At 49.1% G+C, this 49,658-nt stretch carries 43 protein-coding genes (1 of these 43 cut by a window edge); 24 read left to right on the forward strand and 19 right to left on the reverse strand.

Going from position 1 to position 49,658, the window contains the following annotated elements:
- Both LQ777_RS00430 and LQ777_RS00435 read left to right on the forward strand, forming a co-directional pair.
- Positions 1-1,378, forward strand: partial view of a DUF1501 domain-containing protein gene (locus tag LQ777_RS00430; protein WP_232560553.1) — the 3' portion only. The gene continues 125 nt to the left of window position 1, outside the view; only the last 1,378 of its 1,503 coding nucleotides appear in the window; its start codon lies beyond the left edge, outside the window; the stop codon is at positions 1,376-1,378.
- Between the two features lie 48 nt (positions 1,379-1,426).
- Positions 1,427-2,104, forward strand: coding sequence for an alpha/beta hydrolase (locus tag LQ777_RS00435; RefSeq protein ID WP_232560554.1), 678 nt, complete (start codon positions 1,427-1,429; stop codon positions 2,102-2,104).
- 45 nt (positions 2,105-2,149) lie between these two features.
- Here the strand turns inward: LQ777_RS00435 and gatC are convergent, their stop codons facing one another.
- The 3 genes from gatC to purH form a co-directional block, all read right to left on the reverse strand.
- On the reverse strand, positions 2,150-2,437 hold the full coding sequence (gatC, locus tag LQ777_RS00440; protein WP_232560555.1) for an Asp-tRNA(Asn)/Glu-tRNA(Gln) amidotransferase subunit GatC: 288 nt from the start codon (positions 2,435-2,437) through the stop codon (positions 2,150-2,152).
- A gap of 43 nt (positions 2,438-2,480) precedes the next feature.
- Positions 2,481-3,248, reverse strand: a complete 768-nt coding sequence (locus tag LQ777_RS00445; RefSeq protein WP_232560556.1) for a lysophospholipid acyltransferase family protein — start codon at positions 3,246-3,248, stop codon at positions 2,481-2,483.
- Between the two features lie 111 nt (positions 3,249-3,359).
- A complete protein-coding gene (gene purH, locus LQ777_RS00450; RefSeq protein WP_232560557.1) occupies positions 3,360-4,916 on the reverse strand; it encodes a bifunctional phosphoribosylaminoimidazolecarboxamide formyltransferase/IMP cyclohydrolase in 1,557 nt (518 codons plus the stop codon).
- A 190-nt stretch (positions 4,917-5,106) separates the two neighbouring features.
- Here purH and LQ777_RS00455 point away from each other — a divergent pair, with 190 nt between their 5' ends.
- On the forward strand, positions 5,107-6,696 hold the full coding sequence (locus tag LQ777_RS00455; RefSeq protein ID WP_232560558.1) for an oligosaccharide flippase family protein: 1,590 nt from the start codon (positions 5,107-5,109) through the stop codon (positions 6,694-6,696).
- A gap of 79 nt (positions 6,697-6,775) precedes the next feature.
- Here the strand turns inward: LQ777_RS00455 and LQ777_RS00460 are convergent, their stop codons facing one another.
- Together LQ777_RS00460 and LQ777_RS00465 are read right to left on the reverse strand one after the other, a co-directional pair.
- On the reverse strand, positions 6,776-7,690 hold the full coding sequence (locus tag LQ777_RS00460; protein ID WP_232560559.1) for a DUF4249 domain-containing protein: 915 nt from the start codon (positions 7,688-7,690) through the stop codon (positions 6,776-6,778).
- Between the two features lie 63 nt (positions 7,691-7,753).
- The gene (locus tag LQ777_RS00465) at positions 7,754-10,081 is read right to left on the reverse strand and encodes a TonB-dependent receptor (protein WP_425276937.1); all 2,328 of its coding nucleotides are present in this window, start codon (positions 10,079-10,081) and stop codon (positions 7,754-7,756) included.
- Positions 10,082-10,383: 302 nt separating this feature from the next.
- Here LQ777_RS00465 and LQ777_RS00470 point away from each other — a divergent pair, with 302 nt between their 5' ends.
- A complete protein-coding gene (locus tag LQ777_RS00470; protein ID WP_232560561.1) occupies positions 10,384-11,247 on the forward strand; it encodes a TraB/GumN family protein in 864 nt (287 codons plus the stop codon).
- A gap of 191 nt (positions 11,248-11,438) precedes the next feature.
- On the opposite strand, the gene uvrA is transcribed toward LQ777_RS00470, so the two are convergent.
- Positions 11,439-14,366, reverse strand: a complete 2,928-nt coding sequence (gene uvrA / locus LQ777_RS00475) for an excinuclease ABC subunit UvrA (RefSeq protein WP_232560562.1) — start codon at positions 14,364-14,366, stop codon at positions 11,439-11,441.
- Positions 14,367-14,526: 160 nt separating this feature from the next.
- On the opposite strand from uvrA, the gene LQ777_RS00480 reads away from it, so the two are divergent.
- The 3 genes from LQ777_RS00480 (at position 14,527) to LQ777_RS00490 (ending at position 17,128) form a co-directional block, all read left to right on the forward strand.
- Positions 14,527-15,159, forward strand: coding sequence for an MgtC/SapB family protein (locus LQ777_RS00480; RefSeq protein ID WP_232560563.1), 633 nt, complete (start codon positions 14,527-14,529; stop codon positions 15,157-15,159).
- 97 nt (positions 15,160-15,256) lie between these two features.
- Positions 15,257-15,892, forward strand: coding sequence for a hypothetical protein (locus LQ777_RS00485; protein ID WP_232560564.1), 636 nt, complete (start codon positions 15,257-15,259; stop codon positions 15,890-15,892).
- A 429-nt stretch (positions 15,893-16,321) separates the two neighbouring features.
- Complete coding sequence (locus tag LQ777_RS00490) at positions 16,322-17,128, forward strand: SMP-30/gluconolactonase/LRE family protein (protein WP_232560565.1); 807 nt, start codon at positions 16,322-16,324, stop codon at positions 17,126-17,128.
- Positions 17,129-17,196: 68 nt separating this feature from the next.
- Here LQ777_RS00490 and LQ777_RS00495 read toward each other — a convergent pair whose 3' ends face one another.
- Both LQ777_RS00495 and LQ777_RS00500 read right to left on the reverse strand, forming a co-directional pair.
- Entirely contained in the window at positions 17,197-17,859 is a 663-nt protein-coding gene (locus tag LQ777_RS00495; RefSeq protein WP_232560566.1) for a phosphatidylserine decarboxylase family protein, read from the reverse strand.
- A 98-nt stretch (positions 17,860-17,957) separates the two neighbouring features.
- A complete protein-coding gene (locus LQ777_RS00500) occupies positions 17,958-19,232 on the reverse strand; it encodes a Glu/Leu/Phe/Val family dehydrogenase (RefSeq protein WP_232560567.1) in 1,275 nt (424 codons plus the stop codon).
- A 323-nt stretch (positions 19,233-19,555) separates the two neighbouring features.
- Here LQ777_RS00500 and LQ777_RS00505 point away from each other — a divergent pair, with 323 nt between their 5' ends.
- From LQ777_RS00505 to LQ777_RS00525, 5 genes are all read left to right on the forward strand, one after another.
- Positions 19,556-19,942: a TraR/DksA family transcriptional regulator gene (locus LQ777_RS00505; protein WP_167204884.1), complete on the forward strand. Its 387-nt coding sequence runs from the start codon at positions 19,556-19,558 to the stop codon at positions 19,940-19,942.
- 360 nt (positions 19,943-20,302) lie between these two features.
- Positions 20,303-20,728: a phage holin family protein gene (locus LQ777_RS00510; RefSeq protein WP_232560568.1), complete on the forward strand. Its 426-nt coding sequence runs from the start codon at positions 20,303-20,305 to the stop codon at positions 20,726-20,728.
- Between the two features lie 59 nt (positions 20,729-20,787).
- Entirely contained in the window at positions 20,788-21,324 is a 537-nt protein-coding gene (locus tag LQ777_RS00515) for a hypothetical protein (RefSeq protein ID WP_232560569.1), read from the forward strand.
- The gene (locus LQ777_RS00520) at positions 21,233-22,051 is read left to right on the forward strand and encodes a phosphoglycerol geranylgeranyltransferase (RefSeq protein ID WP_425276917.1); all 819 of its coding nucleotides are present in this window, start codon (positions 21,233-21,235) and stop codon (positions 22,049-22,051) included. The genes LQ777_RS00515 and LQ777_RS00520 overlap by 92 nt, the downstream gene beginning before the upstream one ends.
- Before the next feature lie 4 nt (positions 22,052-22,055).
- Positions 22,056-22,487, forward strand: a complete 432-nt coding sequence (locus tag LQ777_RS00525) for an energy transducer TonB (RefSeq protein WP_232560570.1) — start codon at positions 22,056-22,058, stop codon at positions 22,485-22,487.
- A 39-nt stretch (positions 22,488-22,526) separates the two neighbouring features.
- Here LQ777_RS00525 and LQ777_RS00530 read toward each other — a convergent pair whose 3' ends face one another.
- From LQ777_RS00530 to LQ777_RS00540, 3 genes are all read right to left on the reverse strand, one after another.
- Entirely contained in the window at positions 22,527-23,453 is a 927-nt protein-coding gene (locus LQ777_RS00530; protein WP_232560571.1) for an AraC family transcriptional regulator, read from the reverse strand.
- Between the two features lie 172 nt (positions 23,454-23,625).
- On the reverse strand, positions 23,626-24,795 hold the full coding sequence (locus LQ777_RS00535; protein ID WP_232560572.1) for an acyl-CoA dehydrogenase: 1,170 nt from the start codon (positions 24,793-24,795) through the stop codon (positions 23,626-23,628).
- Positions 24,796-24,887: 92 nt separating this feature from the next.
- Entirely contained in the window at positions 24,888-25,358 is a 471-nt protein-coding gene (locus LQ777_RS00540) for a MaoC family dehydratase (RefSeq protein WP_232560573.1), read from the reverse strand.
- A gap of 35 nt (positions 25,359-25,393) precedes the next feature.
- Between LQ777_RS00540 and LQ777_RS00545 the strand changes: the two genes are divergently transcribed.
- Positions 25,394-26,206, forward strand: a complete 813-nt coding sequence (locus LQ777_RS00545; protein WP_232560574.1) for an alpha/beta hydrolase — start codon at positions 25,394-25,396, stop codon at positions 26,204-26,206.
- A gap of 8 nt (positions 26,207-26,214) precedes the next feature.
- Here LQ777_RS00545 and LQ777_RS00550 read toward each other — a convergent pair whose 3' ends face one another.
- Positions 26,215-26,886 (reverse strand): TVP38/TMEM64 family protein, encoded by a 672-nt coding sequence (locus LQ777_RS00550; protein ID WP_232560575.1) that lies wholly within the window; start codon positions 26,884-26,886, stop codon positions 26,215-26,217.
- An 86-nt stretch (positions 26,887-26,972) separates the two neighbouring features.
- On the opposite strand from LQ777_RS00550, the gene LQ777_RS00555 reads away from it, so the two are divergent.
- Positions 26,973-28,112: a cystathionine gamma-synthase gene (locus tag LQ777_RS00555; RefSeq protein ID WP_232560576.1), complete on the forward strand. Its 1,140-nt coding sequence runs from the start codon at positions 26,973-26,975 to the stop codon at positions 28,110-28,112.
- A gap of 123 nt (positions 28,113-28,235) precedes the next feature.
- Here LQ777_RS00555 and LQ777_RS00560 read toward each other — a convergent pair whose 3' ends face one another.
- The gene (locus LQ777_RS00560; protein WP_232560577.1) at positions 28,236-30,647 is read right to left on the reverse strand and encodes a TonB-dependent receptor; all 2,412 of its coding nucleotides are present in this window, start codon (positions 30,645-30,647) and stop codon (positions 28,236-28,238) included.
- 251 nt (positions 30,648-30,898) lie between these two features.
- Here LQ777_RS00560 and LQ777_RS00565 point away from each other — a divergent pair, with 251 nt between their 5' ends.
- The 5 genes from LQ777_RS00565 to serS all read left to right on the forward strand — a co-directional run bounded on the left by LQ777_RS00565 (position 30,899) and on the right by serS (position 35,286).
- Positions 30,899-31,123 (forward strand): DUF4926 domain-containing protein, encoded by a 225-nt coding sequence (locus LQ777_RS00565; protein ID WP_232560578.1) that lies wholly within the window; start codon positions 30,899-30,901, stop codon positions 31,121-31,123.
- 85 nt (positions 31,124-31,208) lie between these two features.
- Positions 31,209-31,904, forward strand: a complete 696-nt coding sequence (locus LQ777_RS00570; RefSeq protein WP_232560579.1) for a tetratricopeptide repeat protein — start codon at positions 31,209-31,211, stop codon at positions 31,902-31,904.
- Positions 31,905-32,050: 146 nt separating this feature from the next.
- A complete protein-coding gene (ribH, locus tag LQ777_RS00575; protein ID WP_232560580.1) occupies positions 32,051-32,554 on the forward strand; it encodes a 6,7-dimethyl-8-ribityllumazine synthase in 504 nt (167 codons plus the stop codon).
- An 80-nt stretch (positions 32,555-32,634) separates the two neighbouring features.
- Positions 32,635-33,960, forward strand: coding sequence for an aspartate kinase (locus LQ777_RS00580; protein WP_232560581.1), 1,326 nt, complete (start codon positions 32,635-32,637; stop codon positions 33,958-33,960).
- A 54-nt stretch (positions 33,961-34,014) separates the two neighbouring features.
- Complete coding sequence (gene serS, locus LQ777_RS00585; RefSeq protein WP_232560582.1) at positions 34,015-35,286, forward strand: serine--tRNA ligase; 1,272 nt, start codon at positions 34,015-34,017, stop codon at positions 35,284-35,286.
- On the opposite strand, the gene LQ777_RS00590 is transcribed toward serS, so the two are convergent.
- A complete protein-coding gene (locus LQ777_RS00590; RefSeq protein ID WP_232560583.1) occupies positions 35,283-35,558 on the reverse strand; it encodes a hypothetical protein in 276 nt (91 codons plus the stop codon). The two genes, serS and LQ777_RS00590, sit on opposite strands and share 4 nt — an antisense overlap.
- Positions 35,559-35,635: 77 nt before the next feature.
- Positions 35,636-36,913: a DUF349 domain-containing protein gene (locus LQ777_RS00595; RefSeq protein WP_232560584.1), complete on the reverse strand. Its 1,278-nt coding sequence runs from the start codon at positions 36,911-36,913 to the stop codon at positions 35,636-35,638.
- Positions 36,914-36,987: 74 nt separating this feature from the next.
- On the opposite strand from LQ777_RS00595, the gene ettA reads away from it, so the two are divergent.
- Positions 36,988-38,655 (forward strand): energy-dependent translational throttle protein EttA, encoded by a 1,668-nt coding sequence (ettA, locus tag LQ777_RS00600; protein WP_232560585.1) that lies wholly within the window; start codon positions 36,988-36,990, stop codon positions 38,653-38,655.
- Between the two features lie 58 nt (positions 38,656-38,713).
- Positions 38,714-39,547: an aminotransferase class IV gene (locus LQ777_RS00605; protein WP_232560586.1), complete on the forward strand. Its 834-nt coding sequence runs from the start codon at positions 38,714-38,716 to the stop codon at positions 39,545-39,547.
- A 70-nt stretch (positions 39,548-39,617) separates the two neighbouring features.
- Here LQ777_RS00605 and LQ777_RS00610 read toward each other — a convergent pair whose 3' ends face one another.
- Positions 39,618-40,124: a KdsC family phosphatase gene (locus LQ777_RS00610; protein ID WP_232560587.1), complete on the reverse strand. Its 507-nt coding sequence runs from the start codon at positions 40,122-40,124 to the stop codon at positions 39,618-39,620.
- Between the two features lie 47 nt (positions 40,125-40,171).
- On the opposite strand from LQ777_RS00610, the gene LQ777_RS00615 reads away from it, so the two are divergent.
- From LQ777_RS00615 to LQ777_RS00625, 3 genes are all read left to right on the forward strand, one after another.
- Complete coding sequence (locus LQ777_RS00615; protein WP_232560588.1) at positions 40,172-41,578, forward strand: RsmB/NOP family class I SAM-dependent RNA methyltransferase; 1,407 nt, start codon at positions 40,172-40,174, stop codon at positions 41,576-41,578.
- A complete protein-coding gene (locus LQ777_RS00620) occupies positions 41,575-42,627 on the forward strand; it encodes an alpha/beta hydrolase (RefSeq protein WP_232560589.1) in 1,053 nt (350 codons plus the stop codon). Before LQ777_RS00615 ends, LQ777_RS00620 begins: the two co-directional genes overlap by 4 nt.
- A 133-nt stretch (positions 42,628-42,760) precedes the next feature.
- Positions 42,761-43,576: an enoyl-ACP reductase FabI gene (locus tag LQ777_RS00625; protein ID WP_232560590.1), complete on the forward strand. Its 816-nt coding sequence runs from the start codon at positions 42,761-42,763 to the stop codon at positions 43,574-43,576.
- A 71-nt stretch (positions 43,577-43,647) separates the two neighbouring features.
- On the opposite strand, the gene LQ777_RS00630 is transcribed toward LQ777_RS00625, so the two are convergent.
- The 3 genes from LQ777_RS00630 to LQ777_RS00640 form a co-directional block, all read right to left on the reverse strand.
- The gene (locus tag LQ777_RS00630; protein WP_232560591.1) at positions 43,648-44,670 is read right to left on the reverse strand and encodes an alkaline phosphatase D family protein; all 1,023 of its coding nucleotides are present in this window, start codon (positions 44,668-44,670) and stop codon (positions 43,648-43,650) included.
- An 88-nt stretch (positions 44,671-44,758) separates the two neighbouring features.
- On the reverse strand, positions 44,759-47,848 hold the full coding sequence (locus tag LQ777_RS00635; protein ID WP_232560592.1) for an AAA family ATPase: 3,090 nt from the start codon (positions 47,846-47,848) through the stop codon (positions 44,759-44,761).
- Positions 47,845-49,071, reverse strand: a complete 1,227-nt coding sequence (locus LQ777_RS00640) for a metallophosphoesterase family protein (RefSeq protein WP_232560593.1) — start codon at positions 49,069-49,071, stop codon at positions 47,845-47,847. The genes LQ777_RS00635 and LQ777_RS00640 overlap by 4 nt, the downstream gene beginning before the upstream one ends.
- Positions 49,072-49,658 lie beyond the last annotated feature (587 nt).

A 49,658-nucleotide genomic window follows, 5' to 3' on the forward strand; every position in this document is an offset into this window, starting at 1 on the left:
TTTTTTTCGTACCGATAACCCGACAAAACATACGACCGGAACGGCTTTGTTAGCGGATGAACCTACTGCCCCGCATCCGTCCCACCGTCTGCCGAGTGCCAAACGGGTAATTTATATTCACATGGCTGGTTCGCCAAGCCAGCTGGAACTGTTCGATTACAAACCAGAATTGGTCAAATACAACGGTAAAGATTGTCCGCAGGAGTTGCTGGAAGGTAAGAAGTTTGCCTTTATCCGGGGTGTTCCCAAAATGCTGGGCCCACAGGGAAAGTTTGCCCAATACGGTCAGTCGGGCGCGTGGGTGTCTGATTACCTGCCCCACTTTCAAAAGGTTGTTGACGATGTTGCCTTCCTGAAGGCTATGCATACCGATCAGTTCAACCACGCGCCCGCTCAGTTGCTTATGCACACCGGTAGCGCGCGCCTGGGCCGACCCAGCATCGGCTCCTGGGTAACGTATGGATTAGGTACGGAAAACGACAATCTGCCTGGTTATATCGTCTTAGCGTCGGGGGGCAAGCAACCGGATGCGGGGAAGTCGATTTGGGGAAGCGGTTTTCTCCCGACCGTTTATCAGGGTGTTCAATGCCGTACCGACGGTGATCCGGTGCTGTACGCGTCTAATCCGGCGGGCATGGATCGAAACATCCGGAAGCAAACGATTGACGCGATCAGCCAGATCAATCAGCAGCAGTACGACGACGTTAAAGATCCAGAAATACTAACCCGCATTTCTCAGTACGAACTGGCATTTCGAATGCAGATGTCTGTTCCCGACGCGATGAACATCAAAAGCGAGCCGCAGTATATTCTCGACAGCTACGGTGTTGATCCGGATAAAGGGTCTTTTGCCCGAAATTGTTTGCTGGCCCGGCGGCTGGCTGAGCGGGGCGTTCGATTTATTCAGCTGTTTGACTGGGGCTGGGATACCCACGGAACGAGTGCCGACGGTGCGATTGAAATTGGATTACGAGATAAATGCAAAGAGTCAGATCAGGCCGTTGCTGCACTGTTGAACGACTTGAAACAACGGGGTTTGCTGGATGATACGCTTGTGGTTTGGGGTGGCGAATTTGGTCGGACGCCTATGCAGGAAAACCGTGACGGACAGGTTTTACCTTTCATGGGCCGTGATCATCACCTGGATGCATTCACCGTCTGGATGGCGGGCGGTGGAATAAAACGTGGTTTTTCGTACGGCGAAACCGACGATATCGGCTACTACGGCGTGAAAGATAAAGTTCACATTCACGATCTTCAGGCGACCATTCTACACGCGCTTGGCTTTGACCACACCAAGCTGACGTATCAGTTTCAGGGACGGCCATTTCGGTTGACCGATGTGGCGGGTAAAGTGGTTACGCCCGTGCTTGCGTGAACCAATTAACTAGTATCTGGACTTTACTGGTCGAGAATTACTTGAATTATGGTGCGTATCTTTCTTATTCATGGGTATGTCGAAGACCCCACTATTTTCGACAAACTCATTCCGTTATTACCTACTGCTAATTTTGTCCGGATTAATCTGGCCGATGAATTCGAGCGTTGGGCACCTCGCGGGCCTGTCAATGTCCGGCTGCTCGCCCAATACCTGACGGATTACTACCAGATTACGGCGGATGATGTAGTTATTGGCCACTCGATGGGAGGCTGGGTAGCGATCCACATCAAACAGCTAGCGAAGGCGAAAGCAATACAAATAGGCTCGTTTACCGACCAACGAAGAATACGGCTGCCGCTGCACAACTTGCTTTTGCTAAAGGGATTACTTTATTCAGGGATTACGCAAAGCCGCTTGCTCCTGAATTATTTTCGCAAACAGTACCCGTTTCCTGAATCCTACGACTTGTACTGCACCCTTACGGACGGCATGAAAACCATGAGCCGACGGTATCTTTACCAGCAGCTTCAAACGCTATTTGCGCAGGTGCCTTCCTTAACGGTTTCGCCGGATTTGCGCATTCACGCCCGCCGGGACAGTATCGTAGCGCGCCCCAGCGAACCGTTCGTCGAAGTACCCGGTGATCATTTCAGCCTCGTTTTCCACGCCGAAAAAGTAGCCGAACCCATTCGGGAGTTGCTGGCTACGTCAGGATCGCGCTAAAAAGACGACCGCGCCGATTCGCATACAAGCGTAAAATTGACGCCGTTATTCCAGTACTTTAGGAACCTCGAAGAATTGCTCGTCGTGTTGCGGAGCGTTGGCGAGTGCTTTCTCACGGGGAAGGTGCTGGCCAACAACGTCGTCGCGCAGTACGTTGACTTCGGGCGAAATATGCGTCAGTGGTTCGACGCCCGTGGTGTCTACTGCGTTGAGCTGCTCCATCCAGGTCAGTACGCCGTTGAGGCTGTTCAACAACTCAGCTTCTTCTTCGGGCCGAACGTCCAGCCGGGCCAGGTGCGCAATTTTGTGTAAGGTTTCCTGATCTACTTTCATGGTTTCTGTTGCTGGAAATCCCGTCTGGATTTCAGTTTATCTCTTAACGATCTGATAATTGGGTCGATGATTGACCGGCCGCACTGGTGCCTGCTGACTGACTAAGTTCCGCATCAATAATCCGATACGTCTCTTCGCGCAGCCAGGCCACATTTTCCTGGGTCAAACCTGTCGTCGAGATAGGTGGATGAATGACGGCCCGAAGCGGAAACCGGTGCATTCTGACTTTTTCGGTGTCAGGCAGGATTTTGTAATTCGTCAGCAAGGTGATGGGTACTACCGGAACCTGCTGCTGAATCGCCATAATAAATGCGCCATCTTTAAACGGGTGGTGCATTTTAGGCGGCTCTTTTGCCCGGATGCCTCCCTCGGGAAAAATCATGATGCTTCGGCCCGAAGCCAGCGTTCGAATCGATTTCGCTAGTGAATAAGCCCGGCTTTTGGCCTGTTCGCGATCCACCTGAACGTGCAGTTTAGCGAACATGTATCCTAACAACGGAACATGTTTGACTTCGCTTTTTCCAATGAAGGCGTAATAGTTTTTGACAATCACACCCATTGCGGCTATGTCGAGGTACGAGAAGTGGTTAGCGCAAAACACGTACACTTGCTTCGGGTCCGGTTTAAACCGCCGTTCGACGTGAATCGAGATGCCGATGCCAGCAAAAAACAGAATACCCCAGATGTAATTAATCGTATGCGCCAGGGGTTTCCATTGATCGCGCTGTAAAAACACAAACTGGATCGGAAACAAGATCAGATACAACGCTACGAAATAAACAGCGCACCAAATCGTATACAGAAGCCGCATAGGTGGTTGAACCGCACTGGCGAACAGATTCGTATGACTTGCGTGCGCAACGCTGATTTATACCATTTCCGTCAGCCAGGCACGCAAGTCATACGGATTCCTACTTTAAAATTAGTGTTTGAAGTGTCTGACGCCGGTTGTAACCATCGCCAGACCGTGCGCGTTGCAGTAATCAATCGAGTCCTGGTCGCGAACCGAACCACCCGGCTGAACCACCGCCGTGATCCCCGCCTGACCGGCAATTTCAACGCAGTCGGGGAAGGGGAAGAACGCATCGGAAGCCATCACCGCGCCGTGCAGATCGAACCCAAACGAACCCGCCTTTTCAATAGCCTGCCGCAGCGCGTCTACGCGCGAGGTTTGACCGACGCCACTAGCCAGCAACTGGTTTTTATTCGACAGTACAATTGTGTTCGACTTCGTATGCTTGCACACTTTCAGGGCAAACTCAAGCGCTTGCAGTTCGTCCGCCGTTGGTGCTTTTTGGCTAACTACCTTAAAGTCGTCTGCCGTTTCGGTCTGATTGTCTTTGTCCTGTTCCAGAACACCATTCAGGATCGTTTTGAACATGACTGTTGGTAGGGCAACCGACTTGCGTTTCAGGAGAATCCGGTTCTTTTTCGATTTCAGCAGCTCTAACGCTTCGGGCGCGAAGTCGGGCGCGATCAGAATTTCCATGAACAGTTTGTTCAGCTCTTCCGCCGTTGCCCGGTCGACCGTCGTGTTGGTGATGATTACACCGCCAAACGCCGATACCGGATCGCAGGAGAGCGCTCTGAGGTAAGCGTCCTGAGCCGTTTCCGCAGTAGCAATACCACAGGCGTTGGTGTGTTTGATAATCGCGAACGTACTACCTTCCGATGCTGCAAACTCGTCAATCAGTCCGACGCAGGCATCTACGTCCACGAGGTTGTTGTACGAAAGCTCTTTGCCGTGCAGCTTGTCGAACATCGCGTCCAGATCACCGTAGAACGTCGCTTGCTGGTGCGGGTTCTCGCCGTAACGCAGGTGGTTGGCCGGTAGGTTTTTGAAGTCGTTGATGTCGGCGGCTGACGAAGCTTTTTGCGTTGATTCCTGATCGTCTTTGGCGAAGTAAGCCTGAATAGCAGTGTCGTAGTGCGACGTTACGGCAAACGCTTCTTTGGCGTAGAAACGACGGTCGCTCAGGTCGGTTGCTCCGTTTTTCTCCGTCAGCAGTTGAACCACGTTGGCGTACTGATTCCGCGACGAGACGATCAGCACATCGTTATGATTTTTAGCAGCCGCCCGGATCAGCGAAATACCACCAATGTCTATTTTTTCAATAATGTCCTCATCCGACGCGCCCGACGCTACCGTTTCTTCGAACGGATACAGGTCTACAACGGCCAGGTCGATGGGCGGAATCCGGTGCCGCTCCGCCTGGGCAAGATCTTCGGGCAATTCCCGACGGTAAAGAATCCCCCCCATAACGGCTGGGTGAAGCGTTTTAACGCGACCGCCGAAAATAGACGGGTATCCGGTTAGATCTTCAACGGCGGTAACAGGAATACCGAGTTGTTCGATGAATGCCTGAGTGCCTCCGGTTGAGTACAGCCGCACGTTGTGTTCGTGCAGAAGCCGTACGAGTGGTTCGAGACCATCTTTGTAATAAACGGAGATCAGTGCAGAGGAGATTTTAAGAGACATGCTGTCGGGTGAAACAGCGCTAGTGCTGCTTCTGAAATTTAGTGATCAACACAGGCCAATCAACAACGAAGCCAACCCCGGACGTTTGTGGCCCGGTATTCGTGGTGCGGCCTGAAGCACAAAGATAACCAAACGTCTTAACTTTGTCTGCCCAAGCACGAAAGCCTGAACTTGCCGCTGGGCACTATCAATGAGTACATTCAAAAAATTAGCCAGCGATACGGCGCTGTACGGGGTTAGTACCATCCTGGGACGGATGCTCAATTTTGCGCTGGTGCCGTTACAAACCTATGTTTTTACGCAGCCTGGTGAGATGGCCTCCAATGTGGAGCTGTACAGCTGGGTTGGTATTTTGCTGGTTGTCTACACGTTCGGTCTGGAGACCGCCTTTTTTCGATTTGCCGCCCGCTCCAACAAGTCGGGTAATCCTGACGACCGGATGAAAGTTTTCAACGAGACACTTAGTATCGTGCTGGTCATTAGTGCACTATTCACCACACTAATTATTCTGCTGACTCCGCAGATTGTGGTTTGGCTGGATTATCCGGGTCAGCAGCTGTCTGTGATCTGGGTCGCGTTTATCGTCGCTATCGATGCCATCATGGCGATTCCGTTTGCGCGGCTGCGGGTCGAGAATCGGGCGCGTCGGTTCGTTCAGGCCAAGATCATCAACATCTTCATCGTCGTTGCACTGAACGTCTTCTTCTTGGTTATTTGCCGAGATATTTATAACGAAAAGTACCTGACATTCCTCAAACCCGCTATTGACCTAATCTATTACCCGAGCATTGGACCTGGTTATATTCTGCTTGCCAACCTGCTGGGAAACGCCACGTATTTCGTGCTATTGCGTGATGCTTTTGCGGGGTTCCACTTCCGACTGAAAAAAGAAGAGGTTGCCGTTATGCTGGCGTACGCTGCTCCGCTGATGTTGACCAGTCTGGCTGGGCTAGTAAATTCCATGACCGACCGGCTGTTTTTGCAACATCTGCTTCCCGAAGGCTTTTATCCGGGCAAGACGAGCAAGGACGCGCTGGGTATCTATGGAAACTGCCTGAAACTGTCGGTATTTATGGCGCTGGTTATTCAGTCGTTTAAGTTTGCCGCCGATCCGTTCTTTTTCTCGCGAGCCGAAGATAAAAACTCGCCGAAGCTGTTGGCCGACGTTACCAAGTGGTTCGTGATTGTCTGCGTGCTGATCTGGGTGGGGGTGAGTCTGAACCTGGACATTGTGGGCTTTATGGTTTCGGAAAAATACCGCTCCGGTCTGTCGATTGTGCCATTCCTGCTGCTGGCTAACCTTTTTCTGGGTGTGTACTACAACATATCCTTCTGGTTCAAGCTTAGCGATAAAACCAAGTTCGGAACATTGATTACTGTTATTGGGGCTGGGATCACCATCGCTGGCAACATCATTTTGATACCTATAATGGGCTACATGGGTTGCGCCTTGGCCTTTCTTATTTCCAGCTTTGCGATGATGGTGATTTGCTACGTGCTGGGCGAAAAGTATTATCCCGTACCTTATCATGTGCAGTCGGCGGTGGGTTACGTGCTGGCAGGAGGGCTGCTGATTTACGCGTCCCAGTACGTTAAGATTTCGGACTTATGGCTTTCTGTGCCCTACCACCTGGCGCTGTTTGGCTTGTTTTTCGCAGCTATTCTGGTCGTTGAGCGGGAAACGTTTACACCCGTTCTAGCCCGACTCCGCCGGAAGAAGAGCAAAAATATATCCGTTCCTGAAGACCCGTCAGACGAACCGCTGATTCAAAAAGAATAATTACCTGTATATGATGAACCCCTGTGGTGTTAGGTATTCGTACCTGACACCACAGGGGTTCATCATATACAGAGCCTCTTTAACGATTATCGTCTGGTCGTATATTCTCGTTGACGATACGAGCCGTCCGGCTGCGAACGGCTGACGCAATAAAGAAACCGACCGGTTTCCGTCCACTCGGATTGGTATTGGTAATGTTCGTTGGAACGTTAGCGGGTGGTGTTGCAAACAGTCCTCCGTTTGTAATTTGCGTTCGAAGCGCATCCCAGAAATTATAGGCTTCCAGTGATAACGACTGTACTTCTACCTTGACTTCCTCGTTGAGCGCATACAGGCTATCAGGATTGACCGACCGGCGAATGGGCTGGATAAATAATAAACCGTCGGTGTCGGCGCTTCCTCGAAAAGCCGCGTCCTGAACAATAATAATATCACGGGCTCTGGCCTGCAATGTACCATTCCGGTAATAGCGAATCCGGTAGTAGTCAACGGCGCCGGGAAGGTCGCGGGTGTAAAATTCGGCCCGGTAGCCTTCTACCTTGGAAAGCGGATTGATTTTGGTTTTTGCAAATACCAGCGAGTCAACGATGGGAACCCGATTGATAGCAGAACTCGCCCGGTAGGTTTCTCCACCCAGATTAATTGTAAGCTGATAAGTGCGGCCAACGTGTCCGAGGGTATCCGTCGTAGAAGCGGGTTGCCAGACGTAATAACCATCGTTGTTTTCGTCCGTAAAAGCATAGGACTTACCGACATTATCCGTTACGGTTACGGTTGCGCTTAGCGCGGCTGAGGGTGTACCGCTGTTAAAATAAGGTGCTGTTTGGGTCAGATGGATCGTTTGCGGACCCGGCTGGTCAGTAAGAATAGCATCGACCGACAGTTGCGTTGGACCAGTATCTAACTTGGCATCAATGACAGTCTCGCATCCTGACAAGCTACCCAGAACCAGCAGGCAAAGGACCAATGGATATAAAAACGAAAGTCGTTTCATGGACTAAAATGGCTAGTGAGGTGTGTTCAAACGGGCGCGATGTACAACAGCCTCGTGAATTCGTTAGAATTTGAAGTTGTAGGTCACCGACGGAATAAGCGTTGCGAAAACTGAATACTTGATCGCTTCCGTTACGCGGGGATTGTCTTCGTTTGGCTGGAAAAAGACCGAGAACGGATTCTTACGGGCGTAGACGTTATAGACGGAGAAAACCCAGTTGTCTTCTTTCCGCTTACCGGGACGTTTCCGGCCTTGTAACGTGGCCGCCAGGTCGAGCCGGTGGTACGCCGGAATCCGGTAGTTGTTGCGTCCGTTTATGACTTGCCCTACGTAGCCCTGAAATTCAAATCGGTTGGTTGGGAATGTGGCGGGGGTACCGCTGGCTAAGGTAAACGTCGCCGAAAAATTCCAGCGTTTTGCTCGTGGCGGATCGAAGAGCAGCACCGATGTCAGGGTATGCCGTTTGTCGAAGCGCGTCGCGTACCAGTCACCGTTGTTGATACCGGCGACCTGACGTTCCGTTTTAGCCAGGGTGTAGCTAATCCAGCCGTTTACTACGCCCGTGTTGCGCTTCACGTAAAATTCTGCTCCATAAGCCCGACCCCGACCACTTAACAGTTCGCCTTCCAGGTACTTGTTTAAGATCAGGTTAGCGCCGTCGATGTAATCGATTTGATTTTGCAGCCATTTGTAGTACACTTCAACGGAGGCTTCAAACTCCTGACCCGATCGGCCAAAGTTTTTAAAGTAACCACCCGCTATCTGGTCGGCAATCTGCGGACGGATATTATTTGTGGAGGGCGTCCAGATGTCCAGCGGTGTTGACGCTGTGGTGTTTGAAATCAGGTGAATATACTGCGCCAGCCGGTTGTAACTCAGCTTGACCGAGCTATTGTCTCCCAGTTCGTACTTAGCTGCAAAACGCGGTTCCCAGTTGCCGTAGGTCTGAATCGTTTTGCCGCCCCGGTAGTCAAGCGTCGTCAGCACGTTCCGTCGTTGGCCGACGGGCACATCCGTCTGAAAAATGTACGCCTGACCTGGTCCGATGTAGTTGAACAACGAGTAACGAAGTCCGTACTGAAGCTGTAATTTGCCCGTAAGCTGCTGCTCGTTGCCAATGTATAGCGCGTTTTCTAAGCCGTATTTGCTTTCCAGCCCAAACGTGCGAATGGAGCCAGAACTGGCGGCTGTAGCCGTTCCAGGTTGAAAGTCGTGCAAAATAGACTGGCCACCGAACGTGATGGTGCTTTTACCGAGAAACAATGAGAAATCGGGTTTGATACTATAATCGACGATACGCGAGCCAGTGCGGAAAAAGTCGTTTTGCCGCTTACGCTTCAGGTCGGAGTCGAGCGAATAATCATAGTTGCTGTAATAGGCCGTGGTATTCAAAAACAAGCGGTCGCTGAACACGTGGTTCCAACGGGCTGAAAGGGTAGTACTGCCCCAGTTAAAGCCGAAATCGGAGCCGAACACATCACGACCCAAGTAACCCGACAAATACACAATGTTCTTGTCGTTGATGCGGTAGTTGCCTTTGGCCGTCAGGTCGTAGAAGTAAAATTTAGCACCACGGAGATCACTGTTGAGGAATGGCTGCGCCAGAATATCCGCGTAGGAGCGTCGACCCGCTATAATAAACGAACCTTTGCCTTTGAAAAGCGGTCGTTCGTATGACAACCGGCTAAAAATAAGGCCGATACCGCCGTTTAGTTCTGGCTTTTTGGCGTTGCCTTCTTTCAGTCGTACGTCGAGAATTGACGCGATCCGACCGCCGTAGTTGGCCGGAATTCCGCCCTTAATCAGCTTCACATCTTTAACGGCGTCGGGATTGAAAACGGAAAAGAAACCAAATAAGTGAGACGAGTTGTAGACGGGCGCTTCGTCTAGGAGTACCAGGTTCTGATCGATACTACCCCCGCGTACATTGAAACCTGTAGCGCCTTCGCCCACCGTTGAAACACCTGGTAAAAGCTGAATGCTGCGCACAACGTCAACTTCGCCGAGCAGCGCCGGAATACGCTTCAGTGTTTTGACCTCAATCTGATTAACGCTCATGGCGATACTCTTTACGTTATCGTCTTCACGTTTGGTCGAAACAACAACTTCCTGTAGTTGTTTGCCTTCTTCGCTTAGTTCAAGATCAAGCCGAAGGTTGCGGTCGGTTAGTGTTACCGATTTATTTTGTTTCTCGTAGCCTACGTAAGAGATAATCAGGTTGTAGTTGCCGGGAGGGACGGTTACGGCGTAGAACCCATAGTTGTTGGTTACAGCTCCGGTACCCGTTTCTTTCACGTAAACGGACACGCCAATCAAGCCTTCACCGTTCGACGCGTCTTTAATATAGCCGCTTACTGTCAATTGGGCAGGTGCGGCTTTCCCAACACCCATTGTGTTCTGATCGGTCTGTGCCCGTACCGTACTGATCGGTATAAGAAACAGGCATAAGAGCCGGATAAGTACCTTGTTTTTCATTCGGTTGTTTGTAAATTACAAGCTAGAGGTTTTGTTCAAACTGCTTTTGCCTATAGAGTCGTAAAAGTAGACAAGTGATTGGCTGTCTTTACGAAAAATTAGATGAAACAGCGAATTTCGATTGTGAATGGCGTGGTTTATTGTACTTAAACAGTAAAACTGCCTGGGTGTGGGCTAAATTGTGTGTTATTGGTATCCGCTTTTTTGTACATATAGTGATGACTTCGTTACGCATTCTCTTTTTTATTCTACTGGCGCTTCCCCAAACGGGCCTAGCTCAATCCTTGCTATGGGAAGTCTCCGGCAACGGGCTCAAGCAGCCTTCCTACCTGTTCGGAACCTACCACATTCTTAAAGACAGTTATCTCGACAAAGCCCCTACGGTCCGAACAGCTTTCGATGCGGCCCAGGGAGTCGTCGTTGAAACAACGGTCGATTCATCGGCCATGCTCAACATGGCGATGCGCGCCCTGATGCCAGGCAATAGCTTGAAGAAACTACTGTCTGAACCGGATTACCAGTTAGTTGCTACGGAGTTCAAGCAGGTGACAGGCTATGACCTGGCTATGTTCAACATGATGAAGCCGATTATGACGGCAACGACATTAAGCCTTGGCTATGCCGAAAAAGAGGTTGATACGCTCCGTAAGTTTACCGGACAGCCGCTTGATTTATACTTTGCGGTCGAAGCGAAAAAGAAAGGAAAAGCCGTTACTCCGCTCGAAACGATGGAGCAGCAAATGGCTTTTTTGTTCGACCACGATCCGGTGGAAAAGCAAGCTGCGGATCTGGTTAAACTGGTGAAGGAGAAAAAAGACACAAAAGGTCAGAGCCAGCACCTCACCGACCTCTACTTAGCGGGTGACCTGGAAGGAATGTGGAAACTGGGGCAGCAACACGAAGAAAAATACGGTGATCTGTCGTATCTCGTCAAAGAGCGAAACCAAACCTGGATGGGAAAATTACCGACGATCATGGCTGTTCGACCCACGTTTGTAGCGGTTGGTGCGCTTCATTTGCCCGGTCCGGAAGGCTTGATTGCCTTGTTGCGCAAAGCGGGCTATGAGGTGAAGGCCAAGTGAAACTTTGACATAAAGCTGGGTAAGCGGGGCCGCCCGTGCGGTTCTCAAACGAGTATTGTCCGGAACATTGGCTTTGCTCTAATTCGATATGCTTCTATGGTGGTGTCGGCGGGGCCGCCCGTGCGGTACTCAAAACCGACACCACGTAAAACAAAGAGGGGTCAGGTTTGAGAACCTGACCCCTCTTTGTTTTACAGCTTTTCCCGCAGGTAGTCGGCGGTGTAATTTCCTTCCGTCAGCTTCACCATTTCTTCGGGTGTACCCGTAAATGTGATGTAGCCACCCGTTTCACCGCCTTCGGGACCGATATCGATGATATGGTCGGCGCTCTTGATCACCTCCATGTTATGCTCGATAATAATCACTGAGTCACCCTGATCAACGAGGGCGTTGATAGCCGACAGTAGTTTTCGAATATCGTGGAAATGCAATCCGGTCGTTGGTTCATCGAAGATGAACAGCGTGCCCCCTTTGTTTGGATTGCCTTTGCCGAGGAACGATGCCAGCTTGACGCGCTGTGCTTCGCCACCCGAAAGCGTATTCGCCGATTGTCCAAGTCCGATATACCCTAAGCCAACCTCTTGCAAAGGCCGCAGTTTGTCCGCCATTTTGGTATCAACTTTCTTGAAAAAGTCGATGGCTTCATCAACGGTCATATCCAAAATGTCCGAGATGTTTTTGTCGTGCAACGTCACTTCCAGCACTTCCTGCTTGAACCGCTTGCCATCACAGCCTTCACATTTGAGATAAATGTCGGCCATGAACTGCATCTCAATCTTCACTTCGCCTTCGCCCTGGCACACTTCGCAGCGTCCACCGTCAACGTTGAAAGAAAATTGACTTGGCTTATAGCCGCGTGATTTGGACACCGGCTGATCGGCCATGACCTGACGCAGATAGTCGTAGGCTTTGATGTACGTAACCGGATTCGACCGGCTTGATTTACCGATTGGATTCTGATCGATCATTTCAATCGCCGAAACCCGGTCCAGTGAGCCGCCAAGGCTGTCGTATTTGCCCGCTTCTTCGGCAGTTTCACCTTTCTCCCGCATCAAAGCAGGATAGAGCACCTTGCGAATCAGTGTACTCTTGCCAGAACCCGACACACCCGTTACGACTGTCAAGGTATTGAGCGGAAAACGCACGTCTACATCTTTGAGGTTGTTTTCGCGAGCCCCTTTCAACTCGATAAAATTTGTCGATTTGCGTCGGAAGGCAGGCACTTCAACCGTTTCGCGGCCCGTCAGGAAGTCGAGCGTGTGCGATTGCATTGCACCTTCCTCGGCTTCTTGACGTTGCTCTGTTCCCTGGGTCATGCTTTGCTCAATCTCCTCCCATGTACCCTGGAAGACCAGATGACCGCCAAGCGAACCCGCATCAGGGCCAATATCGACTAACTGATCAGCGGCCCGCATTACTTCTTCCTCGTGTTCAACGACAATAACCGTATTACCCATGTCGCGTAACGATTCGAGCACACTAACCAGGCGTTTTGTATCACGTGGGTGCAGGCCGATGCTGGGTTCGTCCAAGATATACATCGAGCCAACCAGTGCTGAACCGAGTGAAGTTGCCAGCTTAATGCGCTGGTATTCACCGCCAGACAACGTATTCGTCAATCGGTTAAGAGTCAAATACCCCAGGCCGACCCGCTCCATGTAATCCAGGCGATTACGAATTTCGGTCAGGATACGGCTAGCAACCTGCTGCTGGTGCGAAGGTAAATCAATCGTACGGAAGAACGTGGTTGCTTCGGTAAGGGGCATCAGGACCAGGTCCGTAATTGACTTACCGGCAATCTTTACGTAACCCGCGTCTTTGCGTAAGCGCGAACCCCGGCATTCTGGACAGGTCGTTTTACCCCGGTAACGCGACAGCATGACCCGGTATTGCACCTTGAACGTCTGGCTTTCCACGTAGCTGAAAAAAGCGTTCAACCCATCGAAGTACTTGTTGCCCGTCCAGAGAAGTTCCTGTTCAGCGGGGGAGAGGTCTTTATAAGGTCGGTGGATGGGAAAATCGAAGCGGATGCCGTTTTTAAGCAAAGGCTTCAAAAACTCCGCATTCATTTTCTCGCTACGCCAGGGTGCAATCGCCCCCTCAAAAACCGAAAGATTCTTATCAGGAATAACCAGATCCGGGTCGATACCCAGTACCTTACCGAAGCCATCGCACCGGCGGCAGGCACCGTACGGATTATTAAACGTGAACAGGTTGACGCTCGGCTCTTCAAAGACAATCCCGTCCAGTTCGAACTTATCGGAGAAAACCCGCGATTCTTCGGTTGCCCCAGATCTTCCTACGACCGCTACCCGGCAGGTGCCTTCGCCTTCGTTAAAGGCTGTCTGAACCGAATCCGAAAAACGGTATTGATTGTCTTCGTCCGGGTTCCCGTTGTCGTCGAAGATAACAGTACCACGGTCGATAAGTATTTCGAGTGATGAGTAGGCGAGGTCAATCGTGTCTTCTTTGCCTTCGCCCAAAACGTCCTCAATCTGAAGAACCTGCTGACCAGCGGGGCCACCATCAGCCACAATCCGGGTGTAGCCTTTCTGAAGCAGAATAGGCAGCTCGTTGGCTAACGTTCTGTCGTCGCGGATGCGGAGCGGGGCCAGAATCATAACCCGTTGCCCAGCCGCAAAACTGTGAATAAAATTAACAACGTCCGTAACCGTGTCTTTGCGCACCTCATGGCCCGAAACCGGCGAGTACGTCACGCCCGCCCGCGCAAAGAGCAGCTTGAGATAATCATAAATTTCGGTAGACGTTCCAACGGTTGAGCGGGGGTTGCGGGTCGATACTTTCTGTTCGATGGCAATCGCCGGTGAAACACCCTTGATGTATTCAACTTCGGGCTTTTCCATCCGGCCCAGAAACTGCCGGGCGTAGCTGCTCAGGCTTTCGACGTACATGCGTTGCCCTTCGGCAAACAGTGTATCAAATGCCAACGATGATTTTCCTGAGCCCGACAGCCCAGTCAAAACAACTAATTTATTGCGGGGAATAGCAACGTCAATTCCTTTCAGATTATGTACTTTCGCCCCTTTAATGATAATAAACTGTTTGGGGTCGAGGTAGTCAACCGACTGTGCTGATTCGGTTTTCGTGCTTTGAGTCATTCTAAGTCTGTAGGGTAAACTCTATCTAAATTTTAACGGTTTATTCGTCGATATGGTTTCTCTTGGCGAATATTCTTAGCGGCTTGAGACGGTGAAGAATAGACATTTAGGCGTAACTGCAACAGCACGTCCATTCGTGTCGTAATGGGTATCGAGAACAATGGATTTTGCCAGTGAAGATATTATCCGATTGGTCGTTCCGCTGCTTATGGGCGGTGCGATTGGTGCGGAGCGCGAGTATCACGGCAAATCAGCTGGTTTTCGAACCATGATTATGATCTGTGTGGGTTCGGCCTTGTTTACCCTCGTGTCAGGGCGTCTTGGCAATGGCTCCAATGATCGGGTTGCCGCTAACATTGTTAACGGAATAGGCTTCCTCGGAGCGGGTATTATTTTTCGGGAAGATAATCGGGTAAAGGGGCTAACCACAGCCGCGACGGTATGGTCGGTAGCGGGTTTGGGAATGAGTGTCGGCAGCGGGAATTATGATATCGCCCTCATTGGCTTTGTGCTTGTGCTAAGTTCCTTACTTTTTCTGGGCAATCTGACAGACCAAATTCAGAAAATAAATCAAACGCGTGAGTACCGCCTTGTGGCGGAGTTTCCAAACCGGACGCTGGAAGATTACGAGGCTTTTTTTAAGCAATACAATCTGGTACCAACACGAGGACAACGGCAACGCATCGGGACTAAGATTACAGGCCGCTGGCGAGTGCGAGGCCGGGCTACTAACCACGAAAAATGCATTAAACATTTGTTAAACGACCCTGACATAAAAGAATTTACGTTCTGATTTCGTTACATTCGGGAAGCTGGGTGACAAGACGCTGATAAATAAAATAAGCATGTTTAAGCGTTTACCAGCCAGCTTTCTTTTACCACAATCCATCATGAATCATATTCAAAGAGTACTGTTTGTTATAGCTTTATTGAGCAGCAGCGTTGCATTTGCACAACTCACCGAAGATCCGGAAGATCGTCGGGATCAAGGTAAAGACCCACTAAAAACACAGACGGTGGACGGTCAGCCTCTTCCTTTTGCGCAGCGGTTGCGCTTTGGGGGTGGCATCAACGGTTTCCGCTTTGGTAATCCGTTCAGCATTGGTGTTTCGCCCGTTATTGCTTATCAGGCCACCGAACATCTGATCGTCGGAATCGGGGGAACTTACAATTACACGCGCTATAAGCCTTATTTTAACGGATTCAATAACGTTGGTGGACAGACTTACAACCAATACGGAGGAAGAGGTTTCCTGATGTATGAATTCATTCCGTCTATTTTGCCTAACCTTTATTTACACGGTGAAATAGAAAATAGTACCGTTCAGCAAAAGGTTGACGGAGTCGCTGGGAGTTATAGCGGGCAAGTAACGGCACCTTTGATTGGCCTTACGTATTCGCAGCCGATCTCTCGTCGATTCGGTGTTAACCTAACCGCGCTTTACAATCTGAACTATGACGCTAACACAGGGTTGTCGCAGTACATTTATGGTAGCCCTTTAGTCATTCGGTTATCTTTCTTCTAAGCGCCTAACATAAACATAGAACAGAAAAGGCATCGCTGTAGAGCGATGCCTTTTCTGTTCTATGAGTTTTAAGTAATCTGCTGCCAGATTGGTAATGCATTGTCGAGGAACCAGTCCATTCAGTCAACCAAGGCTTACTCTTTTTCGACCGTAATTTTTTGGGTGGTAGCATCAATCTATGGTGTTAGGAGCTTGTTCTAAATGGTGAATCAGGTGTTATATAACTTAAGTATTTTTAAATTATCTAAATCCATTATAAGCTAAAAAAGATCGTAGATACATTACGGAATAGGTCTAAGTCGCATCTGATTTCTTAAACAAAGGCAGGAGATTCTTACTTCTTATCTAAACGGCTTGGTGTCTATAGCAAATAATCGATTTGTTAACTACCAGGTCTAATTACCTTAATTACATAATGATAGGAAGCGTATGAATACGATACGTGTACTGGCATCAGGATTACGATTTCCCGAAGGCCCGGTGTTTGACCATACCGGACACCTTTGGTGTACAGAGCAAGAGGGCGAAGGTTTACTTTGCTGGAGTTCAGATGGGGCAACGAGACGAATCAAAACGGGAGGGAAGCCAAGTGGAGCAGTCGCACGTGGCAACTACATCTGGTTTTGCGACTCGGGACAGCAGGCCATCCGACGCATGGCGATTGAGACAAAAGCAGTAGAGACTGTAATCGACCGAATTGGCGCTGATCCATTGCATTGGCCAAATGATTTGCATTTCGATCAGCAGGGGAATCTACTATTTAGCTGCCCCGGTGATCCCGAAGCCGATGAACCTGGCTACGTTGCGGTTTATACACCCAAAGGAGCCGTTGAAATCATCGCCGAGGGGCTGGACTATCCCAATGGGTTGGCCTTATTGCCTGACAATCAGACGTTACTTATTGGCGAAACCCATCAGCAGCGTATCTGGCAGGGTTACTGGGATGCCGATAGCTTGAGTTGGGAAAATATAAGCGTTCTGACCAATGTCATTGAAGCGCCGATGGGACATGACATACCCGGACCAGACGGAATAAAAGTAGGGCCGGACGGAGACATCTATGTAGCCATTTATGGGAGTGGCATTATTAGGGTGTTCTCGCCCAACGGTGTTTTTCAGAAAGACATTAAACTGCCAGGGCAGAACCCGTCAAACTGCGCTTTCGATCCCTCGGGCGAATTAGGGCTGGTCGTTACTGAAACCGAACGGGGTGAACTGCTGAGTATTAGCTTATAAGACTGAAAAAGCGGGGGCCTAAATCGTGCAACACGATTTAGGCCCCCGCTTTTTGGAAACGTAATGATTTATTTCAGTTCGGCTATTACCGTTACTCCGCCTTTGGTTCTATCGCCGATCTTCACGTTGACTTCTGCATCGAGCGGTAGGAACACATCAATCCGGGAGCCGAATTTAATAAAGCCCATTTCCTGACCCTGTTCTACTGGCTGCCCTTCTTTTACATACCAGATAATGCGTCGGGCAACCGCACCGGCGATCTGCCGGAAAAGTACTTCAACACCGTTTTTCGCCTGGATTACTACCGTTGTTCGCTCATTCTCGGTACTGGACTTAGGATGCCACGCTACCAAGTATTTGCCAGGATAATACTTGAAATAACGAACAATACCCGTAACCGGATTTCGGTTGACATGCACGTTGAGCGGTGACATGAAAATCGAAATTTGCCGCCGGCGGCCTTTGAAGTATTCGTCTTCGTCGGTTTCTTCGATGACGACAACCGTACCGTCTGCCGGAGCAATTACCTGCGCTTCGTGAATGGTCAGTGGCCGGTTTGGCACGCGGAAAAACTGAACAATCAGCCCGAACAAGATTAGACTGGCTATTGCTAGTAGTATGATAGCCGTCGAATTGTCGGAAAACAGGTAGTAATAAGCCAGTAGGTTCAGGGCTAGTAAAACTAACCCTGTTGTAATCATGATGGTGAAACCTTCGCGGTGTAAGCGCATAAAAAGAATAGGATGTATACGATATGATGTATTGCTGATGCGTCAGATATGAGCAAAATTATGCATCATACCGTACACATCATACCTTTTTACGAAAATCAATAGCCTCCGCGGAATTTGTAGGTACTTGATACTTTGTCAATAGCGACAATATAAGCGGCCAAACGAAGCGGAACCTGATACCGTTGTGACGTCTCGAATACCCGGTCGAAGGCATCTTTCATAACCCGGTCGGCCCGGCGGTTGACCCGGTCGAGCGTCCATTTATAACCGATCCGGTTCTGAACCCATTCAAAATAAGAAACCGTAACGCCACCGGCATTAGCCAGAATATCAGGCACAACCAGAATACCTTTGCTGTTTATAATCTCATCAGCGGAGGCAGAAGTTGGGCCGTTCGCTCCCTCAACGATCATACGGGCTTGTATGGATGCTGCGTTGTCGTCCGTAATCACATCTTCTTTGGCCGCAGGGACAAGCACGTCAACCGCTAACGAGAGTAGCTCTTCGTTCGATATCTTCTCGGCACCTGTAAAGCCTTCTAATGTACCTTTATTGGCATTCCGGTAAGTGACGGCTGCGGTAATGTCGATGCCGGACGCGTTGTAGTAGCCACCCGATATATCACTGACAGCGACAACCGTAACACCCCGCTCATGGAGTAGTTCGGCAGCAAAGGACCCGACATTACCAAATCCTTGTACAGCGGCTGTAGAACGGTATGGGTTGATCCGTAATTTGTCCATTGCCGCCAACGCTGCTACCGTAACCCCACGTCCAGTCGCTTCAGTGCGGCCAAGGGAGCCACCCAGTACCAAAGGCTTACCCGTCACCACATTGTTGACCGTCATACCTTTAGCCTTCGAGTATTCATCGACGATCCAAGCCATTTCGCGCGGGCCTGTTCCCATATCAGGAGCCGGGATATCGCGGTCTGGACCAATAACGTCGAGCATAGCAACGGTGTACTGACGAATCAATCGCTCAATTTCACCCGCCGACATCTCACGAGGGTTGCAGGCGATTCCACCTTTTGCTCCCCCATAAGGGATATCCACTACGGCGCATTTCCAGGTCATCCAGGCAGCCAGCGCCCGAACTTCATCCAGATTGACCGCTGGATCAAGGCGAATACCGCCTTTGGCAGGTCCCAGAATGTTTGAGTGAATAACGCGGTAACCTTCAAAAACTTTAATAGCCCCGTTGTCCATTGTAACGGGGAGTCCCACGATAACCTGTCTGGCCGGTACTTTCAAGATATCGTACATTTCGTCCGAAATGCCCAGTAAACGAGCAGCCGCGTCGAATCGCGACATCATGGACTCAAGGGGATTTTCCTTATCTTTTATTGGGGCTGGTTCAATGTATGCCATAGCCATAATGTTACTTCACTTTTTAAAACTATTTTATCGATGAAGTGTGTCACAAAACTAATTAAAAGCAATGTATTGTTATGAAAAGTATATTTTTTCTACGATTAGTATAAAATAAAATTCCTAAGAATCGTCTATATACGACCGTTAGACCGAAATTGTAATAAACTGATACCGACGGTTTCAAAAGAAAAATCGGTTATAGCGGCAAATTGCAATTCAATAAAATTCTATAGGACCACTATTCTTATTGATAGATTCGTTGAAAATCAGGGTAAAAAGCGTTAATTTTGGGGAAAGATACATCCATACAGCTAGTAACTATGGTTCAGGAGGAAAAGAAGCGCTACTCGGAAGAAGACCTGAAAGAGTTCGAAGAACTGATCGGTCAGAAACTTGAAGCGACCCGTAGTGAGTTGAATTATATCAAGGAAACGCTAAGCAAGCGCAACGATAGTGGTACCGATAATACATCAGGCAATTCTAAATTGCTCGAAGATGGCGCTGATACCAGTGAACGTGAGAATCTTAGCCAATTGGCCGCTCGGTTGCAAAAGTTCACGCAGCAGTTAGATGCAGCAATGGTACGGATCAAGAACGGAACCTATGGGATTTGTAAGGACACCGGAAAGCTGATCCCTAAAGAGCGTCTGCGGGCGGTTCCTCATACGCAACAAACGATCGAAGCTAAATTGCGGCAATCAAATTAGTACGCGCTGCTGTCGCGGCTAAACATAACTGTCATCAGGAACGGTGCACAGCCTAACTCGCTGACGCCTGTATATAAACTTTAAGAAGGTCTGGTAGCTAGTCTATCAGACCTTTTTTTGTGGTTAACATTCGTTAAGTGAATCGCGTCGAGCGCTAAATCAGCGTTCACTCGGCTCATAAAAATCGGTCTCTCTGAACCTATGGCCAGCTGTAATGAACGCCCGGCGACTAAGCCAGAAAGGTTCAGAACAGGGTATACACGAAAGGATATACCATTAAAGCGCTGAAAATGGATAAATTCTAAACAAAATGAGCCGTTTTTGGTAAATAACGCAGAGCAAAGTTAAACACATACAATCATGCTGGAACGCTTGGAAGAAGTTCGAGAAAATATCTTCCGCTATCTGGAGGCTCGTATCGAGTTATTCACACTCGAAACAAGAGGCAAAGTGGAGGAAGGAGTTGTCGTCGGTATTCACGGTATTGGCTTGGCGCTTCTTGGCACCATGACAGTTATATTCTTATTCAGTCTGCTGGCCGCGTATTTAAACGAAGTAACGGACAGCCGGTATCTCGGTTTTTTGATCGTAGCCGGATTTTTTCTGCTTTTGACGATAATTTGGGGTGCAGCAAGTGGTTTTGTAAAATCAAAAATCAGGGTGGCTGCCTACAGTGCTATTAAGAAAAGCCAGGAGAAAAAGGCCGAAGAAAAAACGGAAGCTGTCAGCGAACTGATGGAAAAAACACGCGCTAGTTTAGATCAAACCAACCGTTATGCCCAGTAGGGGCTTTTCAATAGGCGATTAATTGTAAACTACACATACCAAGTCGAGGAAAGAAAATTATGGAAGACCCAAAAGTACCTTTTGCCGATACTACGGCTCGTCGGGCTCAATTGATGGCTGCTACTGAGCGGTTTAAATCGTCCATTACAGATAGCGTAGATTCGATTAAAGACGACGCTTCTGAAATCGGGAAAACAGCCGCGTTTGTAGCAGGTGTTGGTTTAGCCGTATATTTGGTCGTAAATGCTATTCTGCCAAAGTCTGATGAGTACCGATACGCTGAAAAGTATGGTGAACCAGAAGATCGTGATTTTTCGTACGAAGAGTATGACGAAGATGAACCATCGAATGCGCATCCTACTCAAAGAGCAATAAAGCAGCAAGCAAAAAAGACACAAAAATCAGCTGCCGCAAGTGGTTTGATCGGGGGTTTAATTACCACTGTTCTGACAAATATTGCTCGCGAGCAGCTAACCGGCTTTTTAGCTCGTATCCGTCAGAATAATGCGATCAATCCAACCGCAGACCCCAGGACCGGAGGACAATACCACGCCAAGGCAACTACTGAGCCTGCGCAATACACTACGCAACTATAAATCAGCTGGTCGAAAATCACTGGCCGTCTTGCTTGATCCCGACAAGATCAAGCAAGATGAGCTTTCAGCACTAGTAACTCGCGCCGACCAATTCGCTGTTGACTTCTTTCTCGTCGGTGGTAGTTTAGTTACGGAATACATCCACAAGGAAGTTATTGCTACCATTCGCCAGCACACCGACATACCCGTGATTTTGTTTCCGGGTAATCCGTTACACATCGAACCGTCGGCCGATGCTATTCTTCTGCTTTCACTTATTTCCGGTCGGAACCCCGAGTTTTTAATAGGACAGCATGTTATTGCTGCACCCCTTCTCAAACGAAGTGGTTTAGAGATACTGTCGACTGGTTACATGCTGGTTGATAGTGGAACTCAGACTACCGTTTCGTATATTAGTGGCACCACTCCCTTGCCGCACGACAAGCCCGATGTAGCGGCCTGCACGGCCCTGGCGGGCGAAATGCTTGGTCTACAGATCATGTATTTAGACGCGGGAAGTGGAGCACGCTGGCCAGTACCGCCTGCGATGATTGCTGCTGTTCAAGCCGTAGTCGATTGCCCCGTTTTAGTTGGGGGAGGAATCAACTCGGGCGAAAAAGCATACAACGCGTTGAAAGCAGGAGCCGATGTTATTGTTGTAGGCAACGGTATTGAGCAGAATCCAGAGCTGCTCCCTGAATTAGCAGCCGTTGTGCGGGAGTTCAATCAATCAGTAGTGCAAGCGTAAACGTATGAAAAACATTGCTTTAATCATTTTGTGCATCTTTGGCACAATTGGTTTATTTACACCAGGTTCTGCCGTTGCACAAGGACGCAATGAACCTGTTTTTACGGTAGCTGAGCAGCAACCGGAGTTTCCGGGAGGAAATACGGCACTAAGTCGCTACCTGGCCGAAAATATTAAGTTTCCTAACTCCTTGTCGCGTAGAAATTACAATACCGGACCGGTTTCAGCCAAGTTTATTATTGGTAAGGACGGAGTCGTGCGTGACGTACGCGTTACATCGAAACCACTCGATAAAAAGACCCAGAAAGGAATGCAGGACTTCATGACAACCATTATCTCGGCCATCGAAAAAATGCCGCGCTGGCAGCCCGGCGAGGTTAATGGGAAGCCAGTCGCCGTTTTTTATACACTGCCGATAGAAGTAAGTATGCAATAAACGAAAAGAGCCAGTCACTACTAACTGGCTCTTTTCGTTTTAGACGTTCATCAGTGATTCCCGGCGACGCATCTTGCCCGCAGGAATACCAAACATCATCTTAAAACGACGGCAGAAGTAAGCGGTATCCTTATACCCAACTTCCGCTCCAATAGCTCGGATGCTCTTTTTGCTCGTACGTAGAAGACCGACGGCTGCTTCCATCCGCTGGTATTCGATATAATCCTGTGGATTAATACCCGTCAGCATTTTGAAGTACTGTCCAACGTAATCTTCCGAAACGTTAGCAACGTTGGCCAACACCTTGTTTGACAGATCGCCACCTAGGTTTTCCTTGATGTAAGCGAAAATATCGATTAAGCGCGGATCTTTAAAATAAGTACTGTTGGTTACCAGCTGTTCGACGAACAGACGGTTCTTAAGGATGTACCGAACAACTTCAATAACGATTTCTTCGGTCTTGATCTTAACGATACGACCCTTACCCGCAAGATCCGTCATGTCCTCGGCCAGAATCTGGTCGATTGTATTCGCCAGGTGATCTTCCCGTTTGATGATGAAAGGCGGTACATCGAGTGAGTTGAAGAAGTTCACCGAGTCGAAAACCTTAGCCTCGAAGGACACATACCCAAACGAATTAGGCAAATGCCCGATCAGTTTTGGATCGTGGTTTCCTTCCCAGTACGATTCCCGGTGCGTCATAAACTCCTCGTTGGAAACCGTTTTAGAACTGGTAGGGTCTCCATAGGTAACCGTCACGTGCTTTCCACCCGGAATAAACAGCATATCGCCTACGTTAACTTTAACGCGTTCTTCGCCGATGGATACCTCGCCATTATATAAGATCAGCAACGTGTTTTCAACATCATAGAAGTTTCTGATGGTGATAGGTTGCAAAATCCGAATGTTACGGGCCTTAATAAACTTCACGCCCAGTGATTCAATTATTTTATTGTAGTCTTCCATAGCTGAAAGGAAAGTGCGCGTGAATGCTACATGCTTTCAAAGTTGCACAAAACTAATAATTTGTACAAAACTAATACAAGTATAAAAGTTTCCAAAAAATAAAAAAATAGTGCGTATTCTTATTGAACACGCACTAGCCCTTTGAAAAAATTCTATTTTATTAGGAATAGAGTTAGCGAATGAGTTCACGCGCTATAACTAGTTTTTGGATTTCGGACGTACCCTCATAAATCTGAGTAATTTTGGCGTCACGCATCAGACGTTCTACGTGGTATTCCTTTACGTAACCGTAGCCACCATGAATCTGTACAGCCTCTGTGGTAGCCCACATGGCAACATCCGAAGCAAATAACTTAGCCATAGCAGCCGCCTGAACGTAATCGCCGTGTTCGTCTTTTATCCGCGCTGCCTTATAAACCAAAAGCCGGGCTGCTTCAATTCTGGTGGCCATTTCGGCTAATTTGAATTGAATAGCTTGGTGGTCAAACAGTTGTTTGCCAAATGATTTTCGTTCCTGTGCGTACTTAAGCGACAGTTCGTAAGCACCAGCCGCAATACCCAGTGCCTGGGCAGCTATACCAATGCGTCCACCGTTCAGGGTCGACATGGCGAATTTAAAGCCAAATCCGTCTTCGCCAATTCTATTTTTTTTAGGTATTTTAACGTCAGTAAACAACAAAGAATGGGTGTCGGAAGCGCGAATCCCCATCTTGTCTTCCTTCTTTCCTACGACGAAACCAGGTGTTCCTTTTTCGGCAATCAGACAGTTGATACCGCGGTGTTTTTTTTCGCGATCCGTCTGCGCAATGACCAGACAAACACTGGAGGAGTTACCGTTTGTGATCCAGTTTTTTGTACCGTTTACTAAATAATAATCTCCTTTGTCTTCCGCCGTCGTGGTTTGTGACGTTGCGTCGGAGCCTGCTTCGGGTTCCGAGAGGCAAAACGCGCCGATGATTTCACCAGCGGCCAGTGGTGTCAAATACGTTTGTTTTTGCTCCTCAGTACCGTACGCTTCAAGGCCGAAACAGACAAGCGAGTTGTTTACCGACATGATCACGGAGGCCGATGCGTCTACTTTGGAAATCTCTTCCATCGCCAGTACGTACGATACCGTGTCCATTCCGCCACCGCCGTATTCGGGCGAAACCATCATGCCGAGGAAGCCCAATTCGCCCATGCGTTTTACTTGCTCTGCTGGAAACCGGGCTTCGTTATCGCGCTCGATAATGCCAGGCAGCAGTTCGTTATGGGCGAAATCACGGGCGGCTTCCTGTACGGCGCGGTGTTCCTCCGACAAATTAAAATTTAATCCCTCTAGTCCAAGCGCTGCCGTTGCCATCTGAGTGAATTGGTTTTTTTCTTGTGATGATCGTCTACCTTAACGTAGGTAAAGATAAAAAAAACCTAGATAAATAGTATGCTTGCATACTACTATTCAAACAACAGTACGATCAATTCGGCTACGCAAGCTGGCTTTTGCTCACCTTCTACTTCAAATACACATTCGATAATGGCCCGTGTCCCTGATGTGTCCTCGTTATCATTCTGCGGTTCAGCATGGTGTAGCCAGCCTTTCATGCGCAGTTGGCTGCCGACGGGTACGGCATTCGAAAAGCGGATTTTGTTAGCGCCGTAGTTGACGGCCATCTTTACAGAATCGATCTGGTACAATTCGGCTAGTAACTTAGGAGCCAGCGAAAGCGTTAAAAAACCGTGCGCAACAGGCGTTTTGTAAGGCGATTCCTGCTTGGATCGCTCGGGATCGGTATGAATCCACTGGTTGTCGCCAGTCGCCTGAGCAAAGAGGTCAACGGCTTCCTGCGTAATGGTCATGTATTGTGTTTCGCCGAGCGATTGACCAGCGTGAGCCGCGAATTCGGCTAAGTTTGTGAAGTGTTGCATAGTTATTTTGAGGGACAACGTTCAACTTTGTCGCTATGACGAGAGCTGCCGATGTTGACCTATTTACGTTTGAAAATAACCAACTGGCATACCGTCGATTTGGTTATGGGCCAATCACACTATTGGCTTTTCACGGCTTCGGACAGACTGGGCAGGTATTTGCCAAATACGAAAATCTTCTTGGTGACCGATATACCCTGTTAGCCATCGATCTGTTTTTTCACGGTAGCAGTCAGTATCGGAGTAATCACTTGTTAACGAAAACTGTTTGGCAACGCTTGATTGACGCATTTTTACAGGCAAACGCCGTTGATCGTTTTTCGGTGGTGGGTTTTAGCCTGGGGGGACGGTTTGCGCTGACAACCGCCGAATTGTTAGCTAGTCGCGTCGATCAGCTGATTCTTATTGCTCCGGATGGTATTACGCCGAGTCGTTGGTACAAGTTAGCAACGGGTTCTTCCCTGGGCAGACGGTTGTTTCGGTTTGTGTTGACTCATCTAACGTTTTTAAGCACCATCGGTCATTTTTTGACACGGGCGGGGCTGCTGAATCGAACATTGATGCGCTTTGTTGAGATCTCGCTCGACACGCCCGAACGTCGCAATTTGGTGTATCAAAGCTGGACTCAGTTTCGGCTTATTTTTCCTGACCTTGAGCGGGTCGGTGATTTGATTAATGAAATGCGCTTAGAGACCCATTTTTTTATGGGCTCTTTCGACCGGATAATACCAACCAGTTATGTTCTCCCGCTTACAAAACGACTCTATCAGTTCGAATTGACAATCGTCAAGACAGGCCACAATTTGCTTATAGAGCTGGCGGGTGAACGGCTGGCAAAGCAGGTGTGAGAATGGCTTTACTTCAAGGCTCGTTGGATCACCTGCCACAAGCCCGCAATCGACACAATGACAAGGACAACGATAATGATCTGCGTCCAACTGCTTTGGTTTGGGTTTTCCAGTAGCGTTCGGATCTCACGCGCTTCGTGGCCCGACCAAATCGCAAGTAACGTTCTGGGCATCATACCTAGCAGACCGCCCAGCAATATGTTTTTCAGCTGAGCTCCCGAAAGAGCAAACAGTAGATTCGTAAGCCCGAAGGGAAGAATAGGGGAGAGCTTGGCGAAAAAAATAACTTCCAGTTCTTTGTTCAAAATTCGGTCGAGTACCGATTGTGCTTTGGGATTTCGGCGTAAAAAGCTCAGAAAGCGTTCATGATCGAGCCAGCGTACGAGGAGGTTGATGAACAGAATACCTCCCATGTTGACCAGAAAAAGCGGAAGTACGGCCTGCCAACCCAGAAAATAGCCAAAGATTAACGCCAGCATGGTCGGTGGCGTCAATGCGGCAGATGTGATTGCGCACAGAAGCGTAATACCGGCCCATTGCCAGGCTGTAAAACCGGCAATGTCTGACTCGTGAAGAATCGCGTAATAAGTCAGTAAAGACGTAAACACAATAGGCGTTACCGACATCAGGATGCCAGCAATAACAGGCCCGGTAAAGTGCTTTAGAATGGATGATTTCACGATATATCAAACTGCCAGACACCTGTTCTGGTTTGGTTTCTGTAACCTGGTCGTTTATCTACTGACTAGTTTTACTACTTTAGGACATGAAATTCGGAACCAAAGCCATCCATGCCGGTATTGAGCCGGACCCTACAACGGGTGCTATTATGACACCCATTTACCAGACATCGACTTATGTACAGGAGTCGCCGGGCAAGCATAAAGGGTACGAATACGCCCGAACGCAGAACCCGACCCGAACGGTGTTGCAAAATAACCTGGCCGCTCTTGAAAACGGCAAACATGGCATTTGCTACTCATCGGGGCTTGGTGCGACAGACGCTATTCTCAAACTGTTCAAACCCGGAGACGAAATTATAGCCAGCAACGATTTATACGGTGGCACGTACCGAATCATGGTGCGCGTCTTTCAGGAGTTCGGGCTTACGTTCAAATTCGTTAGCCTGGATAACCCCGCCAATCTGGAAGCGGCTATTACGCCAGCTACCAAAATGGTCTGGATCGAAACGCCTACAAACCCATTGTTACGGCTGGTCGATATCACTGCGATTGCGGCTATCACCAAACAACGGAACATTCAATTGGTGGTCGATAACACGTTTGCATCGCCGTATTTGCAGAATCCACTTGATCTGGGTGCCGATATTGTGATGCATTCGGTTACCAAATACCTCGGCGGTCACTCCGATACAGTTATGGGCGCTATTGTGCTCAACGACGATGAGACGGCCCAGCGGTTGGCATTTATTCAGAATGCCTGCGGTGCCGTACCGGGTCCACAAGATTGTTTCTTGGTACTGCGGGGTATCAAAACGCTGCACGTTCGGATGCAGCGGCACTGCGAAAACGCGTTGAAAGTCGCTCAGTACCTGCAACAACATCCGAAAGTTGGTTTAGTGCATTACCCCGGCCTTGAATCGCATCCGGGTCATGAACTGGCTAAAAAGCAGATGCGTGGTTTTGGAGGAATGCTGTCGTTTGAACTGAAAGGCGATTCGATGCCGGAAGCCGTACGGGTGATGGAAAGCTTTGCCGTATTCTCGCTTGGCGAATCGCTGGGGGGTGTTGAATCACTATGTACGCACCCGGCTAGTATGACGCACGCTAGTATTCCGAAGGAGGAGCGGCAGAAAAACGGCTTAAAAGACACGCTTATCCGGCTTAGTGTCGGTATCGAAGACGTTGACGACTTGATTCAGGATTTGGAACAGGCCATCGGGTAAGACTGAATTAGCCAGTGACCCAGCCGGGTTTGCGTGATTTAGGTGAATACGCTGATCGAACTTCGAAATCATCGTCACTCACCTAAATCACGCAAATCTCGCCGGGCCGCCGGGCGGTTTGGATTAGAAACGCACCCGAATTCCGGCGAGGAAGTTACGCCCGGCTTGTGGGTAATAGCCGTTGTCAGCCGTCACGCGTCCTTCTGAGATGTAAGCGTAGGTGTAGCCATTGGATTCATACAGTTCATTCAGGACGTTATTGAGCAACAACGTAAACGAAATCTCCTGAGCAAATTTTGGTTTTAGGCTATAGATCAGACGAATGTCGTTCGTGAAGTACGAGTTTAATTGGCGGCTTTCGTTGGATGTATTGTCGAGGTACTGCTTTCCAACGTATTTCGATAACAGTCCCAGTTCTAGTCCTTTGGCGGGGGTGAACAACAGTTGTGAGCCAGCAATCACGTTTGGTGAAAATGAAATATCAGTCTCGCTGTACTGCCGACTTTCCTGCTGACCGTTATCAAAGTTATCCAGGTACTCGGTGAAGTTACGGACTTTGTTACGGCTAAACGTTGCGTTTACATTCCAGCGCAATTGCTTGGCTAAGCGAGCCCCCGCTTCAAGCTCAATACCTGCCCGGTAACTAACCGGAATGTTTACGCGGTTGTAAGCGCCTACGTCGTTGAGCTGACCCGACAAAACGAGCTGATTCCGGTAAGTCATGTAATAGCCATTGGCCGTAAACGCCAGCCGCTCCGTTTGCAGTTTGTAACCCGCTTCGTAATCAATAAGGCGCTCGGCTTTGGGACGACTCTCCGGCGTCGATTGGGTGTAATCGTCGCGGTTTGGTTCGCGGTGGCCAACACCAACCGACGCGTAAGCGGTACTACGGTCGTTCAGGACGTAAGTCAAACCTGCTTTGGGATTGAAAAATGTTAGCTTAGCATCCTGTTGAACGTTTTGCAACTGGCTATTAAAACCAAGAAATGAGTAATCAATTTGCCGAACCTGCACATCAACAAAGCCATTGAGTGGTTTGCTGAATTGATAGAATGCCTTGGCGTACAGATTCAGGTCGCGTTTTGTCGCATCGTCGTTGTAATAGCGGTCCCGAATATTGGTATTACCAGCGATTCGCGCCCAGATAACCTCGCCGTAGTGTCCTCCCTGATAGTTATTCCAGCCACCACCAATATTTGCCGTTAGCTTACCAAAGCTATTGTAGTCAAGCGAAAAAACGGTCCCGTAAAAATCGTTATTGAGCCACCGTCGCCGAATGATGTCGGTGCGGGAGATGGTCGAATCGCCGATGACAACGTTGGGTAAGCCGTAATTGCTGAACCGATCATTGGGCCGGTATTGCTCGTAATAGCCTTTTCCTTTCGTGTAAAAAGCCGAAACGTTCAGTCGCCAGTTGCGGCTTAACTCATGCGATGTAATAAGCTGGTAGTTGTCTTGCTGGTAGTTATCGGTTTCGTTGTCGTAGGTGTAAACGTTGTACGTGCGGTTCGTTTTAAGCAGATTCTCAGGTACACCGCCCCACGACTGATACGTTTGTTCCTGACCCGAAAAAATGTTCAGCCGGAAAAAACTTTTCTTGGTATAATAACCGCCCGATACGTAGAACGACCGCAGATCAGAAAAAGCCCGGTCGACATAGCCGTCGGAATAAATCTTCGACAGCCGGGCGTCGAGTACGAAGTGATTGTTGATCAAACCCGTTCCGGCTAGTACGTTTACTTTGCGCGTGCCGAAAGAGCCCGCAGAGATATTCGTTTCAGCGTACGGTTTTTCTTCCAGCTTGTTGGTTTGAATATTGACCGAAGCGCCGAACGCACCTGCGCCATTGGTCGAGGTCCCCACACCCCGCTGAATCTGAATGCTGCTCACCGACGACGCGAAGTCGGGCATATTGACAAAAAACGTACCCTGCGATTCGGCGTCATTGTACGGAATACCGTTGAGCGTGACGTTTACCCGCGTGGCGTCGGACCCCCGGATGCGAATACCGGTGTAGCCCACGCCCGCTCCCGCGTCAGAAGTTGTAACGATAGACGGTGTAAAGTTGAGCAACTGCGGAATATCCTGACCTAGATTCAGCTTGTTCAAATACTGCCGCGACACATCAGTATAGGCAATGGCTGATTTCTGATTTGCCCGCGTAGCGCTCACAACAACTTCATCGACAGTCACCGCTGTTTTTCTGAGACTAACGGTTACCGTCGTGCATTGGCTTAGATTAATGGCTTGCGTTTGAGGCTCGTAGCCAAGCAGGGATACCCGAAGGGAGAGTGAACCCGGCTTTAGATTCGTTAGCTGAAACGAGCCGTTGGCATCGGTAAAGGTACCTTTGTACGTGCCTTCAAGCGTAACGGCAGCACCAGGAAGTATTCCGCCATCGGCGTCGTTGACGGTTCCCGAAATAACGAGTTGAGCCCAGGTGGGTAGCGCTGACAGACAGACGATAGCTGTCAAAAAAGCAAAAAACGGGGCACGTCTAAAATGACGAAGTGGTCCAGTCGTCGGTTTTTTCATAACGAAAAAGCATGACGATAAGCTAGGGGCCAAACCTATCCTTGGTTAGATATGATTTTGGTTGGTAACGATCACGACTGCACATCGTGACTACATCTCCCTTCACGGCATTACCCGTGCAGGTTCAATGGGTATAATCTCAGCCCGTTGTTATGAGGCACCCCTTAGAAGATTAGCAGCGCAAAGTTAAAGCAATTTTAACAAACAAGATTCTCTGTCAAACGTTACTTTTTCGAACAGTATTGTTGCCTATGAATGAGTTTGATTTAGTCGTGCTGCAAGGAGATCTGACGGATGGACGTTTAAAAGCGGGAGATATTGGCACGATTCTGACCGTCTACAATGGGGGTCAAGCGTTTGAAGTAGAGTTTGTAACCTTAACGGGCGAAGCAGTAGCAATCGTGACCTTAATGGCTCATCAGATACGCTCCGTTCGGGCGTCGGAAGTTATGACTGTCCGGGATATGACGGTTTAACCGAAAACTCTTCTGTAAACTTTTGAGCATTACGCTTTTCCGCAATTACAAATATTCCTAATTTTGCAGTCCAAATTGCAAACAAATGAGCAAAAAGAACAGTGGACTGGATTTTTTGGAAGATTCAGACGCATTAGAGGGGAGATTAGAGGATGTTGGTGATTTTTTCCAACAGAACCGAAATATCGTTTTAGGTGTAGTCGGCGGCATTGTGTTGCTGGTCGTTGGTTTCTTTGGCTATCGCTATTACGTAAGTAGCCAGGACGAAACAGCGCAGGTCGAACTATTCCCATCGGTTTACAAGCTCGAAGCCGATTCACTGAAGAAAGCCCTCAATGGCGATGGCAGAAGCCCTGGCCTGCTGAGCGTTGCCGACAGCTACGGCGCAACGCCCGCTGGTAATCTGGCCGAGTTTTACGCGGGTGTTGGCTTACTGAAAGAAGGTAAGTACGACGAAGCCATCGATCGTCTGAAAAGCTTTAGCTCATCGGATCTGCTGGTGCAGGCGCGTGCTTATGCGCTCATCGGTGACGCTTATACTGAGAAGAAAAGCTATGACGAAGCGGCTGATTACTATCAAAAAGCAGCTGACTACAAACCCAATAAATTCTTTACGCCCGGCTATCTGTTGAAACTAGCTATTGTTCGCGAACAGGCTAAGCAAAACGATAAAGCCATCGAAACGTACAACGACATTATCGAAAAGTATCCCCAATCTGCCGAGGCTGTTACTGCCAAGAAGTATAAATCCGTGCTGGATGCAGCGGTCGGCGAGTCGTAGGCGTACTTGAACAACTCAATACAGCGAAGGACAAAGCCGACCGAGGTTTTGTCCTTTTTTTGTCAATTGTCTCAACCATTTCCGAGTAGCAGTAGGTAAGACAGTCGTTAATTCACTAAACTTCGCCGGGTTTCCGGTTTCTTTACATGGCATCTGATCAAAAAAACCTGAGTGTATTTTCAACCGATGATCTGCCCGATATCAGTCATCGCCGGTTTGCGATTCTTGTTTCTGAATGGAACACGGAAGTAACGGAAGCTTTGTTCGCGGGTGCGTATCAGACGTTGCTCCAGCACGGCGCTAAAGCTGAAAATATCGTCCGGGGCAATGTGCCGGGTAGTTATGAGTTGAGCCTGGGCGCGCAGTGGTTTGCTCAGCGCGATGACATTGATGCCGTGATTGCGTTAGGCTGCGTTATCCAGGGCGAAACCAAGCATAATGATTACATCAATCACGCCGTTGCTCAGGGATTGACGAACGTTGGTCTTAAAACGGGTAAGCCCGTTATTTTTGGCGTTTTGACGCCAAATGACCAGCAACAGGCACTTGACCGGGCGGGCGGGAAGCACGGGAACAAAGGCGACGAAGCGGCTATTACGGCTGTTAAAATGCTGGGCCTACAAAGACAGGTTTATTCATTTCAGTTTTAAATAAAAGGCAAAGGAGTGCATGAGTGGACGAGCGAATAACTCGTTACTCGTTCGCTCGTTCACACACTCACTCGTTTAGTATGCACGTCTGGAAATTTGGCGGTACATCGGTCGGGAAGCCCGAGCGCATGCGGTCCATCCGTACCCTAATCACTGAAGACAATACTCGTAAAATTGTCGTCCTGTCGGCTTTGTCCGGCTCAACCAACAATCTTTTGGCGATTGGCGAATCTCTGAAAGCCAATAATGACGCCGAAGCGAATGCGCAGATCGATTCGCTCAAAGCGCATTACGATAGCTTCGTTGATGAACTGTACGGAACGCCGGAGGGGAAAGCCGCCGGGCAACAGATTATTGACAGTGAGTTTTCGTTTATTCGTTCACTAACGGGGATTAAGCCATTTACGCTCAAACAGGAAAAAGAACTGGTAGCGGAAGGCGAACTGCTGAGTACCCAGATTTTTCAGGCGTATCTGGCCGAAGAAGGTGTCCCATCGACGCTTCTGCCTGCGCTTGAGTTTATGCGGATTGATGCCGACAACGAACCCGAAATTCAGTTTACGGAGGAGGCACTGGCAACAATGCTGCCACAGCATGAAGACAAGCAGATCATTGTTACGCAAGGGTTCATCTGCCGCAATCCGCGTGGGGAAGTAGACAACCTCAAGCGGGGCGGATCTGACTACACCGCTTCGTTAATTGGCGGAGCGATTCGGGCCGACGAAATCCAGATCTGGACGGATATCGACGGGATGCACAATAACGATCCCCGGATTGTTAAGAATACGTTCCCGGTGCGTGAGCTAACGTTTGATGAAGCGGCTGAACTGGCTTATTTCGGAGCTAAGATTCTGCATCCGTCTACCATTACGCCCGCTCGTATGTTTGGTGTTCCGGTTCGGCTCAAGAATACGATGGACCCGGCTGCTCCCGGTACGCTGATCGCCGACCGAACGAGTGACCAGGTGTTTAAAGCGATTGCGGCTAAAGACGGAATCACGGCCTTGTACATCCACTCGACTCGTATGCTGAACGCTTACGGTTTCCTGCGTCGTATTTTCGAGATTTTCGAGAAGTACAAAACGCCCGTGGATATGCTGGCAACGTCGGAAGTTTCTGTGTCGGTCACCATCGATAATACTGAACGGATCAACGAAATTTCCGAAGAGCTAAGCGCCTTCTGTACGCTGGAAGAACCCGATTATGATCAGACAATTATCTGTATCGTGGGTAATTTCAGTGCTGACAACGAAGGCGTAGCGTTACGGGTGTTCAATGCACTGAAAAATATTCCTATTCGTATGGTTTCCTACGGTGGTACAGAAAGCAACTTATCGCTGCTGGTTCACGGTCGTTACAAAGCGGAAGCGCTTAACGCCCTGAACGAAGGCTTGTTCTCACTGTAATACCACGTACCGAAATCGTATCAACAAACGAGAGTTTCGACTCTCATCCATGCAATGCTACAACTTAATTTCATCCGCGAAAATAAAGATACTGTATTAGCGGGCCTGCGAAAAAGACATTTTGCCAATGCCGAAGCGGTCGTTGAACAAGTGTTGACCCTCGACCAGCAACGGCGCGATACCCAACGTGAACTCGACGATGTTCTGGCTCAGTCCAACGCAAAAGCAAGTCAGATTGGCGCGTTGATGAAAGCGGGTAACAAGGCAGAAGCGGATGCGGCTAAAGCGGAAACGGCTGTGTTGAAAACCCGTTCGAAAGATCTTGCGGATGCATTGCGTCAGTTAGAAGCCGACCTACAGACAGTTCTGGTCACGATCCCGAACATTCCGCACAGTAGCGTACCGGAAGGACGGACCGCGGAAGACAACGAAGTCGTACTGGAACATGGCGAGAAGCCAACCCTTCACGAATCGGCCCAGCCTCACTGGGAACTGATCAAGAAGTACGACATCATCGATTTCGAGCTGGGCGTAAAAATTTCGGGTGCAGGCTTTCCGGTCTACAAAGGAAAAGGCGCTCGGATTCAACGGGCGCTGATCAACTTTTTCCTCGATGAAGCCTTGAATGCGGGCTTCACGGAAGTGCAGCCGCCTATTGTTGTGAACGAAGATTCGGGCTTTGGAACCGGGCAGCTTCCCGACAAAGAAGGGCAGATGTATTTCATCACGGAAGAAAAGCTGTATCTGATCCCAACGGCGGAGGTTCCCATCACGAATATGTACCGCGATGTGATTTTACCCGAGAACCAGTTGCCGGTTAAAAACGTGGGATATACACCTTGCTTCCGGCGCGAAGCGGGTTCGTGGGGAGCGCACGTACGGGGCTTGAACCGACTGCATCAGTTCGATAAGGTCGAGATCGTACGGATCGAAAAACCCGAAAACTCGTATGCCGCCTTGGACGAAATGAGCCTGCATGTGCAATCGTTACTACAAAAGCTCGAACTACCGTATCGGGTGTTGCGGCTGTGCGGTGGCGATATGGGCTTCACGTCGGCCCTGACGTACGACATGGAAGTTTGGTCGGCGGCTCAGCAGCGCTGGCTTGAAGTAAGCTCGGTTTCAAACTTTGAAACGTATCAGGCCAACCGGCTCAAGCTACGCTCTAAGGTAGAGGGCAAGATGCAACTCCTGCACACGCTGAACGGATCGGCGCTGGCATTGCCTCGTATTCTGGCATCGATCCTCGAAAACAACCAGACGCCGGAAGGCATTCGCATTCCAGCGGTTCTGGTTCCATATTGCGGCTTCGATGTGATCAGCTAACAATCGCAGGAGTAGTTGCCGTAGCCGGGATAACGCGGTGATAAGTTACCGGAAATGCTGACAACCCGATCAAGCGGTACCATCTCGCCGTTAGCCAGTTCAAGCAGCTCGGTATCACCTTCCCGGCAAAGTTGCTTGATGGTAACGTCAGCCTTGATAAACTCGCTCAGGTCGGTTAAGTACTCGAGCCGAACGAATTTGCCGGGGACAATAGCGGCCCGAAATAAAGTTTCAGACGCAACGAAATCAGGTTTGTTCAATGAGGTTTCCATACCTAAAGAACAAGTTATAAAAACGAAACGTGCCCCGATCCAGATCGGGGCACGTTTCGTTTTTGTTTAGAAAGTTGTTAGTACCGAACTCCTTCTAGTTGTTTCTGAAATTCACGCAGGATCGTTTCTTTCATGGCAATCTTGCGCTTCTGGGTGTTAATCTTGTTCAAGACCTGCTTGTCCGCGTCGTTATTCGGGTCAAGACCATCGGCATCCTGGAGTGAGAATTGCAAGTCGCTTTTCTCCCGTTTGACCAGATACTCCATTTCCCGAATCTTCGTCCGAATTTGTTCGGATTGACTTTTTAGTTCGAAAGCCGGGTATTTCCGGGTCAGTACACGTCCTAAATAACTTAGCTCAAAAATCTTGTCGCAGGCGGCCCGGAAGCGTTCATTGAGGTTTTTGTCCTGCAATTTGAAGGGCACCCGAATTTCCTTCCAGCTATTGAGCAGCACTTTCGCGCGTTCGGCAGCTGCAAAAATATCCGATTGCTTCGACAGACGTTCGGCTTCATCAACCATTTTCATCTGCGCTTCAATCCGGGGATCGATTTTCTTCTCAATGACAATGCCCTTCGCGTCGTTATACTTCGTGTAGAACATGGTCGTTGCTTTCTTGAACTGCTTGTAAAGCTTCCCACTCTTTTTGATGGGGACTTCACCGACCATTTTCCAGGCGTTGTTGAGCTTACGAACTTCCTGAAAAGCGGCATCCAGATCGCCCAGTCGGTTCGCCCGGAAAGCCAGCCGAATCAGTTCGTCGTACTTGTCCAGCCGCTCCTGAATAACCTTGTTCTGTTCGTTGAAGAATTCACGTCGGCGTTGGAAGAAACCATCCAGCAACTCCTGAAACCGCCCTTCTATTTCGACTTCGGCGGTCTTATCAACAGGACCCGTTTTGATCCATTTCGTTTTGATCTCCTGCAAAGCGTCTGCCGTTTCTCGCCAGTCTGTACTATTGGCGATTGCTTCGGCTTCGGCAATCAATGCACGCTTGATCTCCAGATTCTTGAGTTGATTGACCGTAATTAACTCCGACAAGAGTTTCTCCTGCGAGTCCAGGCGGTCGAGCAGGGGCGGAAAATCGCCGAGGGCATCAAAACCGAGCAGTTTTTTTCGGAGCTGAACCAGCTTAGTCAGGTAAGAGCCTTTATTCTGGGCTTCCTCAATGTCATTTTCTAGCTGGCTGACTTTGTTCTCAGCAATAACGAAGCGATTCTTAAAATAGTCGAGCGCTTCCTGCTCAGTGCGTTTAACTTCGCCAATCTGGCGATCTTCGTAATCCAGGTAGCCTTTCAAAAATACCTTTCCGTCTTTGACGTAACCGTATTCATCTACCAGTGAAGCGTTTTCCATTACTATACTTGGTTAAGGCTGCGCTGTGGGTTAATTTTGAGGATTATTGCCAACCACAAATCTATTAGAAATTAATGAGTCAGGAAACCATAATTTTCTCCATGGCGGGCGTGAGTAAAAATATTCCGCCCAACCGACAAATCCTAAAGAACATATATCTTTCCTTTTTTTACGGCGCTAAAATCGGCGTTTTAGGATTAAACGGCTCTGGTAAATCTACACTGCTGCGCATTATCGCCGGTATAGATAAGAACTACACGGGCGAAGTAGTGTTTTCTCCTGGCTATTCGGTTGGGATGCTCGAACAGGAGCCTCAGTTCACACCCGGCAAGACCGTTCGGGAGGTTGTCGAAGAAGGCGTACAGGAAGTTGTTAACCTGCTCAAAGAGTTTGACGAGATCAATGAAGCCTTCGGTGATCCGGATGCCGACTTCGACAAACTGATTGCCCGGCAGGGAGAAGTTCAGGAAAAACTCGACCATTATAACGCTTGGGAACTCGATCAAAAACTCGAACGGGCGATGGATGCGTTACGCTGCCCGCCGTCCGAAGCGATTATCGATAACCTGTCAGGTGGTGAAAAACGGCGGGTTGCCTTATGCCGTCTGCTGCTTCAACAACCCGACGTGTTACTGCTTGATGAGCCAACCAACCACCTTGATGCCGAATCGGTATTGTGGCTGGAAGAACACTTGCGGCAATACACGGGTACGGTCATCGCCGTGACGCACGATCGGTACTTCCTGGATAATGTAGCCGGTTGGATTCTAGAATTGGATCGGGGCGAAGGCATCCCCTGGAAAGGAAATTACTCATCCTGGCTGGATCAGAAGCAGCAGCGGTTAGCCAAAGAAGAAAAGACCGAGTCGAAGCGGCAAAAAACCCTACAACGCGAGTTGGAGTGGGTGAAAATGGCACCAAAAGCTCGTCAGGCCAAATCGAAAGCTCGTCTGGGCGCTTACGAAAAGCTGTTGAGTGAAGACGTAAAACAGCGCGAAGACAAACTTGAAATCTTTATTCCACCGGGACCGCGTCTGGGTGCAAAGGTTATCGAAGCCAGCGACGTGGCCAAAGCCTTTGGGGAACGACTGCTGTTCGAAAATCTGGAGTTCCGGTTACCACAGGGCGGAATCGTGGGTATCATCGGACCGAACGGAGCCGGTAAAACCACGCTTTTCAAACTGATCACGGGCCGTGACAAGCCTGATGCCGGTACGTTTGACGTAGGTGATACAGTTAAGGTCGCTTATGTCGATCAGGAACACGATGGGCTTGATCCGAACAAGACGGTGTACGAAGCGATTTCGGGTGGTAACGAGTGGATTATGATGGGTGGCCGTCAGTCCAACGCGCGCGCTTATGTCAGTCGATTCAATTTTGCGGGCGCGGATCAGGAAAAGAAAATCGGAACATTGTCGGGTGGTGAGCGCAACCGGGTTCACCTGGCGATGACGCTCAAGGAAGGCGCAAACCTACTGTTGCTTGATGAGCCGACGAACGACCTCGACGTTAACACGCTGCGGGCTTTGGAAGAAGGTCTCGAAAACTTTGCCGGTTGTGCGGTGGTTATCAGCCACGACCGCTGGTTCCTTGACCGGATTGCGACCCACATTCTGGCGTTTGAAGGCGATTCTCAGGTGTATTGGTTTGAAGGTAACTTCTCGGAGTACGAAGAAAACCGACGCAAACGCTTGGGTTCCGACGCGACACCAACCCGGATAAAGTATAAAAAACTCGTTTAGGCGCTGGTTGATTGACTCAACACTAAAAAAAGCGTAATCTCAGTTTAAGTACCTTCGTATGTATTACGGCTATTTCAATGGCACCATTGCACCCACCGATCAGTTGGCTGTTGGTGTCACCGACCTTGGCTTGCTTCGCGGCTATGGCTTGTTCGATTACTTCCTGACCTACAACGGTAGACCCTTTCAGTGGGATTGGTACTGGGAGCGCTTTCAGAACTCAGCGACGCGGTTGCACTTGCCGCTTCCGATCAGCAAGAGCGAAACCTACACCGTCCTCATGGATCTGTTGGAGCGGAGCGTCGGAGCAGGAGCACCAGCTGATGTCGCCTTTCGGTTTGTGATGACCGGAGGATACGCACCCGATAGCATCAGTGTTGTACGTCCCAACTTGCTGATCCTAACTGAGGAAATCCATCCAACTCCGCAGAGTCAATACGAACAGGGTATTAAGGTGATTCTGGATGAGTACGTTCGGGAAATGGCCGAAGTAAAAAGTACCGACTACAAACGGCTTATTCTGATGGCTCAGGCTATCCGGTCGGCGGGTGCCTCAGACGTGCTTTTTCAAAAAGGGGGTGAAATCAGCGAATTGAGTCGTAGTAATTTCTTTATTGTAAAAGGAGACCAGCTCATCACGCCTAATCGCAATATTTTGCACGGCATTACGCGCCGGACAGTCATGCAGTTGGCGCAAGGTGACTTTGACGTTCAGGAGCGGCCGGTGCTGCTGTCTGATCTCTACGATGCCGACGAAGCGTTTACGACCAGCTCGACCAAGCGGGTATTACCCATTACGCAAATCGGTGAACTGACGATCGGTGATGGATACGTTGGCCCTAAATCAACGTTTTTGTTAGAGCGCTTCGATGAACTCGTAAAAAACTGGTAGTTACAATGACTCTACGGAAAGCTGGATGCTGACCAACATTGGTTCAGTATCCAGCTTTCTGCTTTTGGGTTTACCACTTTCCCTGTGCTTTCATAACCTGTTCGATTACGTCACGGGCGGCACCGCGTCCACCCAGCATCGGTGAAACATAATCGCAAACGGACTGGATTTCGTCCACAGCGTCCGACGGACACGTGCTAAGTACATCCGGGCGACTTAAAATAGGGAAGTCGGGAATATCATCGCCCATGTACAGAATCTCGCTTTCCTTTAAGCTGTCGCGGGTGATATAACCGAGGTAAGCATTTAATTTCTGGTCCGACGGACCTCCCATAAAAACGTCCTTCACATTCGTTGCTGCCAGCCAACTGCGTAGGCCATCAGCGTTGGCCGCTGAGACAATACCCACACGAAATCCTGCTTTTAAAGCGCGCTCGATGGCATAGGTATCGCGAATGAAAACGGTGCGAAAGCGCTCACCGGAAGCTAGCAAATGGACGCTTCCGTCCGTTAGTACGCCATCTACGTCGAAAATAAATGTTCTTATTTGTTTAAAACGTTCTTGCATGGTGGTCATGTTGTAAGTTTACTGGTAATCGACTGACTGTTCTATATTTTTGTTAAATGAATAATTACAACCCGTTATTGGCTGGATCGGCGTCGGGCGAACTTCCATCGGCGTTTCAGGCGCAAATGCAAGCACAGTTAGGTACTGAGTTTTCCTCGTTTGAATCAGCAATCAAGCAGGAAACGCCGGTTAGCATCCGCATAAACCCCAGAAAGCAGCAGTACGACACAACGGGTCTGGACCGGGTGCCCTGGTGTTCAGAAGGGTTTTATTTGAACGAACGGCCAAGTTTTACCCTCGATCCGTTGTTTCAGGCGGGGGCTTATTACGTGCAGGAAGCTTCGTCAATGCTTTTGCAGGAAGCGTTGAAGCAAACCGCCAATCTTAACCGTCCTCTGCGGGTGTTGGATTTATGCGCGGCTCCGGGCGGAAAAAGTACGCTGCTTGCGTCAGCATTGCATCCGGATAGTTTACTTGTTTGTAATGAGGTCATTCGGAGCCGGGTGTCGGTACTTCGGGAAAATCTCGACAAGTGGGGATACGCCAATGTCGTCGTCAGCAACCACGATCCGGAAGATATGGGTAACCTGGCGGGTTTCTTCGACGTAGTTGTCGTGGATGCTCCGTGTTCGGGTGAAGGCTTATTTCGGAAAGATCCTGACGCGATGAACGAGTGGTCGGAGGATGCGGTACAGCTTTGCTCGGCCCGGCAAAAACGAATTTTATCGGCAGCCGCTCCCTTACTCGACGAAGGGGGAATTTTAATCTACAGTACCTGTACCTACAATGATTCGGAAAATAGCGAGAACGTCCGTTACTTAACCCAACATGGGTTTCGCAACCGCGCGCTCACGTTACCAGCGGAGTGGAACGTAGCCGAACGATGGTCCGACAATACGGTTGGGTACCAATGCTACCCCCACCGGGTTCGGGGCGAAGGCTTTTTCATCAGCGTGTTTCAAAAAACGGCATTCACCGCTGCTGTCAAACTGGATGCTCGTACGTTTCGCAGCATTCGGGCGTTGCGTCCACGCGAAACGGCATCGGCGATGACCTGGCTGCAAAATCCGGCCAACTTTTCGCTGTGGGAAAAACCGAACGGGGACGTTATGGCGTTGCCTAAAGCGCTGGAAAAGCAGTTCTTATTTTTAGATAGCGCCCTGCGTAACAAAGGATTTGGTCTAGAAATTGGGCAGTTTAAAGGAACTGACTTTATTCCGTCCCACGCGCTTGCCTTAAGCACGATCATCAACCAAAATTTGCCGGCGCTTTCGCTGAGTAAGGAAGAGGCATTACGTTACTTTAAGAAAGAAAATCTGGTATTTGACCAGCCCGTTAAAGGCTGGCAGCTAGCCCAATACGAGGGAATAAATTTAGGTTGGGTGAAAGGCGTTGGGAACCGGGTAAACAATTACTTGCCAAAAGACTGGCGCATTCGTATGGACATCAAAGAATACATATGAAACGGTTTTTTACCATTAGCGGCTTACTGTTGACCTGTATCGTGGTCAGTTATATGCTAGGACCATCGGCGCACCACGACCCCATAAAAGACGAACCGATTGTGCTTGACCCCGATCTGGTAAGGCTCGAACAAACGATTGCGGAGTCGGAAAGCAAAGCGAATCTGCGGCCCGATAACGAAGCCCGGATTGTATGGGCCGATAGTCTGCACAAAGTCAAAACGCCGTATAGCATCGTTTATATTCCTGGTTTTTCGGCGACCTGGGCCGAAGGCGAACCCGTTCACCGGCAACTGGCGAACCGGTTTGGCTGCAATTTGTATCTGGGCCGCACGTACGGACACGGGGTCGATTCACCGGATGCGCTCAAGGACCTGACTCCCGGTAATTATACCGCGTCGGCTGAGCGGGCGCTGGCGATTGGTAAGGCATTAGGTGAAAAAGTAATTGTAATGGGTACGTCGGCGGGCGGGATGCTAACGCTTTATCTGGCCGCTCATCATCCTGAAATTTACGGTTTGGTGCTTTATTCACCCTGCATTGCGGTGGCCAATCCAGCCCTGAAACTGGTCACTAAGCCGTGGGGAAAGCAGATTCTTAACCAGGTATTTCAGGGCGAATATGTGGTTAGTGACTATAAAAAGCCTGGTCGTGTGCGGTATTGGCTACCCCAGTACCATACTAACGGGTTGATTACACTGCAAACGATGCTGGATGAGTACATGACTCCCGAGCTGTTTCAGAAAGTAAAGCAACCGCTATTCATGGGCTATTATTATAAGGACTCCGCTCATCAGGATAAAGTGGTCTCGGTAGATGCCATGCTGGCTATGTTTGATGCACTTGGAACGCCTTCCGACCAGAAAGAAAAAGTAGATTTCCCCAACGCCGGTGAACACGTGATTGCGTCAAAATTCACATCGAATGATCTAAAAGGAGTATACAAGGCTACCGAAACCTTCATGGCGAATGTACTGAAGCTACCGGCTGTGTCGACAGAAAGACCCGCTATCGCCTTAGGGCGTAACGGTAGCTTGACCAAAAAATAACGTAACTTTGGCGTCACGCTGTTGTTTGCCTCTAGGCGATCACAGAGCACAGTTTCAGGAAAAGTCTGTTACGGCGGCTTATGAAAACTGTAAACCGAAAATCGCACCGGTGACCCGGTATAAACTTAATACAATGGCTTACGGATTACTGAATGGAAAACGCGGCATCATCTCCGGTGCCCTGGACGAAAAATCAATTGCCTGGAAAGTCGCTCTAAAGGCGAAAGAAGAAGGGGCTACGTTTACGCTGACCAATGCGCCAATCGCTATGCGCATGGGCACTATCCGCCAATTGGCTGAACAATGTGAGGCTGAAATTATCCCGGCTGATGCTACGTCGGTTGACGATATTGAAAACCTGTTTACCAAATCAACGGAAGTGTTAGGCGGAAAAGTAGACTTCGTGCTGCATTCCATCGGTATGAGCCCCAACATCCGTAAAGGCAAAGCGTATACAGATCTGAACTACGATTGGTTTAAGCAAAGCCTTGATATTTCGGCCTTGTCGTTCCACAAAATGCTGCAAACGGCTTACAAACTTGACGCCATCAGCGAGTGGGGTTCTGTTGTCGCATTGACATACATGGCGGCTCAGCGTACGTTTCCGTTCTATACCGATATGGCCGATGCGAAAGCGACGCTGGAATCAATTGCCCGCAGCTTTGGCTACCATTACGGCAACTACCGGAACGTACGGGTGAACACCGTATCGCAGTCACCGACGCAAACGACGGCGGGTGGTGGTATCGGCGGGTTCGATAAGTTTTTCGACTTTGCCGAAAAAATGGCTCCGCTGGGGAATGCTTCTGCCGATCAGTGTGCCGATTACGTAGTTACGCTTTTCTCCGACCTGACTCGTATGGTTACGATGCAAAATCTTTTCCACGACGGTGGCTTTGCAATGACGGGTATTTCTGCCGAGGTTATGGACATGATGACGAAGCAGTAGATCCGCTGACGTACATTAACAGAAAAAGCGCGATATGGGTATGTCGCGCTTTTTCTGTTAATGTACTATTGTTAAAACTTGATTTCTTGAGTCAAGTACGTTTCCTGGTTATCGCCATTGATGCGGACAGTGGCTCTCAGCGGTTTTTCGTTCCAGTTAACAGTGATCAGACCGTAATTCAGCTTTGCCACGATAGGGCCGACGCGGTGTTTATTAACCTCTTCGTGAGGTGCCGATACGTGCGTTAAACCGCTACTCGTAATATCGTATAAATCATAGCCCAAGCCCGGTACGGTCACTCTGGACACCTCCGCCTGATGGCGATCTCCGCTAATCATCAAAGCTCCTTTAGGTTTTGTCTTTCCTAATAGGTCGAGTAGTCGTTGGCGCGCCGTCGGGAAGTTGGCCCATTTTTCGTACACATGATCTTCGGGTAGGATCTGAATACCAGAACCAATAACATGCACGTCGGCGTCTGAGTTGGTCAATTCTTTTTCCAACCATTGCCACTGTGCTTCGCCCAGGATGTCGCCCGACGGGTCCGGTACATTCGCTTTGCCGTCGCCCGCTTTTTTCAAGGGGTCACGGAAGTAACGAGCATCGAGCAAAAGCACTTTGACGCGCTTACCTTTGGGGCCATAAGAATGCGACGAGTAAGCTCCTTTCTGCGTTCTCAACGGACTATTGGTTGGAACATCCAGAAAATCGAGCATAAGTTGCTGGCTCTCTTCCCGCTTCGGATATTCCTTCCCGCCGTCGTTAACGCCATAGTCATGGTCATCCCAAACGCCAATGATGGAGGTCGATTGCCGCAACTGCTGGTAAACCGGGTTCGCCTTTTGCACCGCATACTTAGCGCGTAAGGTATCCATGCTTTGGGAGTCACCGTAGATATTATCACCAAGCCATATCCACACATCGGGTTTTTGAGCCACAATATCGTCCCATAACGGTTGTGGAAGGCTTTGGCGGCTGCACGACCCAAAGGCAATGGTCGTAGCCGGTTTCTGATCAGTAACAGTACTGAGCTTGGACGACCGGCATCCGGCCAGCGCCAGGCTGCCAATAAGGCCAAACGTAAGGAAGGTTTTCATCGAGTAGGTTTGTGTTGTGGCATAAAAGTAAAGAACCCGCACCTCAATTGGCGCGGGTTCACGATTCGTTAACAAACCGAAAAAGCGTTTACTCTTCCCAGCTTCGTATGATCCGGCTGCCGTTTTCGGTCGATTCAGCCCGAATGAAACAGTCTACTTCCTGCTGCAATTCTTCGACGTGTGAGATAATGCCGACCACTCGGTTTTCGGTACGCAGGGCTTTCAGCGTTTTAAAAACGGTTTGCAAAGCGTCTTTGTCCAAGGTACCAAATCCTTCGTCGAGAAAGAAAAGGTTTTGGTTGGCTTTGGTCAAGTGCCGAATATTGTCTGACAACGCCAGCGCCAGCGACAGAGCAGCCTGAAAGGTCTGGCCACCGGACAGCGTTTTCACGCTGCGGACCTGACCTCCGTTGAGGTAATCGCGCACCTGGAAGTTGTTTTTTTCGTCAAGTTCAAGCTTTAGTTGGTTGTTAGTCAGCTTGAAAAAACGGTCGTTTGCCGATTCGCAGAGGTTTCTGAGATAAACCGATGAGACGTAATTAACGAACCCCTGCGCCCGGAACAGTTCGTCCATTTTTTTTAGATCCTGCCGTCGTAGGTCAAGATCGTCGTAGCGCTTCTGATGTCCCTGCTTTTGCTGCCACTGAGCTTCGAGGGTTGTCAATACAGTAGTCGCCCGGCCGTGTTCTTTATTGAGTTCGTCTTTCTGCGCTTGTAACGTTGCCAGTTGCTGCTGAACAGTGGTCAATGCAATGGCATCGAAAGGGTGTTCAGCTAGTTCGATCATCAGCGCTTCGACCTGTTGCTGTAAACCAACCCGTTTCTCCGTATACTCTTTGATCCGCTGTTTTTCCCGATGTACATCCAGAGCGGACCGCAAAATACGATTCACCTGCTCCCGAACCAGACCCTGATCCGTGAGGTTTTTGTCGATGCTGGCTTCCAGTGTCTGGATTTCTTTCGCAATGTCGGCCAGTTGAATTGTCAGTTCCTGAATCTGGGCCTCCGTGGCTGCTGCTTCTTTCTCGGCGATTCCTTTGTGCTTGTCGGCATCCTCGAAATTGAGTTTTGTCTGCTCATACGATCGGGTCAATGATTTACGCAGCCCATCAATCTGATTCAGGTCCCATCCATTCACTTCATCGAGCCGAAAATGTTCCAGCGATTCGGCATCCCGCTTTAATTGACCTGTCAACCCCGCGATGGCATTATCGACTTCCGCGTTTTTCTTCGCCAATTCGTTATAAGCGTGTTCGGCTTCATCGATGAGTTTATCCAGATCCCGAACCGCTTTTTGGGCTGCCTGAAGTTTTTGCTGCCCAGCGCTTTCCTGTTTAATGGCCTGCGCAACTTGTCCTTCCTGCTCTTTCGAGAATTCTGACCAGATAAATGTGTCCTCGTGTTCCGTAAGCTGCTGGACGATTTCGGCTCGTTCCTGAATAAGCCTTTTCCCGTTATTCAGCTCACCGCGTAGTTGCGTAGTGAGTTCTTTGATCGTCAACTGTAAGGCTGTAGTCTCCTCAATCCGTAGCTCAACCTTTTGTAACGCAGCCAAACTTTTTGCCAGGTCGGAACCTTCACCAGTGCCTCTGTGGCGGGTTGTATGATGTTCTGAACCGCAAAGCGGACAAGGCTCTCCTTCGTTCAGGGCATCGGCATACTTCCGTAGCTCATCCTGGACAAATAGCTGCTGATGTTTTAGTCTACGCTCTTCGCGAATAACTTTCAGTTGGGCAATCGCTTCTTCGATCTGATCAGGCAGAACTTTAAGTGCCAATTGTGTCCATTCGGGTTTAAAGCCGATCAGTGCCTCGTCTTTGCGCTGCTTAAGTTGTTCAAGAGTCAGGTCGTAGCTGTCGATGGCGGTCTGCAAATCGTCGGCCTGTTTCTTCAAAGGTTTGTAGGCCGTAAACCAGTTCTGTACCTTATATAAGCGTTCAAGATTTGACGTTTGCCCAAGTGCTGTATCAAGAACAAGCTGGTGTTTGGCGCGATCCGTCTTGCAGCGGTCTAACTGATTTGTCTGCTGATTAAGCTGTGTTGTCAACAAATCCCGGTTACGCTGTTGCAGCGTGATCGACTGCTTTACCGTTAAGATGTGCTGAACGGTGTCCAGTTCATCGATTTTCTGTTGTAACTCATTCCGCGACTCGTAGGCTTGTTTGGCCGCATTGTATACACCCTGTAAACTGGCCAGCCGCTTTGTTATGGTCGTAAGCAGCTGATTGGCTTTGCGCTCCGCTTCGGCCAGTGACGATTGTTTTCCAATGAGTTTTTCAAGGCTGGCAAGATCGGCTTGGAAAAGCAACAGACAACGCTCATAGATCGCTATATCGCGCTCCAATTGATGATACGCGGGTGCCTGCGTAAGAAGTTGCTCAAGTTCCTGCTGGACTATCGTTAAGAGCTTACTTTTATTCTGACTATCGAGCAGACGCTTTTCGTCCGGAATCAATAGCTTGATTTCGTCGTCGTTCCGCGTCAGTGACTCTATAATACGGGCGATGTTATCTTGCGCAAGATTGATCGCTTCTGGATTCACGGTTTCCAACGGAGCCAGTAAACCCCGTAATTCCGAAAGCTGTTCGTCATTCGCTTTGCTCAACCGCCCAACCCGACCCGCCAGATCGTACTGCTCAAGATTGAACAGCTTGTTCATCATTTCGGTCCGTTCGCGCGGGCTGAGTTCCAGAAACTCCCGAAACTGGTTTTGGGGAATAATAATGGTCCGCTTGAAGTTCTCGTAATCAAGCCCTAAAATCTGCTTCGATAAAACCGCTATATCCTCTTTTTCATTACCAATCGGATGCCATTGGTTAGCCTGACGGATAAACATTCGGCGTTCACCGGGTGTAATCTCGTGGTGCTTTTTCGGATGCCGTTTTGATTCGTAGACAAACTTGTATACTTGCTGCTCTGGACCTGCCTGAAACTCGAAGTCGATGATCAAGTGCTTCGACTTCAGGTTCATCATATTATAGGCACGCTTGTCCTGGTCGTTCAGGCGCTCTGTTTTACCGTACAAGGCAAAGCTAATAGCTTCCAGCAATGAGGTTTTGCCGCTACCAACCTTGCCGAAAATGCCAAATACACTCGACCCGATTAGCTGCTGGAAGTCTACTTCCTGTAATTCTTGGTACGAATAAAGGCCCTGAATTGACAGCTTAATGGGTATCATTCGGATTCGGTGGCTAAAATTTCTTTAAACAATTGCTGAAGCCGCTCATTCGGTTCCTGCCCTTTGTTTTTGCTTTTGAAGTAATCCGTGAAGAGCGTATTCATACTTTTGGTAAGGTCTATCGTTGGTACGCTTTCCTGCTCGGGCATCTCTACATCACGAACATCGGGAATAATCGTCACCAACGACGTGTGAGCCTGCTGAAGCTGTCGGCGCTCTTCACTGGTTAGATACGTTGCTGTTTGCATCGTAATCTCTGGATAGCAATCCGGATTTTGTTGAAGCCATTCAACGGCATCAACGACGTGTGTGAATCGAGGACGTAAAAGCCGCTTACCACTGGTGAGGGGTAACGGCGTAACCGTTACGGGTTGCCCCGCTTCAGCGTCAATGAGCACAACATACTTCTGCTGGTCGGCTTCCGCAAAACTGTACGCTAGCGGACTGCTACTATAGATAACCGGACTGGGTCCTCCACCTATCTCCTGATAACGATGTAAATGGCCCAACGCTGTATACTGCACTTGCGGAGGAATCATGTCCGTGTAAACAACGGAGGCTCCGCCAACCTGCAAAATACTACGCTCATCGTCCGATTCCTCGGGTTGCTCGCCCCCGCGTTTCATAACGAACAAATGAGCGGTTAGCAGATTGACGCCCTGATCATCCATATAAGTATCCGCTAGTCCTGCCCAGTGTTGCTGCAACTGCTGCCGAAGTTCATCACCAAAACTTGTCTGTCCGAAATACGAACGCATCCGGCTTTCATTGGCATAAGGCGTAAGAATGATTCGTACCGGCGCTTCGTGACCAGGTAGCTTCAGTTCAACAAAGCCAGGAGCTGAGCGTAACAATTTCGCCTGACAACTCAATTCGTACGAATGAACCTCTGTTTTCGGAAAACCGGCGAAAACAATACCACATTCGCGCCCAAAATGATCTTGTGCTTCTATTCGATATGGATTGTCATGATTTCCGGCAATCACGACTACAGGACGCTTACCACCTGCCGTCAATTTCTTAAGCGTACTATATAATAAGTCCTCGGCTTTGGGATTGGGATTAAATGAATCAAACAAGTCACCCGCTACAAGTACCAAATCGGCTTGTTCCCGCTCGACCAGTTCAATAATCTCATCCAATACAGTCTGCTGCTCCTGGAGTCGTTGAAAATCCTGGAGCCGTTTTCCTAGATGCCAGTCCGCTGTGTGTATAATTTTCATACTTCAACCTCAGATGAGGATACACGTTTCAAAAGGATACGCAATATAATTCATCGCACCACAAATCGACTAGAAAATGGCTTGTCTAAAGGTTATTGAAGCTAGAAAAGCACGCTTAGACGAGCGATATCGCTAATTCTCTAAAATTGTTTGAAAATTTTTTCGAATGGTAAAGTGCTGACTGCTTGCGCATTAGTCTATTTTGATAAGGTGCTCGCTAAACTATTTTTGGTAGGGGTCTTGACACGGGGTAAAAAGACCCCTACCTTTGCAGTCCCAAATGAGGGAAACAGTTCGAAATACAAAACGCAAGTCCTTGTCTTTCAAGCCGTTACACGCAAAGCGCTGAAAATCAAGTCAAAAAAATATTTTCAGTTTTACTTGACAAACAAAAATAAGTCTCGTACCTTTGCACTCCCAATTACACGGGAACACAACGACAACCAAAACTAAGCTTTTGAGCGTCAAGGTGTTACAAGCGAAAGCCACCGAAAATAAAGTAAAAAATATTTTCACTTTCACTTGACAAACGGGAAACAAAGCAGTACCTTTGCACTCCCAAACATTGAGAAACAAACGAACACCAG

The sequence above is a fragment of the Spirosoma oryzicola genome, assembly GCF_021233055.1.
Lineage (GTDB): Bacteria > Bacteroidota > Bacteroidia > Cytophagales > Spirosomataceae > Spirosoma > Spirosoma oryzicola.

Bases quoted from the DNA above. Each gene is read 5' to 3' on its own strand.
- LQ777_RS00590 (WP_232560583.1), bottom strand. From the start codon at position 35,558: ATGGAAACCTCATTGAACAAACCTGATTTCGTTGCGTCTGAAACTTTA.
- LQ777_RS00560 (WP_232560577.1), bottom strand. From the start codon at position 30,647: ATGAAAAAACCGACGACTGGACCACTTCGTCATTTTAGACGTGCCCCG.
- LQ777_RS00495 (WP_232560566.1), bottom strand. From the start codon at position 17,859: ATGCGCTTACACCGCGAAGGTTTCACCATCATGATTACAACAGGGTTA.
- LQ777_RS00445 (WP_232560556.1), bottom strand. From the start codon at position 3,248: ATGCGGCTTCTGTATACGATTTGGTGCGCTGTTTATTTCGTAGCGTTG.
- LQ777_RS00635 (WP_232560592.1), bottom strand. From the start codon at position 47,848: ATGATACCCATTAAGCTGTCAATTCAGGGCCTTTATTCGTACCAAGAA.
- LQ777_RS00500 (WP_232560567.1), bottom strand. From the start codon at position 19,232: ATGGCATACATTGAACCAGCCCCAATAAAAGATAAGGAAAATCCCCTT.
- uvrA (WP_232560562.1), bottom strand. From the start codon at position 14,366: ATGACTCAAAGCACGAAAACCGAATCAGCACAGTCGGTTGACTACCTC.
- LQ777_RS00615 (WP_232560588.1), top strand. From the start codon at position 40,172: ATGAATAATTACAACCCGTTATTGGCTGGATCGGCGTCGGGCGAACTT.
- serS (WP_232560582.1), top strand. From the start codon at position 34,015: ATGCTACAACTTAATTTCATCCGCGAAAATAAAGATACTGTATTAGCG.
- ettA (WP_232560585.1), top strand. From the start codon at position 36,988: ATGAGTCAGGAAACCATAATTTTCTCCATGGCGGGCGTGAGTAAAAAT.
- LQ777_RS00625 (WP_232560590.1), top strand. From the start codon at position 42,761: ATGGCTTACGGATTACTGAATGGAAAACGCGGCATCATCTCCGGTGCC.
- LQ777_RS00540 (WP_232560573.1), bottom strand. From the start codon at position 25,358: ATGCAACACTTCACAAACTTAGCCGAATTCGCGGCTCACGCTGGTCAA.
- LQ777_RS00525 (WP_232560570.1), top strand. From the start codon at position 22,056: ATGAAAAACATTGCTTTAATCATTTTGTGCATCTTTGGCACAATTGGT.
- LQ777_RS00470 (WP_232560561.1), top strand. From the start codon at position 10,384: ATGACTTCGTTACGCATTCTCTTTTTTATTCTACTGGCGCTTCCCCAA.
- LQ777_RS00630 (WP_232560591.1), bottom strand. From the start codon at position 44,670: ATGAAAACCTTCCTTACGTTTGGCCTTATTGGCAGCCTGGCGCTGGCC.
- LQ777_RS00455 (WP_232560558.1), top strand. From the start codon at position 5,107: ATGAGTACATTCAAAAAATTAGCCAGCGATACGGCGCTGTACGGGGTT.
- LQ777_RS00580 (WP_232560581.1), top strand. From the start codon at position 32,635: ATGCACGTCTGGAAATTTGGCGGTACATCGGTCGGGAAGCCCGAGCGC.
- LQ777_RS00465 (WP_425276937.1), bottom strand. From the start codon at position 10,081: ATGGGTGTTGGGAAAGCCGCACCTGCCCAATTGACAGTAAGCGGCTAT.
- LQ777_RS00605 (WP_232560586.1), top strand. From the start codon at position 38,714: ATGTATTACGGCTATTTCAATGGCACCATTGCACCCACCGATCAGTTG.
- gatC (WP_232560555.1), bottom strand. From the start codon at position 2,437: ATGAAAGTAGATCAGGAAACCTTACACAAAATTGCGCACCTGGCCCGG.
- LQ777_RS00640 (WP_232560593.1), bottom strand. From the start codon at position 49,071: ATGAAAATTATACACACAGCGGACTGGCATCTAGGAAAACGGCTCCAG.
- LQ777_RS00490 (WP_232560565.1), top strand. From the start codon at position 16,322: ATGAATACGATACGTGTACTGGCATCAGGATTACGATTTCCCGAAGGC.
- LQ777_RS00510 (WP_232560568.1), top strand. From the start codon at position 20,303: ATGCTGGAACGCTTGGAAGAAGTTCGAGAAAATATCTTCCGCTATCTG.
- LQ777_RS00565 (WP_232560578.1), top strand. From the start codon at position 30,899: ATGAATGAGTTTGATTTAGTCGTGCTGCAAGGAGATCTGACGGATGGA.
- LQ777_RS00570 (WP_232560579.1), top strand. From the start codon at position 31,209: ATGAGCAAAAAGAACAGTGGACTGGATTTTTTGGAAGATTCAGACGCA.
- LQ777_RS00515 (WP_232560569.1), top strand. From the start codon at position 20,788: ATGGAAGACCCAAAAGTACCTTTTGCCGATACTACGGCTCGTCGGGCT.
- LQ777_RS00485 (WP_232560564.1), top strand. From the start codon at position 15,257: ATGAATCATATTCAAAGAGTACTGTTTGTTATAGCTTTATTGAGCAGC.
- LQ777_RS00505 (WP_167204884.1), top strand. From the start codon at position 19,556: ATGGTTCAGGAGGAAAAGAAGCGCTACTCGGAAGAAGACCTGAAAGAG.
- LQ777_RS00555 (WP_232560576.1), top strand. From the start codon at position 26,973: ATGAAATTCGGAACCAAAGCCATCCATGCCGGTATTGAGCCGGACCCT.
- LQ777_RS00520 (WP_425276917.1), top strand. From the start codon at position 21,233: ATGCGATCAATCCAACCGCAGACCCCAGGACCGGAGGACAATACCACG.
- LQ777_RS00530 (WP_232560571.1), bottom strand. From the start codon at position 23,453: ATGGAAGACTACAATAAAATAATTGAATCACTGGGCGTGAAGTTTATT.
- ribH (WP_232560580.1), top strand. From the start codon at position 32,051: ATGGCATCTGATCAAAAAAACCTGAGTGTATTTTCAACCGATGATCTG.
- LQ777_RS00480 (WP_232560563.1), top strand. From the start codon at position 14,527: ATGGATTTTGCCAGTGAAGATATTATCCGATTGGTCGTTCCGCTGCTT.
- LQ777_RS00460 (WP_232560559.1), bottom strand. From the start codon at position 7,690: ATGAAACGACTTTCGTTTTTATATCCATTGGTCCTTTGCCTGCTGGTT.
- LQ777_RS00435 (WP_232560554.1), top strand. From the start codon at position 1,427: ATGGTGCGTATCTTTCTTATTCATGGGTATGTCGAAGACCCCACTATT.
- purH (WP_232560557.1), bottom strand. From the start codon at position 4,916: ATGTCTCTTAAAATCTCCTCTGCACTGATCTCCGTTTATTACAAAGAT.
- LQ777_RS00620 (WP_232560589.1), top strand. From the start codon at position 41,575: ATGAAACGGTTTTTTACCATTAGCGGCTTACTGTTGACCTGTATCGTG.
- LQ777_RS00535 (WP_232560572.1), bottom strand. From the start codon at position 24,795: ATGGCAACGGCAGCGCTTGGACTAGAGGGATTAAATTTTAATTTGTCG.
- LQ777_RS00595 (WP_232560584.1), bottom strand. From the start codon at position 36,913: ATGGAAAACGCTTCACTGGTAGATGAATACGGTTACGTCAAAGACGGA.
- LQ777_RS00610 (WP_232560587.1), bottom strand. From the start codon at position 40,124: ATGACCACCATGCAAGAACGTTTTAAACAAATAAGAACATTTATTTTC.
- LQ777_RS00545 (WP_232560574.1), top strand. From the start codon at position 25,394: ATGACGAGAGCTGCCGATGTTGACCTATTTACGTTTGAAAATAACCAA.